Genomic DNA, 57,671 nt, shown 5'->3' with positions numbered 1-57,671 from the left:
GAACAGTCACCCGACGCCGTTTAAATAAATCCTTTAACGTTAGTGGACCTTGATAAACAGCTGGAACAATTTTAACTTTAGCCATTTTTGCAATCAAGGCCACGCCGCCTTTTAACTCAGATGAATGACGGGTTCCGCTTGGAAACATAACTAAACTTAAATCTGTATTTTTTAACGTTTTGACAGGCGTCTTGATTGCACTTGGACCAGGTTTTTCCCGATCGACTGGAAAAGCATTGGCATGTTTTAAAATAAAACTTAAGAATGGATTTTTGAATAATTCCTTTTTCGCCATAAAACTAAATTTTTTCGGTGATCCACCGACAGCAAGGTACAAAGGCTCCCACCAGGTTCTATGAGGTGCTACTAAAATATAATTTTCATTTTGAGGAATGCGGTCTTTCTTTTCATAGTGAGCATTGCCGTTGATAATAAATAAAACGACCCGAACAACGCCACGCATAAATGTAAAAAACATGGTTTTTCTTCCTTTCTTTTCACTAGCTATAAGTATGCCGAAAACTGTTGCTTTTGACAAGTCTTTTTCACAGGTTTCTTCTAATCCTAATTGTAGTATAATATAAGGATATCTTCTGTTCCATCAAAGAGCTTTACTGTATAATCGGAGGTTTTGTACATGATTGAGTATAAAAAACTGAATCAAGCCCAAAATGAAACACATTTGATTGCGCTACTTTCTGAAAAACAAGAAGAAGAGAAAAATATCCCCGCAGAAGAAAATACACCATTCTCTTTAGCTTTATATGATAATGATTTTTATATCGGAGGTATCACTGCCAATAAATGGATGAATGAGACACATATTTCATTACTTGCAATTAACAAAGAATATCGCGGCAAAGGCTATGGCACTGAACTACTCAAAAAAGCAGAAGACTTTGCGAGTGCATCAGGTACTAAATTAATCACAATCAATACCCAAGACTATCAAGCAAAAACGTTCTATGAACAATATGGCTATCAAGTATTTGGTCAATTAAAGGACACACCTTTCATAGGTACTACAAAATATTTTTTAGTCAAACGAATCTGAAAAAAAGGAATGAATGACACATGCTATTAAAAGGGGAACGAATCGATCAATTATTTGCAAATGATATTCAAATCATCCAAAGTAAAGAGGTATTTTCTTTTTCGATCGACGCTGTCTTGCTAGCAAATTTCCCAGCCTATCCAAAAAAAGGCAAGATTGTTGACCTTTGTGCTGGCAATGGGGCTGTTGGTTTATTTGCCAGTCGTAAAACGAACGCTCATATCACCCAAATCGAACTACAAGAACGCTTAGCAGATATGGGCAGACGAAGTATTCAATTAAATCATTTGGAAGAACAAATGACTATGCTTGAACTAGATTTAAAACTAGCAACAACTGCTGTAAAACCTGATTCTGTTGATTTAGTGTTATGTAATCCACCTTATTTCAAAGAATTACCAACAAGCCAAAAAAATCCGAATCCGCACTTAGCTATTGCTCGCCATGAAATATATACAACACTAACAGAAGTCATTGAGGTTTCTGCAAAACTGTTAAAAACTAATGGACGTTTGGCCATGGTTCATCGGCCTGACCGTTTTTTAGACATTCTACACGCAATGGAATCTGCCGATGTCGCACCCAAACGTGTTCGTTTTATTTATCCTAAAGCCGGAAAAGAAGCGAATACTTTATTGATTGAGGGGATCAAGCAAGGGAAAAAAGAAGGATTTCGTGTCTTGCCGCCATTGTTTACTTATGATGACCAAAACAATTATTTACCTGAAGTGAAGGCGATGTTATATGGAAACTAATCATTATTTTTATGTACTCCACTGCAAAGATGAGACTTTTTACGGCGGTTATACCACAGATCCAAAAAGACGTTTAAAGGAACATAATAGTGGAGTTGGGGCAAAGTACACTCGACTTCCCTCTAGACTCCCAGCAAAAATAATCCATGTTGAAAAATTTAGTAGTCGTAGTGACGCAACCAAAGCAGAGTACGCATTTAAAAAATTAACAAGAAAACAGAAAATCATTTATTTAAGAGAAATGGGGCAGATCAATGAATGGAGTGATCCGAAAATTTGATTCTGCTGATGTCACACAGGTCGTATTACTCATAGCAGTACAGATTATCCAATGGGCCAGATGGTCAAAATACACGACAGAAAAAATTTCACGGCTAAGGCATCAGTTCTGCAATTATGAAAAAAATAGAACGACAAACTCTTGTAAAAATAACTTGATAATTGTTTGTATACAACAATAATGTCACTCTTGAAGCTACCTTATCAGAGAATTCAAAAAAGAGCTGTAAAAAAACTCATTAAGTCTTTCACAGCTCTTATAAATCAAGTTATTCAATTACTGTCGCACCTAATACGTGTTTAAAATGATTCAATGCCCATTCGTGTCCAACAGGATCGAAACTGGCAACTGCATTTTTATGAATAACAATCTTGTACCCTAAATTATACGCATCCACTGCGGTGTGAAGGACACAGATATCCGTACAAACTCCGACTAGATGAAGCTCCGTAATGCCTCTTTCACGCAGACGGATATCTAAATCAGTTCCACTAAAAGCAGAATAATGACGTTTATCAATCCAGTAAACATTGACTTTGTTTCGACTCTTTTCATAAACTTCTGCTAGTTTCCCGTAGAGTTTGCGACCGTTCGTACCAACAATGTTATGGGGTGGAAATAAATCATTTTCTGGATGCTTTGGATCATTATGATCATGGCGATCAATCGCGTAAACTACAAAATCATTATTTTCAATAAACGCTTGAGTTATAGCAAGTAAAGAAGACTCGATTGCTTGCCCTGCGCCACCTGTTGTCAATGCACCATCTGCTGCAACAAAATCATTCGTATAATCAATTGAAATCAATGCTTTCATTCAAAAACCTCCATTTAAAAAGTAAGACAGATTAAACAAGATGCTCCACAAAATGGATAACCATCTGTGCTGACTTTTCTCCTGCTTCTTCAATAAATTCATCAAAAGTTTGAGATGCTTCATGATCAGCCGTATCACTGATTGCTCTAACAACTAAAAATGGAATATTAAATTGTGCAGCTGCTTGAGCGATTGCAGCACCTTCCATTTCACAGGCCAATGCTTCTGGAAATTCTGAAAGAATGTTACTCACTTTTTTCTTGTCATTGACAAAAGAATCTCCAGTTACGATCAAACCATGATGAATCGACATCCCTGTCTTCTCAGCTGCTTTTTTCATTTCAATTTTTAGATAATCACTTGATTCATAATATAACGGCATACCAGGCAATTGTCCCGGCTGATAACCAAATCCAGTAACATCTACATCAAAATAAGCTAATTTGTCTGCAATCACTAGGTCACCAACAGCTAGTCCTTGTCCAATGCCGCCAGCCGATCCAGTGTTGATCACCATATTTACACCATACTGATGGATCAATAAGGTTGTCGTAACAGCTGACAATACTTTCCCGATTCCAGAACGAACAACAATCACTTCATGTCGGCCTAGCGAACCTGAGACAAATAATGCTCCAGCTCTTTCCCAAGATCGTGTATCAGATAATTTTTCTTTTAAGATTTTCACTTCTTGATCCATTGCTCCGATAATTCCAATTTTCATAGTGACTTCCTCTTCTCTATAAATTCAATACGATAAATATAACAATAGCCAACAAAATCGCAACAATAATAATCGCTTTAGTCAGCGTACTACTGCGCTCTCGGATTTTTGTTTGCTCATTTGAACGTGATTTGGTAATTTCTTTTTGCTTCTTATGTTCTTTTCGATAAAAGTTTGAGATTTCTTTTTCTTTTTTACGGTATGCTTTGTCAGCTGATTTTTGCTCTTGCGCAAATAACTTTTGTGCCTCTTTGTCAGCCTCTTCTTTTCGTCTCCGTAATTCTGTCCGAGTGACCAACGGACCTTTGCTCATTGTTTATCCTCCTTCAGCTGCTGTTTTAGCTGCTGTAGTTCCCAATACTGCACAGCAAAGATGGTTTTTGCATCACAAATCAGCCCACTAGCAATTTCTGCTTTCGCTTCATCTAATGTGATTGTATATAATTCTAAAATCTCATCATCGTCTTGCGGACGGGGATTAGGAACCTTTACTAAATCTTGCGCAAAATAAATATGAAGAAGTTCATTTGCAAAACCAGGAGAAACATACATAGACGTCACAAAAGTAAATTCATTTGCTCGATAGCCGGTCTCTTCTTCTAATTCTCGCTCTGCCGTTTCTTTTGGATTGTCCTGTTCACCAGGGTCGATTTTTCCAGCAGGAATTTCTAAAAGAACTTTTTCCATCGGTTTTCTGAATTGTTTGACCATGATCATTTTATTGTCTGCTGTTATTGGAATAATCGCAACTGCTCCAGGATGAAAAACAAGTTCACGTGTACTAGTTTCACCATTAGGTAATTGGACTTCGTCCAAAACAACCTCAATCATATGTCCTTTAAATATTTCTTTTCTGGAAATCGTCTTTTCCTCAAACTCTTCAAAGTTCATCATGCAAGTTCACCAATCTTTCTATGGATATCATACCTTAATTTTGAAATTTTATCACTTATCACTCTTTTTGTGAATCCTTTATTCACAGTATCTGGGAATTTTTGAGGTTATTTAACTATTTCTACAAAAAATGTAGCATGCTCTCATCAAAAAAAGAGAGGAATAAAACTATGGCACTAGTTTTACTTCTCTCTACTATCTACAGCTTTTATCCTGCTCATCATTTAAAACTATTTATTTTCTAATTCAGCTAGAGAGTTCATGACTTTAATTAAATCTGATTCATTACTACTTTTCTTGCTATTTAAGGTCCAACTGATACATTGCAAATAGTGATCTTTACCTTCTACTAAATCGTAGATGTAATAAACCTCTACTCCATCTTTACTTGCTGTAAAAGTACGGCGTTCACCTTTTAATCCATTATAGTTGATTGCAGCTTTTTTTTCATTTGTAATCTCACCTAAATCAGACAAATCCACAGACTGTTTAAATACATCAAAACTATCAAAATCTTTTTTTGCTTCACTTAACACCATATAGTATTCTTCATTTGTAGTATTTTTTAAACTGACATCCGCATTATCACTTAATTCTTTTGCTTCAACAGATTGCCAGCCGTCTGTCATTTCTATTTTAAAGTTTCCATTCTTGGTTTTGATTACTTCGATTTTATTTTTTGAATCACTCGGTTGCTCTTTTGTCTCATCCGTTGCTACTTGGTTTTCATCTACAGTAGTGCTTGTTGTTGAGCGATCACGAGGTTCATAAAATACCTCATCATCTCCATAAGAACTTAATTCTTCCACACTCGAACTCGTTTCTTCTAAATAAGCATCGTCATCCTCTTCTTCTACGACACTACGTCCAGAACAACCCGTGACGACCAACCCCACTAATAATATAGTTATGATTTTAAATTTCTTCACAATGTTTCTCCTTTTATCCAGATCGTTGTCTTCTATTATACCTTACGTTTCTATTTTTTTCTCATCTTTCTTTTGACTTTTTTGTGAACAATTTAGCTGACTCTACATCTAAAGTAGTAAAAAACCCCTTTTTTCCCTTGCCATTTCTTACATTTTCACTAAATATCAAAATCAACCTTTGGACTGATATTATTTATAGCCCAGAATGTGCTAAAATAACTTATGTAGCGGAGGTTAACAACTTTCGATGGAATGAATGATTGGAGGGAACTTAAATGAGAAAAGGAAGGCTTATCAAAATAGTTGCTTATTTATTTTTAGCAGGTTTAGTTCTACGTTTTATTACTGGTGTTCACATACCAGCTGTTGTCGTGATTCTTTTGCTTCTTGTCGTTCTGCTTTTTAATGGATCAAAAAAGAAAACTGGAAAAAAAGAAGAAGCATTGCCTAATCTTACAAAAACAAAAGAGGAACATTATGCAAATTTAGGTATGACGGATCAGGAAATCAATTTTTTCCGTGATACAATGAATACGACTAAAAAGCAAATCGTTCAGTTGCAGGAAAATATGAATGCCTCTACTAAATTAAGAGCGGTCGACTTGCGCAACGATACGTTACGAGTATCCAAAGCTCTCTTTAAAGAGTTAGTGAAAGAGCCTAAAAAACTGCATTTAGCGAATCACTTTTTATATACTCACTTACCTAATTTAGTCGATTTAACGAGTAAATACTTAGAAATCGATGACCATGAGATCAAAAATAAACAAACATATGAAAAATTGGAAGAAAGTGCTCAAATTATTGACCAAGTCTCTAAATTAATCAAAAAAGATTATGAACAGTTTGTAGCTGATGATTTAGAAGACTTAGATATTGAGATATCCGTTGCTAAAAATAGTTTAAAAAGAGATAATAGCAGTAATGAACGTAACGATGAATTTTAATTATTGTTTCACTTGATCACTATACTTTGACTCATGTTTTATACTGTGTACTTGCATGAGCTGAAGTCTCGGTACACTTTCAAATTTAGGAGGAAATAAAATGGAAGATAAACCAAAAGATATCACCCCTGTCAGTGATACTTTAGATGACTTATTGAATAACCCTTTTTCAACACCTATTGATTCATTAACAGCAACCCAACAAAGTGAGATCTCTGCTTTACAGGATCAGCAGGTTGCAACTCGATTAGTGGATAAATTGCCAGAAGATCGTCAAGCCCAAGCACGCGAGTTAGCATCTAAAATCGATGTACAAGACTCTCAAGCTGTGATCACCTATGGTTCAGCAGCGCAAACAAAGCTAGGCGAATTTTCTCAATCGATGTTAAATCACGTACAATCTCAAGATATCGGTCCTGTTGGTGATTCCTTAACAGATTTGATGTATCGATTAAATGAAGCGAATCCTGATGAATTACGAGCGGGCGAAGGGAATATTTTTCAAAAAATGTTTGGTAAAGTAAAACAATCGATTTTTGAGATCACTGCGAAATATCAAAAAATTGGTGCTCAAATTGATAAAATTGCGGTCAAACTAGAAAAAGAAAAAAATGGTCTTTTAAAAGATAATCTAATGTTAGAACAACTTTATAATAAAAACAAAGATTACTTTGATGCCTTAAATATCTATATTGCAGCCGGTGAGTTAAAGACTGAAGAACTGCAAATGAAGATCATTCCTGAAGCTATGAAGAAAGCTGAAGAAACTGGTGATCAAATGGACGTACAAATTGCGAATGACTATACGCAATTTTTAGATCGCTTAGATAAACGAACACACGATTTGCGTTTAGCACGTCAAATCACGATCCAACAAGCACCTCAAATTCGTTTGATTCAAAATACCAATCAGGCTTTAGCAGAAAAAATTCAAGCATCGATCAACACAGCGATTCCGCTTTGGAAAAACCAGGTAGTGATTGCATTGACTTTATTACGTCAAAAAGATGCTGTAACAGCCCAACGTCAAGTATCTGAAACAACTAATGATTTATTGAAGAAAAATTCTGAAATGCTTAAGATTTCTGCAATTGAAACGGCAAAAGAAAATGAACGTGGTATCGTTGATATCGATACATTACAAAAAACGCAAAACGATTTAGTTGAAACAATCCAAGAAACATTAAGGATTCAGCAAGAAGGAAAAGAAAAACGTCGTGCGGCTGAAATCGAATTAGGTCATATGGAAGAAGATTTAAAAACAAAATTATTAGAATTGACACAATAACAAAAAATACTTAACCAAGCTTTTCTCGCTTGGTTAAGTATTTTTTAGACTAACTCATGATAAGAAGTGCGAATCTTCTCAAACAATTTTGTATACGGTTTTAACCCTGTATATTGTTCAATCGTCTGATCTAAGCCTTGCTCTTTAATTGCTTTTTGAAGCGCACAAGCTTCTTCATCTGTCGGTTCTTCAAATTTCATCGCTGCAGCAATCGCAATTGCCAAAGCCTTAGGCGTTTCATTAAATGCTTCCACAAATTGTCTAGCAGGTTGAATAAATCGATCATTTTCACCTATTTTTCGGATCGGTGAGCGACCAACACGTGTTACATAATCTGAAACGTAAGGATTCTTAAAGCGCTCAATGATTTTATCAATGTAGGCTTGATGCTCGTGGTGAGAAAATTGGAACTTTTTCTCCAATAACGCTCCTGTTTCCTCTAGAGCACTTCGTACGATAAAGAGAACCTTCTCATTGTGAATCGCATCTTCAATTGATTTTATATTTCTCATATGACCAAAATAAGCTGTGACTGCGTGACCTGTATTTACTGTAAACAATTTACGTTCAATGTAGGGCGTTAGGTCGGGTACATAATTTAACCCAGCAATTTCAGGTGCATTTTCTTCATTTAAAGGCTCCTCGACAACCCATTCATAAAATGGTTCTACAGTCACAGTCAACAAATTTTCATGATTTTGATTTGGAACAATGCGATCGACTGCTGAATTGGGAAAGGCTACAAATTTCTTAGCGTATTCTTTGGCTTCAACTGTTAACAATGGCAAGACAGCTGCTTGAAGAATTTCAGAACCACCAATCATATTCTCACAAGCAATAACGGTCAAGTATTCAGCAGAACCTACTCTTAGCTCAATTCCTTTAGCGATAACTTCTGCTACTCTTGGTAAAACTGTTGGTCCTACAGCAGTTGTAACTATTTTTGCTTCACTGATATATTTTGCTAATCGCTCCACTTCTTTACTGCTGTTGACAGCCTGTACCCCTTCAATCATAAATCGCTCTTGCTCTTCGTTAGCCAAAATAACTTCATATTCGCCTTGCGTGTTGATTGCCTCAACAATTTTTTCGTCAACATCGGCAAATACCACTTGGTACCCTGCTTGAACTAATAACCAGCCAATAAAGCCACGTCCAATATTTCCTGCGCCAAAATGAACTGCAATTTTTTTCATACAGTCACCTCTTCATTAAACAATTCAATAATCTGTTCTTGTGAGTCAGCTGCTACTAATTTTTCTACATTTTCTAAATCTGAGCAAACTAAAGCAATCGCTGATAACAAGTCTAAATGCTCATCGCCAATTCCTGCAATCCCAATAATCAATTTCACTTCATTGCCATCAAAATCTACTCCTTCAGGTACTTGTAAAATAACGATACCTGATTTCTTGATTAGATGTTTCGATTCATCCGTCCCATGTGGAATCGCAACTAGATTTCCAATATAAGTCGTAGTTAATTGGTCTCGTTCGACCATCTTTTCAATATACTCTGGTGCTACGTAGCCCAAACTGGTTAACTGTTTTCCAGCTGCTTGGATAGCTGTTTTTTTATCAAAAAATTGCTGATTTAACGCGATATCTTCTTTCTTTAAACTAATCATTTTATCTCCTCATCTCTAAGTAATTTAATAATTTCTGAACAAAATAGGCGGATACTTCTTCATTTGTTCCATATTCTAAAATTTCAATGACTTGTCTATTATCAACAAAAAGCGTACTGATATAACTAATGATTTCCAAACCTTCTTGTGAAAATTTTTCTGGAACCAATAGTAACGCGATTCGATTGATCGCCATTTTTGTATGATCCATGGTTTCGATAAAAATCGATTTTTCTAACGAAAAAAGTTGAAAAAACGGTTCTTTTATTGATTCGTTACGTGCATGAAACAGTCCAATTTGCGTATTTGGAATACCAAAGGCTTTCTTATCCTCGTCGTTCAAAAAGATACTAACGACTGCCTCGACATCTAACTCTGCATCTTTCTCCAAAAGCTGTGTACAAATGACCCGAACCGTGTCTTCAATCGTTCCAAGATTTTCATTTAACTTAGAGTAGTTGAAATTTTTTAAAATTGCTAAAACAATCGATGTAAATCGTTGCTTTTGCTCTAAAAAATGTGTTGCTTCTAACAAAGTCAACTGAACTGCTTGTTCTTCGTAGGTAATTTTTTTATGGTATTCACTATGCAGACTTTTCAAAAAGACACTGATTTGTGAAAGCTCTCTTTCTGTCAACATAGGAGATACCAAAAAATAATCAAAATCCACTGATCCTAGATCAATAGTCGAAATGATAACATGGTAATGTCCTTCTGCTTTTTTTCTACTCAGCTCAAATAAAGAGACTGTTTCTAATTTTTCTAATTGAGGAATTCGCTGACGCAAGCGAGTAACCAACATTCTAGATGTTCCTATCCCACTTGCACAGACAACTAATCCAGAAAAACGATTTTCACTCTCTAATTGTAAAAGGACCGCACCAAAGTGTAAAACTAGGTAACCGATTTCTTCATCAGGTACGTGACTTTTTTGATACACTTGGTCAAACGCTTGTCTGATAACTACAAATAAATCGGCATAATCTTGCTTGATAGAGTGAATTAAGGGATTGTAAATTCGCATTCCTTGTTGGAGGCGCCTTAATGTAGGTCGTAGATGTGCAATCAGCCCTTTGGTTAACAACTCTTTAGGTAACTCTTGTCCTAGTTTAGATTCAACTTGTTCAATCAGTTGCTTAACTAAAACCAAGACTTCTAATTCTTCATTTTCCATGAAGCCCATGTTACTTTTTGTAGTCTTCACACCTCTAAGATGTGTTGTGACATAGGCAGCTTCTCCATCTGGGACAACTTCTACTTCCATTTCAAGAATATCTGCTAACATTTGTTTTGCCACAACAAATTCTGGATAATTGATCATTTTATCATTATCTGTGTGTGCTTGAATAAAGTTTCCTGCAATCATTCGTTCTATTGAAATGGAAATATGCACAATTAAATTAGCATAAGCCTCATCACTGATTTCTTCTAGATTTTGTTTGCGCCAATTACGGACACTAAATTCTACTTTCTTCAATAATGTTTCATTGACTAAATCTAGCAAACGCCCTTCTACTCGATCATTAGTGGCTACTTCACGGGATTTTTCTTGAAAGAACTGTAATAATTGATAGTCTGGAAACTGTTGGCCAAAGAGCTCGCTCATTAAGCTTCTTTTTTGTGCTTCATCAGCTTGTAAAGAGACACCTGTGCCTCGTCTTCTTTCAATTTTTACTGTTTTAGGTAGCCGCTCTTCGATTTTAGTTAGATCATTACTAATCGTTGAAATCGTAACATTTAAATCATTTGCTAGTCCGGCAAGTTTTAAGCTTTCTTCTTTCAACAAAGTTTTGAGAATTTTCTGCTGCCGCTCTTCTGGACTAAATTCGTTATAAGACAGATCCATCAATTGCCATCGAAAATGTTGTTTATCTAAATCAACGCCTTCTAAAGATAAAATCCCTTGCTCCTTCACCAATTTAAGCTGATAAGTAGATAACGTTTCCTCTACTTCTTTTAAATCGCGTCGAATCGTCCGTTTACTAACATTTAAATCCTCTGCTAACTCATGAACAAAAACGGGACGATTATTAGTCAACAGCTGCTCCAAAATAAGTCTAACTCTTGCTGAAAGATACATGAGATTCTCCTCTCTAGAAAATGATTATTTTTATTTAAACAGATGTTTTAACAGCCAATAATTTTTCTACTAATTCATCATATTTATTACTACTTAGAAAATTATCAACTGAAACGTGATAGGCTTTTGGTAATCGCTCTTTTGCTCTCGAAGTTAAATCTTGATGTGTCACAACAATATCAGCATCATTAGGGAGTTGAGCTATGGCCGAATTGACTACTTCAATCGTTAATCCTGCTTTTTTTACTTTATTTCGTAAAACAGAAGCTCCCATGGCACTTGATCCCATTCCAGCATCACAAGCAAAAATGATTTTCTTAGTATTTGCAAGAATTTCTACTGCATTACTCATCTTTTCAGACGCAGAAAAACTTGTTACCACATCTGGATTAACTGTTTTTCGTCCTTTTAAAGCACTTGCTTTTTCAGACGCTGCTTCAATCGTTGTCTCAGTTTCTTTAGACGTTTTTAACACTACAGCTGAAATCGCAAATGATACCGCAGTTGCGACAATAATTCCCGCAAAAACACCTAAATAGCCATTTCGAGGAGTCATCGCTAAAATAGCAAAGATACTACCCGGCGATGCTGGCGCTACTAAACCAGCATTAAATAGTGAGAACGTCATAACACCAGCCATGCCACCACCAATGGCTGATAGAATCAAAATTGGTTTCATCAAAATATAAGGAAAATAAATTTCATGAATTCCACCTAAAAAATGGATAATAATTGCACCTGGTGCTGTTTGTTTTGCACTTCCGCGTCCAAAAATCGTATAGGCTAGTAAGATACCTAATCCAGGTCCTGGATTGGACTCTAATAAAAACAATACAGAACGGCCTGTTTCAGCGGCTTGTTCGATTGCAATCGGACTGATCACACCATGGTTGATGGCATTATTTAAAAACAATACCTTAGCAGGTTCAACAAAAACGCTTGCTAGCGGTAGTAGTGAGTTTTCAACTAAAAATCCTACACCTGTTGCTAAAAGATTATTTAAACCTTCTACCGCAGGACCGACGATCAAATAGGCAATGATTGCTAATATCGATGCTAAAATTCCAGAAGAAAAATTGTTGACTAGCATTTCAAAACCTGGTTTGATTTTGCCGTCTACTAATTGATCAAATTTTTTAATGCAGTATGCTCCTGCAGGTCCAACCATCATGGCGCCTAGAAACATAGGGATATCTGCTCCAGTAATCACGCCCATTGTAACCATTGCACCCACGACCCCACCGCGAATATCATAAACCAAACGCCCCCCAGTAAAACCAATCAGAATCGGTAATAAGTAAGTAATCGTTGGTCCTGTTATCTCATTTAATTGTTCATTTGGAAACCAGCCTGTAGGAATAAATAAGGCTGTTAAAATTCCCCACGCGATAAATGCTCCAATATTCGGCATAATCATTCCGCTAAGAAAGCTTCCGAACTGTTGAACTTTCACTTTTAGATTCCCTTGTGTTTGTTCCATTGTTTTCCTCCTTCTATTTAAAACAAGAAAAATTTTGAGTCATTCAATCTGCGCAGATCAATTCTCAGACAACCGCTTGGATGTCTTCTTTATTGTAATCGCTCACTTGTCACCATACAAGTGAATGAAAGCGCAAATTTGTCCAAACAATTTGGACAAATTATGAAGAAGGTTTTATTCACTTGACTTGATGCTTTTAAAATGTAAAAGAGTTGGAAGTAAAACTAAAGACTAGTTTTACTTCCAACTCTAAATTCTATTAAATCGTTTTCTACCATTCATTTTCTAAGCAAATTTATCTAACTAAAATAGATGTCACTATGTTTAGAACAGTTCGAATTAAATAACCGTCCGCAGTTCAAGCATTGTGCTTTTTTTTGATAGTCACTTACCGTCATTTCTAACTGACAAGCTCCGCAAAGAACTACTTTCGCATCCGGTTCAGTGGCAACTGGCCATGCTTCAAAATGATGTAATTCTTGTTCATCATGACATTGGTAACAAGCATAATATTTTTTACAAAGATAACATTTATTCGCAATGATATCCACAAGAGAGCTATAATGAGTACATCTACCTTCTTTATCAACCATTGAACCAAATATTTTTACCAACTCAAGACCCCCTTTTAGCAAGAGATTTCGAGATTCTTTTTGAAATAAATACTGTTAAAAATGCTTTAATGGTATCTCCAGGAATAAAAGCCAGACTGGCAAGCAAACTGTTTGATAAAGAGACATCGGATAATAGACTTACCCCAACAGCTCCACAGAAATCAATAAACAATGCCCCAAAAAGGAAAGTAATGCCAAAGCCATACATACTATTTTGATTATTTGGGTTGAATCTTTCAGTCAGCCAGCCAATCATAAATGTTGCAATAGGATAAGCAAAAAGATAACCTGCTGTGACACTAAAAAAGACGGTCATCCCTCCTCTACCACCTGCCAACAATGGAAAACCAACTGCTACAAGTAATAGAAATAACAAGGTTGCAATTGTCCCATTCTTTTTGCCGAGAAGTAAACCACTGAGCATAAACCCAGCGTTTTGAATAACAATTGGTACAGGTAAAAGGCTAATTGGAATTGGTGGAAAAAAACCTAAAACAATAATAATGCTGATCATAATGGCAATTTTAGTGATATCTTTTGTTTTCATGTGTTCCCTCCAAATGTTTAAACAAGATTTATATATTTAAAATACTATTTCAACCCACCTTTGTCAACCTTAATATAAAACAGGTTGACTTAAAAACAATAAATAAACATCTTAATGAGAAATAGACTTCTAACCGATTGATGATTAAACGATTTTTCACCATAGTTCCCTTAACTTCATTCTAATCTTTTGATTAACATTCTAGTTTGAAAGAATTCAAGTAATGACTTGTAAAAATAAAGGGCGTAAGTTTATTTTTCTTATACTAAAGCTATGTCTTTAGTTGTTTTTCTTGATGAGAATGATACAATAAAGTAAAAAGTACTTTTATCTAACTTTAGGGGAGATGACTAATTTGACACGCTTTAGTTCAAAGGAAGAAGAAAAACAATATTATGAGCAACAAGCTACTGAAACTGACTTTTTAAAATGGTACCATCAACAAGAACTTCCTGAATATGAAAAACCTTCTCTGACTGTAGATATTGTTTTGATGTGCTATAACAAAGAAGAAGATCAACTGAAAATCTTGCTGATCAAAAGAAAAGGCCATCCTTATAGAAATTCATGGGCATTACCAGGTGGTTTTGTAAATAGAAGCGAATCTACTGGGGAAAGTGTTTTGCGGGAAACACAAGAAGAAACTGGTGTCATCATTTCTAAAGATAACATCGAACAGCTTCATAGCTTCAGTCGACCTGATCGAGATCCTCGTGGTTGGGTAGTAACGGTTAGTTATCTCGCTTTCATTGGTGAAGAACCTTTGATTGCAGGAGATGATGCAAAGGAAGTTCGCTGGTTTACAATGAAGCGTAAAGAAAGCCTGCTTTCTCTTAATAACGGCGATGTGAATATTATTTTAGATTTAGATACAGGTGTTTCAACGGGAAAAGACACATTAGCTTTTGATCATAGTGAAATCATTCTAAAAGCTTTTAATCGTGTGGCGAACAAGATGGAACATGATCCACAAGTGCTGCAAGTCTTAGGAAAAGATTTTACAATCACTGAAGCCAGAAAGGTCTTTGCTAAATTTTCTGGAATCGATTATAAGACAATCGATCACTCCAATTTTAAAAAAGCTATGCTTCATCATTTTGAAGAAATTGGTGAACGTCCTGTGGGCATTGGTCGACCTTCAAAGATTTATCAGTTGAAACACGAAAATTCAAATAAAAAATAATCGTCAACAATAACTTAAACGGTAAGAAAGGCGGAGAACATGGTCGTTTATTTAAGAAGAGCTGTACCAGATGATCTTAGCACTATTATTGAAATCATTACCTACGCGCAAAAACTTCTGTATGATCAAAATATCCCTCAGTGGCAAAATAACGACGGCCCAAATCAAAAACTGTTAGAGTACGATATCAAGCTTCAGAGATGTTACGTACTCATTGTTGATCAAGCTATTGCTGGCCTAGGAGTGCTTTCATCAGAGATCGAAGAGCCCTACGAACAAATCAAAAATGGGCAATGGCAACTGACTTATGGGCATTACATGACGATCCATCGTGTTGCGTTAGCACCATTTTACCAAGGGAAAGGATTTGCATCACTTTTGATGAACTATCTCATTACCACTGCTAGATTGAATGACTTTCGAGATATTCGGATCGATACCCATCCGCAAAATACTGCGATGCAACGCCTAATAGAAAAAGTAGGTTTTAGCTATCAAGGGGAAATTTTACTACCAATTAGCAATGGGGCACGTTTCGCTTACCAAATGATCTTAACTTAAATAAAAACACGGAAACAAGTAACGCTTCAAAGCGTTTATTTGTTTCCATGTTTTTATTTAACTTCATAAATTCATTTTTCTACAATCTGCTTAGCAATAAAACTTGAGTATTTTACCTGACCGTCCACATTTGGATGAACCCGATCCTCGTAAAACCATTCTTCATGCTCATTACTATATCCATACCAGTCAATTACCACTAGATTTTTATATTTCTTTTTCATTGTTTCTAGCATCGTATTCACTTCATTTTGCCATCGACGAGTTGGTACACGAACATTGATCCAAAAGACTTTACGGTTGGAACCAATTGCTGTCATAAATTCATCGAATTGTGCTTCAGTAAACGAACCGTTCGTCCCAAGTCCCACTAATACGTTATCTTTCAATAATTTTTCTTTATCCAACTTTTCAATATTAGGCGTACTAGTATACAATTGTCTGCCGACTTCACCATCAACGATCATCTTCGGAAAAATTTCTTGGAGACCTGCTGATGCGTCTAAAATAACTGAATCACCGAAAGCAGTGACTTCCATATTCTTGGCTTTCTTACTTTCTGCCTCAGTCAAATCAAAGTTCGTTTCGGGCGCTACATTTGTTTGATTGTTCGAATCAGTTGTTTTCCCTTCATTTTTGGCTTTTTCTTCTGCTTTTCTTTGTTCAGCTTGCTTTTTATTCGCTGCAATATTTTCTTGAAGTTGTTGTTGCTCTGCCGTAATTTCATTTGATGGTGCTACAGCCAAAGCAAAAAGTGCAAAACAAGTAAATACGACACTGATCAAAGCAGTCACTTTTGGAATCGTTAGCCAAGGTTTTCGGAAAAAATCTTTAATTGCAAACCATGTATATTGATAATAGAATTTGCCTAGCGGTTTTTCAATAAAACGATAAGAGAGCTCACTGATTCCAAGAATCAACGCAATCTCAATCAATGAGTGCAAAAATATATGATCACTTAAATTCTGAATTTTTGCTTCATAAAAAATCATGACTGGAAATTGATACAAATAAATACCATAGCTTCTTTTACCAAACCATGTAAAAACAGGATTCGTTAGCCATCGATTCAGATCAGCACCAGGATGCGCGGTCACAGCAACTAAGATCGTTGCAAATATACTGACAATAAACATCCCGCCATAGTACACAAATGCTAAATGATCAGCTAAAAATAAAAAGGAGCACACTAAGATTACTAATGAAGCAATTCCGACACCGTTCAGTAAATTTTTGGCTTTTATCGGAATCTCTTCCTTTAAACGAAAACTTGGCCAAACAAATGCTAGACCGCTACCCATCAATATTGAAAACAGTCTTGTATCTGTCCCATAATACACTCTAGTAGGATCTGCTCCAGGGGTGTATAAAACAGCCATCAAAATACCTGACCCCATAGCGAGCGCCATAATGATTCCAAAGATCTTACCACTATGTTTAACGTATTTTTTTAGAATAATAAATAACAATGGCCAAATCAAATAATTCTGTGCCTCGACAGCGAGAGACCAAATATGTGTAAATGGAGACTGTGTTGTGAATCGATCAAAATAAGAGAAACCCCTAAAAATTTGCCACCAGTTATTATAATATAGGACACTGCTGGCAACGACACTGCGTAAGTTATTTAGTAAATCTTTTTGAAAGAACACGATATATGCAGAGGATGTAATCAGCATTGCAACCAAGCCTGGATACAGCCGCTTCATCCTTCGAATATAAAAACCTTTAACATCGATTGTTTCCGTCTGAAGCCATTCTTGCCTCAGTAAGTCAGTAATCAAATAGCCTGAAACTGCAAAAAAAATAGGGACGCCTAAATAGCCCCCATGCATTATATTAGGGAACAAGTGATACAGAATCACACCAATGACCGATATTGTTCGAATCCCATCGAACCCGGTAATATAACGGCGATTTTCTAATCTTTTTTTATTATTCATTTATATTTTCCAACTTTACTAATATTCTTTTTTATATTTCGAGTAATTTTTAACAAAGGAAACATGATTTAAAAAATGACGATCGATAGAAAAAATAAGTCGCGTTTGACCAAAAAAAGGTGGCCTGTTGAAGTGTAAAAAAATTTCTATCTTGCTCATGTTCATTGACGGTCGTTGTTTTTTGACCGATTTAAAGTAGTAACTTAAATATACGTTCTTTCTACACAAATGGCAAGAACTCTCTCTTCAATTTTCGACTTTTTAAGTAAATTTTAGATATTCTTTGAGAATACAAAAATTGAGCTGAAAATCAGATTTTTTTCTGACTGACAACTCAATTTTTTTGATTTAATTTTAGACAGCTTTCAACGTAAATAGTTATTATACGAGTAGTGCATATAATGATGGATTATCACTTAAATCAATATATTTAGGATCAAATTCCGCCATTTTTGCTAATAAATTAGGAAGTTCCTCTTTTTCCTTTAATAAAATACCTAGAATAACAGGTCCTGTTCCACGATTAACTTTTTTGGTATATTCAAAACGTGTTATGTCATCATTTGGTCCTAGAATATCCGTTACAAATTCTCTTAAAGCTCCTGGTCTTTGCGGAAAATTAATAACAAAATAATGTTTTAATCCTTCAAAAATCAATGAGCGTTCTTCGATTTCTTCCATTCGATTAATATCATTATTACCACCGCTAATGATGCAAACAACATTTTTTCCTTTAATATCCTCTTTAACTAATTCTAAAGCTGATACACTCAATGCACCCGCCGGTTCGACAACGATAGCCTGTTTTGTATATAACTCTAGTATGGTTGAACAGACTTGACCTTCATCAACAGCTAACAATTCGTCGACATATTCAAGAGCATGTTCATACGTTAACGCACCTACTTGTTTTACAGCAGCTCCATCTACAAATTTTTCTACGCTATCTAGCATTACTGGTTTTCCCTCATCAAAAGCAGCCCGCATAGATTGAGCGCCAAGCGGTTCTACACCAAGGACCGCAGTTGTCGGACTACTATTTTTGGTATATGTCGCAACACCACTGACAAGTCCACCACCACCAATAGCGGCAAGTAGATAATCCACTTGAAATTCAGATTTCTTAGCTTCTTGTAATATTTCTACTGCTACGGTTCCCTGTCCGGCCATAATATTTAAATCATTAAAAGGATCAATAAAGGCTTGATTATTTGTTTTGGCAAAGTTTTTTGCTGCTTCGGCAGAGGCATCAAAAGTATCTCCAAACAATTTTACTGTTACTTTCTCCCCACCAAAAAATTTTACTTGAGATATTTTTTGCTGAGGAGTTGTTGTTGGCATAAAAATCGTGGCTGCTACATCCATTTCTTGACAAGTAAAAGCCACCCCTTGCGCATGATTTCCAGCGCTAGCACAGACAACACCGTTTTTTAACATCTCAACAGGTGTTTGCTTGATAGCATAGTACGCTCCTCTTAATTTGAATGAGCGAACTTTTTGCAGGTCTTCCCTTTTTAAATAAACATTACATTGATATTTTTGTGATAAATATAGATCATATTGTAGTGGTGTTTTTGTCACGACCTCTTTTAATACATCATACGCTTCTTCAACATTTTCCTTCGTAAGTTTTAACAAATACTCCCCACCTTTCTTATGTAAGTAAAAGAAGCTGAGATAAATGGTGCACTCCCATTATTAATTGCAGAAGGAATACAGCTCTTTTCTCAGCCTCTAGTTACTGAACGTATCTTTTAGTCTTCTCTTGATACAAAAGGCATCATTTTACGTAACTCTGCGCCAACTTTTTCAATTGGATGTCCAGCGTTCTCTTTACGCATTTGATTGAATTCTTTAAAGCCATTTTTATTATCATCGATGAATCCTTTAGCAAATTTGCCATTTTGGATATCAGTCAACACTTCTTTCATATTAGCTTTAGCTTCTGAGGTAACAACACGTGGTCCTGATACATAATCTCCATACTCTGCAGTATTTGAGATAGAGTTACGCATTTTTTCAAATCCTCCTTCATAAATAAGGTCAACGATCAATTTCAATTCGTGACATACTTCAAAGTAAGCTAATTCCGGTTGGTAGCCAGCTTCTGTTAAGGTTTCAAAACCTGCTTCGATCAAGCTAGTTAAACCACCACATAATACGGCTTGTTCCCCGAATAGATCTGTTTCAGTTTCTTCTTTAAAGGTAGTCTCCAGTACTCCGACACGCGTAGCACCGATTCCTTTGGCATAAGACAAAGCAACATCGCTTGCTTTTCCTGTTGCATCTTGATATACCGCAAATAATGCAGGTACTGCAAAACCTTCTGTAAACGTACGACGAACAAGGTGTCCTGGTCCTTTAGGAGCAACTAAGAAAACATCCACATCTTTTGGTGGGTTGATTACATCAAAATGAATATTGAAGCCATGACCGAATGCTAATGCATTGCCTGCTTCTAAGTTTGGTGCAATTTCATTGTCATAGAGCTCTCCTTGGATTTCATCTGGAGCTAAAATCATGACTAGATCTGCTTTTTTAGATGCTTCTTCAACGGTCAATACGTCAAAACCATCGTTACGAGCTGCTTCTGCTGATTTTCCTTCACGAATTCCGATGATTACTTGATTGCCATTATCTCGTAAGTTTTGAGCGTGGGCATGTCCTTGCGAACCATAACCGATGATTGCAATTGTTTTTCCTTCTAATTGATTGTTTTCTACTGAATTATCATAATATACTTTTGCCATTTTTGAACCCTCCAAATTTTTTTATGCTTATAAGCGTATGCTTTAAGACCCTTTTTTAGTTATTGCCTCTTGTAAATCCAGTAACACCTGTTCGTGCTAATTGTTTAATGCCATATGGCGCTACAACATCGACAAAGGCACTGATTTTTTCACTAGTGCCTGTGACTTGAATCACGACGGTACGTGTACCGACATCGATCACGTTCGCTCTAAATGGATCGATCACTGAGAACAATTCAGCTCTAACAGTAGCTGGCGCATTAAGCTTGACCAACGCTAGTTCTCTTTCCAAATGTGGTTCATCTGTAATATCAGAAACTTTGATCACGTCGATTTGTTTATTCAGTTGTTTGGTCACTTGCTCTGCTTCATTTAAATCTGCTACTTGAACGATGATCGTTATCCTTGAAACATTCTCTAACTCCGTTGCTCCAACAGATATACTGTCGATATTGACTTGTCTGCGTGTCAACACACCACTAAACCGGTTTAAGACACCCGAATTATTATTGACTGTTGCGGTAATGATCCGTCTCATTTTAATCCACCCCCAGCATTTGATAGTTTGCTTTTCCAGCTGGAACCATAGGTAATACATGTTCCGTTGGTGAAACCATCACTTCAATCAATAATGGTCCTGTTTCTTTAAAGGCTTCAGTTAAATCTGCCTCGACAGTATTCGGGTCCTCTATTCTGATTCCTCTAATATGATAGGCTTCTGCCATTTTTACAAAATCTGGTTGTGTAGCAAAAACTGATTCTGAGCAGCGACCGTTGAAAAAGCTTTCCTGCCACTGACGGACCATTCCTAATGACTGATTATTCAAAATCACGATTTTGATTGGAATATTGTATTCATTTAAAATTGCTAACTCTTGATTTGTCATTTGGAAGCCACCATCACCGACAAAGAGAACAACTTCTTTATCTGGACAACCCAATTTTGCACCGATTGCAGCTGGAACACCGTAGCCCATTGTTCCTAGACCACCGCTTGTTATAAGCTGTTTTTCATTTTTAAATGGATAAAACTGTGCAGCCCACATTTGATGCTGACCAACATCCGTTGCAACGATGGCTTCACCCTCTGTCAATTCACCAATGAATTCAATGACCTTTTGCGGCTTGATTTCGGTCTTTTGTTCTTTATCATATTTGAATGGGTGTAGTTTTTTTCGTGAAAGATTTAGTTTCTTCCAATCGCTCCAATCATTGCATTTTACTTCTGTTTTCAACATTTCTTTTAACGTTTCTTTCGCATCTGCTACGATTGGGATCTGAGTATCGATGATTTTTCCGATTTCAGCAGGATCAATATCAACATGAGCAATCACTGCGTTTGAAGCAAATTCTTTTGGTGCACTAGCCAAACGGTCGTCAAAGCGAGAGCCAATATTGATCAGCAAGTCGCAATCAGTCAATGCCATATTCGCTGCAAACGAGCCATGCATACCGCCCATGCCTAAGAACAGCTCGTTTTCTGTTGGAATTGCTCCAAGTCCTAACAGTGAACTTAGCGCTGGAACTTGATATTTATTGACAAACTCAACTAATTCTTGCCCTGCATCTGCGTGTAGTACACCTGCTCCGACTAATACCAATGGTTTTTTAGCTGTCGACAAGGCTTCCATAAGTTTTTTGATTTGTAGTTTATTTGGTTTCACAGTTGGTTGATAACTTGGTAAGTTTAGTTTTACCTCAATGTCTGCCTCAGCTTCCATAATGGTCATGTCTTTTGGTAAATCGATCACAACCGGGCCTTTTCTGCCAGTTGTCGCAATATGAAAGGCTTCTTCAATAATTCTTGGTAATTCTTTTGTTTCTCGAACTTGGTAATTATTTTTAGTGATCGGCATCGTTAATCCAATTATATCTGCCTCTTGAAAGGCATCTTTTCCAATACCATCTGTGACTACTTGACCTGTAAAGACAACTAAAGGAATTGAATCACTCATTGCATCCGCAATTCCAGTGATCGCATTTGTTGCACCTGGACCACTAGTTACGATAACAACACCTGGTTTACCAGTTGCTTTCGCATATCCTTCAGCTGCATGGACGGCTCCTTGTTCATGTCTCGTTAAAATATGCGGAATGTCTCCATCATATAACGCATCGTATAGAGGGAGGACTGCTCCACCAGGATATCCAAAAATCATTTCTACCTTTTGCTTCAATAACGAGTCAATTAAAAGCTTTGAACCATTTTTCATTTTTCTCTGTTTTTCTGCCATGAGCTTCCCTCCTCTAGTCTAGCAAATCTGCTGGAATCTGCATGATTCCACCTGTATGAGCTGAAGTGACCAACGCTGTATATCGAGCTAAGTATCCTGTTTTTACTTTTGCTTTGAATGTCGGCAGTTGATCATTTCTTTTCGCCAGCTCTTCTTCAGAAACATGTAATTCCAATGTCCGATTGATTAAATCAATCTCAATTTCATCCCCATCTTCGATTAATGCAATGGGTCCGCCTGCTGCAGCTTCTGGAGAAATATGACCAACAGCGATTCCTCGAGTAGCACCCGAAAAACGCCCATCTGTGATCAATGCTACATCTTTGCCTAAACCTCGTCCTACAATACTTGATGTCGGTGCCAACATTTCCGGCATACCTGGTCCGCCTTTTGGTCCTTCGTAACGAATCACGACAACATGACCTTTTTTTACCGTATGATCATCGATTGCTGCCACAGCTTCATCATGAGAGCCAAAACAAATTGCTTTCCCTACAAATTTTTTGATTGATGGATCAACCCCGCCGACTTTGATCACACTGCCTTTTGGCGCAATATTTCCATACAAAATCGATAGACCACCAACCGGACTGTATGGATTTTCCTTTGGATGGATAACTTCTTCATTTTTGATTACTGCATCTTGAACGTTTTCACGAATCGTTTTTCCTGTGACTGTGATACGATCTGGATGAATTGCATCGCCTAGATCGACCAACTCTTTCATAATTGCTGGAACACCACCTGCTTCATGGACATCGTGCATCGAATAGGCAGATGAAGGAGCGATTTTTGATAAATATGGAACACGTTCTGCAATCGCATTGACTTCTTCCAAGTTATAGTCGATTTCGGCTTCATTTGCGATTGCCAATGTATGCAAAACTGTATTAGTAGAACCGCCCATTGCCATGTCTAAAGCAAATGCATCATCGATTGCTTCTTTTGTGATGATATCTCTTGGTTTAATCTGTTTTTTGACTAGATCCATCAAATGAAACGCAGACCGTCTAACTAATTCTCTCCGTTCATCTGATACAGCTAAAATCGTCCCATTTCCAGGTAAAGCCATTCCTAACACTTCCATCAAACAATTCATCGAATTTGCCGTAAACATTCCTGCACAGGAACCACAGGTTGGGCAAGCATTTTGCTCCATAAAATTGAATTCTTCTTCTGTCATTTTGCCTTCTTTAAATGTTCCAACTGCTTCAAACATATTCGAGAGCGTTGTAGTATGACCTCTTGGATCAACACCTGCCTTCATCGGACCACCTGAACAAAAAATTGCAGGAACATTTGTACGTACACTTGCCATCAACATACCTGGAGTGATTTTGTCACAGTTTGGAATATAGAAAACACCATCGAACCAATGCGCATTGATCACCGTTTCAGCAGCATCTGCAATAATTTCTCTACTAGGTAAAGAATAACGCATGCCGATATGCCCCATCGCAATCCCATCATCTACACCGATCGTATTGAATTCGAAAGGAATTCCTCCCGCTTCCCGAATCGCTTCTTTTGCAACATCGGCTAACTCTCTTAAATGTACATGACCCGGAACAATATCAATATAAGAATTACAAATTGCTATAAACGGCTTTTGCATGTCCTTAGCATTTTTCACTTGTCCCGTTGCATAAAGTAAACTTCTGGCGGGTGCAGCTTCAATCCCTTTTTTTATTTGATCACTACGCATTTTTCATCCACTCCAATTCAGTTATCGTCAGTAGCTTTTAATTTGCTGCTTCTGATTCAATTTTTTATTTACTCTGCTTCCTTACAATTTTTTTGAAAAAAAAGACATCCCATTGAATAATGGGATGTCTTAGTAAGAATCCCATCTACGAAAGACAAACAGGACTCAAACATCTGCGAAATTTCTCAGTGTTCTAAGTCCTACACGGTAAAATAATGACTAATACGTGATTGTTTTTTGTCTTTTCCATAGTAACGGTCTCCTCATTTTTAAAAATCTATCGTAAAGATTAAAATAGCATGTGATAAATAAAAGCTTTTGTTAACTATAAACCTATTAAATGAGAATGTCAATAAAATTTGATAAAAAGATTCAGAAAATTCTAAAAACATAAGTTCTCTTTTTCTTACTTATGGTTTTTTTCTATCTAACGAATGGAAATTCAATGCTTTGATTTTTTTCCGTCGTTTATATTTATAGAATAATCGCTGCCACTCTTGATTTCAAATGAATGGTTAGAGCTTAATCTGGTCGAAGTAGTGTCCTTACTTTTATTTCATTGTTCATCTCATTTTAGGACATGAAAAATCCAATATACGTCTTATCATTTGCAAAAAAAAAGACACTTGAAATCCTTCAAGTGTCTACTCTATTATCCTCTTTGAAAATAGTATAAAGGTTTATGTGTCAACCGTTTCATTTGTCTTTTCTTATCTTCAATGATTGAAAGTAGCTCTTCTGAAAAGCTTTCTAAAATCACGCGCCCGCCTTTATAAGTACTACCACCCATTGAGATCACTTCATCTGGTGTTAAGATGACTTTTCTATGGGCGATTTTTTTGAAAAATTCTTCAATCAAATATGTTGGTAAGTAAAAATTATTTTGGGCAGAAAAAGATTCTAAATAAATAAAATCGTCGATGCTGATATAACAATCGTCCATTGATATAAAATTCACCGACTTGTCTACATAGATATCTCTTTTTTGTAGAATCTCATTGATCTTCTTGTTTAGAAGGTTCAGTGTTTCTATTTCTTTAACAAAATTTTCTAATTCTCGGTAACGGACTGCCTTGCGTTCATCATAAGTGACACGAAGTGCCACGCCTATTGATACAATGACTGCACCAATTAGCACACCAGTCATACCTGCAATAAAAACCACCATTTGGATTCCCTCACTCTTTTCATTCTTGTTTTTTTAGTATAACATACTCTTTCACAAGGACAAAAAAATATGAAAAAAAATATTTTATCTTACTAAACTTTTTATTTTTTTTTTAGCATTTTGTTTATTTCCTTTATTTATAGGTCTAGATTACTCATTCAATTGATGATATAATATAGCGGTAGTAATATTATTTGGAGAATTGGGGAAGTTGATATGGGGAAAAAAGTTATTAAGTTAGATTTTGATGATGTTGTTATTGCTAATGAAGATGGAAGCACAACTCGTGCTTTGTATGAGTGGTTTCATTTTAAGCCAGAAGTTGGGGATCAAGTTGATGTATTTGAAGATGGTGACGAATTGATCATCCACAAAGCAGAACAAGCTACAAATACAATAGACAATTTACAAGATAAGATCAATATTAACATTGTGAATGAAAATAACAATACACAGTCCGTTGGCGGCTATGTACAGCATGGTAGAGTTGTTAATAAATGGATTTATTTTATATTAGCCTTTTTCTTAGGTTGGATAGGCATTCATAAGTTTTATTCTGGTTTCACTGGAAAAGGCATTATGTACCTAGTATTCTCTTGGACAGCGATTCCTGCAGTTATTGCATTTTTCACTTCAATCATGACTTTACTTAAACCAGCTGATCAAAATGGAAATATTGTAGTCACTTCATAATACTCAAAAAAGCCTTAGTTTTCTAAGGTTTTTTTATTTAATTTAGTGCATTAAAGTTGACCTTTATTGACCAATACAGTATACTTTTTTTAAGCATTAAGTCTTGCTTTGTGATAAAATGATTTGAAGAGCTTTATTATAGGAGGAATATACTATGAATTTAATACCAACAGTTATTGAACAATCATCTCGTGGAGAAAGAGCATATGATATTTATTCACGATTATTAAAAGATAGAATCATTATGTTAAGTGGTCCAATTGATGATAATGTAGCAAACTCGGTCATTGCTCAGTTATTATTTTTGGATGCACAAGACTCTGAAAAAGACATCTATATATACATCAACTCACCAGGTGGAAGTGTTTCTGCTGGATTAGCCATCTTTGATACAATGAATTTTGTTAAAGCGGATGTCCAAACTATCGTTCTTGGTATGGCAGCTTCTATGGGCAGTTTCTTATTGACTGCTGGTACAAAAGGCAAACGATTCGCATTACCTAATGCAGAAATCATGATCCACCAACCATTAGGTGGCGCTCAAGGTCAAGCAACTGAAATTGAGATCGCAGCGAAACATATTCTTGATACACGTGATCGCCTAAATAAAATTTTGGCTGAGCGTACTGGTCAACCACTTGAAGTCATCGAACGCGACACCGACCGTGACAACTTTATGACAGCTACACAAGCGAAAGAATATGGTTTGATCGATGAAGTAATGGAAAATAGCAGCTCATTAAGTAAATAATGAAAAATGCCCAGAATTTTGGGCATTTTTATTTAAATTGATGATTAAAAGCGCTACACTTATAAGTATAAGAAATGAAAGGATGTTTGTAAAATGGATATTTCAGTTATTGATGCAACAAAAGTTACTACAAAAAATGGTTTAGCTATTGGAAAAGACTCGGCTTCAGTAAAGATGGTAGAATTTATGAATGTTCGTTGCCCTTATTGTAAAAAATGGTTTGAGGAATCCTTTGATTTCCTAAATGAGTATGTCAAACAAGGAAAAGTCCAACGAATTATCAAGCTACTAGACAAAGAAAAAGAAAGCCTACAACGAGGCAATGTCATGCATCATCATATCAATTATGACTTACCTGAAAAAGGGTTGGCTGATTTGAAACAAATGTATGATACCCAAGACCAATGGGGAAATCTTTCTTTAGAAGATGTCGCTGTTTTTGCACAAGATAATTTACAATTGTCTAAAAAAGAAGAACCTGCGATCATTCAAGCAGTAATTCAGGAAGCTGAAGCTGCCAATATCAAATTTGTACCAACAATTATTATTGGTGAGCATATTTTTGATGAATCGATTACTAAAGAAGAATTGATTGGTTATATAGAAGGGAAATAAAAAACGAGACCAAGCTATTTATTTAGGCTTGGTCTCGTTTTCTTTAGAGCTACGGTCAATACTCGATTCCTTAGCTGTTGCAGAATCTTGAATCTCTTTTTCAGCGTCTTCTCCAAAACTCAAAATCTTATCTACATCCTCCTTGCCAAGAAAATTTCCTAGACCTTCTCCGAGTTGCTTGATTTGCCTCATGATAAAATCTTTATCTTCTACGCCCATCATTTCCACCCAACTTTCTGCTATTCTCTCATAGCAATCCATAAAAGGTTACGCACTTTTTTCTCTTAGTTTATCTGCAAATTCATTGATTTTACGAATTCGATGATTGATTCCTGACTTTGAAATAGCACCTGATGGGATCATCTCGCCTAATTCTTTTAAACTTACTTCTGGATACTCTAATCTTAATTCAGCAATCTCCTGTAATTTCCCTGGTAAAGCCGATAAGCCAACTACACTTTCAATATACTGTATATTTTCAATTTGCTTCGAAGCTGCATCGATTGTTTTATTGAGATTCGCTGTTTCACAATTGACTAACCGATTGACTGAATTACGCATATCACGAACGATCCGAACATCTTCAAATTTTAACATTGAATTGGTCGCACCGATCAACGTTAGAAAATCAGCAATTCGTTCAGCACCTTTTAAATAAGAAATATAACCGTTGCGCCGTTCTAACGTTCGAGCATTCAAGTCATAATAGTTCAGCATCTGACAAATATCATCATTATGTTCTTCATAAATAGAAAATATTTCCAAATGATATCGGCTAGTTTCCGGGTTATTAACTGATCCAGAAGCCATAAAAGCTCCTCTTAAATAAGACCTCATTTTTTGTGCATTTCCTATAATTTCGTCCGACACATGAGTGTTAAACATCATACCATCTAAAATGTCTAAATCAGCTAATACACTTTTCGTATCTTGCTTTAATCTTACGATATAGACATTGTTCTTCTTTAGTTTCATCTTTTTTCGAACCAATAATTCCGAACGCACCTCATAATGATCTTTTAAAAGAGAATAGATTCGTCTGGCAATCGCTGCATTTTCTGTTTGAACATTCAAGACGAATTGCTGATTCACGATACTTAGTGAACCATTCATCCGAATCAACGCAGCTAATTCTGATCGAGCATGTTCCCGATGAACTTCTAAGGTCGTTAGTTCTTTTTTTACATCCGCTGCAAAAGACAATCTACCTTCCTCCTCTCTTCTTACTTTTTAATATCTTGGGCCAAATACGATACGGAATAATTCATCTACAACCTTATCCCCGTCATGAAAAACACCGCCGTCACGTAATTTCAAGAAATCTGTCGAAATCACACGGCAGCCTTCATCTCTCAAACGCTGAAAATCATGCTCCACCTGAACTAGATATTCATCATAAATCTCCGGATCCATATACCCATCAGGAACATTTTCAGTATTGACCAAAACAGTATCAACAAATTTACTTTTTAAGTGTTCATGTAAAACACAAACATGATCAGCATCAGTAAAATGTTCCGTTTCGCCCTTTTGAGTCATAATATTACAGATATAAACGACTTCTCCTTCTGCATTAATGATCGCATCTCCGATTTCATTGATCACTAAGTTAGGCAAAATACTTGTAAACATGCTACCTGGTCCTAACACGATCATATCTGCCTCTTCGATAGCCTTAACGACTTTCCTAGCAGCTTTTGGTTGCTCATTATCATTCGTGTTAGTCACAAAAACATGATCGATTGTTTTTCGATCAACTGCAATACTTGATTCTCCAACTGCGATAGTACCATCTTTGAAAACGGCATGAAGCGTCAATGGTCTTTCTGATGAAGGATAAATATGCCCGTCAACATGCATCATTTTTGAAAGTAGCTGAATCGCTTCATAGGTACTCCCCCGCATTTCTGAAACAGCCGCAATGATTAAATTGCCAATTGCATGATTAGCAAAATATTTATCTGAATGATCGAAACGATATTGAAAAATATCTTCATAAAGCTGAGGCATATCTGATAATGCGACCAAAACATTACGCAAATCACCAGGAGGCGTCATGTTCATCGATTCTCGGATTTCACCGCTGCTTCCTCCATCATCCGCTACAGTTACAACTGCTGTAATATCCGCACTTTGATTTCGTAGACTTTTTAAAATAACCGGTAAGCCTGTCCCTCCGCCAACAACAACAATCTTGGGTTTTCTAATCCGATAAGTTTTCATTTTCATGAGCGATTTACCGTCTCTTTCCGTTTTCCTTTATCACGATGGGTAATATTCACATGATATTCTTGCCCTAACTCCTTACCGACACGTTCAGTCAGTGCGACTGATCGATGTTGTCCACCAGTACATCCGATAGCGATCGTAACACTCGATTTTCCTTCTTTTTCATAGCCTGGCATCACATTTTTTAATAAATCGATAAAACGAGTATAGAAGCTCTCTGTTTCAGGAAAACTCATCACATAATCATAGACAGATGGATCTTGTCCAGTCAGTGGTTTTAATTCTGGAATATAATGAGGATTCGGTAAAAAACGGACATCCATCACAATATCTGCATCGATCGGTAAACCGTATTTGAATCCAAAAGAAACCAACTCTACACGGAATTCGTGCGTATCTCTAGATTTAAATTCACTATTGATTCTTTCACGTAGTTGTCTAGGAGATAAGCTGGTCGTATCTATTACAACTTGAGCATCGCCTTTGATTTCTTCAAGAATTGCCCGCTCTTTCCTGATTCCTTCGGTGATTAAACCATCCATCGCTAATGGGTGCGCACGACGAGTTTCTTTGTACCTAGAAACAAGCTCTTCATCCGTCGCATCTAGAAACATGATCGTAGTATCTATTAAATTCGTATTTTCTAATTCAACCAACATATCTTGAATCTCTCTAAAGAAATTACGGGAACGTAAATCAATCACAAGCGCAATTTTCGTTACTTTTCCAGACTCTTTAATCAACTCCCAAAACTTTGGGATCAAACTTGGTGGCATATTGTCGATACAAAAATACCCCATATCTTCAAAACTTTGAATAGCGACAGTTTTTCCTGCACCACTCATTCCAGTGATTATTACTAATTGTAGATTATCGACCATTTTTAGCACTCCTTAGGAAACATTTTATTAATTATAACATCCCGGGCGTATCAAAGAAAGCTTTTCATAACATTCTTATCTGTGATTCAGACTTTCTTACGAATTAATTGGTAGGCTATATTTTATTCAATTTCAACTTTTTTTCAAAAAATTCTTCTCTTAATTCATTTTCTTTTGTATCAATAATATTCATAACAAATATTTTTTAAATATATTTATAAACTACAAAAAAAGCGTAGAAGAAAACTAATCACTAGTTATCCTTCATACGCCAAATTGAAATGTGAAATAAAAAAATGATGCACTATCTTTAAAATTGTGAAACTTTAGAACCCTGCTTATATCTCAGTGTTCATCTATTTTTTGATATATATGATTACTTGTTAAAAGCAATTTAGTAAGAACAAACTTAAATTTGGAAAAATCAAAATTACGCGTCTTCAATGACATTAAAGTAGTCTAGGTTTAAAATGGGATCATCACAATTTATGACTGGACGATCTGTTGGGTGACATTTTATCACTCTTACTTGTACATCATCATCTTCTTTAGAGATGGCTTCTCCTACAAAAAACCAAGAAAAATCTGATCCATGACAAACATAATGTGCGCCAATTTTTACTTCTCTTTTTTCCAAGAAAAAATCATCCTTCCATACACTTTTTGTATTTATAGGATATCATGATTTTCAATAAATAATCATTCAACTTACGTATAGATTTTTCCTTTTTTTGACTATTTTTAGATTAAGATTATTAAAAAACATATTTTTTCTTTTGTTTTATTATTTTTCACTCATTTTTATTTATTTAATTGTTTTCTTTACCCTTTATACTTATTGAAATTTATTCTTTTGATAAAAAAAAACAACCTTAAATAATTCAGGCTGTTTTCTTTTGAACGGATTATTTATAGAAGGAAAGATATATACCAATTTGGTTGAACAATATATCTATCTGAGTGTGATTCTACTTCAAGGAACGAAAAAAATCAATAGCAACAGATAATTTTACTCTAATCTTCAAACTTTCTTAAAAAAGTGTTATTCCTTTCAGATAGAGTATACCATTTTATAAAACTCGTTTGAGGTATTTTCCAGTATAACTCGTTTTGACTTTAGCAATTTCTTCTGGTGTTCCTGTAGCAACGATTGTTCCACCACCGTCTCCACCTTCAGGACCTAAATCGATCACATGATCTGCCGATTTGATTACATCTAAGTTATGTTCAATAACAAGAACAGTATTTCCCGCTTCTACAAGTCTTTCTAGTACGACTAATAAACGAGCGATGTCATCTGTATGCAATCCTGTAGTTGGTTCATCTAAAATATAGAAATTTTTACCATTGGAATTTTTGTGAAGTTCACTTGCAAGCTTCATCCTCTGCGCCTCGCCACCCGACAATGTAGTTGCTGGTTGCCCTAATGTGACATAGCCTAATCCAACATCAACGATTGTTTTCAATTTCCGATGAATTTTAGGGATATGTTGAAAGAATTCTACTGCATCTTCAACTGTCAGCTCTAGAATATCAGAGATATTTTTCCCTTTATAATGAACTTCTAATGTTTCCGAATTGTAACGTTTTCCATGACAAACTTCACAGGGAACGTACACGTCAGGTAAAAAGTGCATTTCAATTTTAATAATTCCATCCCCGCGACACGCTTCGCAACGTCCACCTTTCACATTAAAACTAAAGCGCCCTTTTTTATAACCGCGAACTTTTGCTTCGTTCGTTTTTGCAAACAAATCACGAATATCATCAAACACACTTGTATATGTGGCTGGGTTACTTCGCGGTGTTCGTCCAATTGGGCTCTGATCAATATCAATGATTTTTTCGATATGCTTATAGCCTGTGATACTTTTATGTTTTCCAGGTTTATTGGAGTTCCGATTAATTTTTTGTGCTAGAGCCTTTTTTAGGATTTGATTTACTAAGGTACTTTTCCCAGATCCTGAAACCCCAGTGACTGCGATAAATTCCCCCAAAGGAAATTCTACTGTCACATTTTTTAAGTTATTTTCAGAAGCACCGGTAACTTTTATTTTCTTGCCATTCCCTTTACGACGTTCTTTTGGGACAGGAATAACTTTATTACCCGAAAGATATTGACCAGTTAGGGAATTGGGATTTTTAGCTACTTCATCTGGCGTACCAGAAGCTACGATTTTTCCCCCTAAATGTCCAGCACCTGGTCCGACATCAATCAAATAATCCGATGCACGCATTGTATCTTCATCATGTTCAACAACAATCAGCGTATTTCCCAAATCACGCATTTTTTTGAGTGATTCGATCAATCGATCATTGTCTCTTTGATGTAATCCAATCGAAGGTTCATCTAGAATATACAATACACCTGATAAATTGGAACCAATTTGTGTTGCTAAACGAATACGTTGCGCCTCACCACCAGACAATGTTCCAGCTGCCCTACTTAGAGTTAAATAATCCAACCCAACATTTTCCAAAAAGTTCAACCGATCTTTCACTTCTTTTAAGATTGGTTTAGCAATTATTTGCTCTTGATCAGATAGAGTAAGTGTTTCAAAAAACGCCACAGCATTTTTGATTGCCAACCCTGTAACTTGACCGATATTCGTGTTGTCGATTTTAACAGATAACGCTTGAGGATTCAAACGGTAACCAGAGCAGGTTTGACACGTTAGTTCAGTCATATATAGCCGCATTTGTTCGCGAGTAAAATCACTATTGGTTTCGTGATAACGACGTTTGATATTTGTTAAGACCCCTTCAAAGGGGACTTCTACATCTCGTACTCCACCAAAATCATTTTCATAATGGAAATGAAACGGTTCCCCCTTTGACCCATTTAAAATAATATCTTGGTGTTCTTCGGGTAATTCACTAAATGGTGTATCCATATCTATATTAAAACTATCCGCTGCTTGTTCCAACATTTGCGGATAGTATTGAGAACTGATAGGGTTCCAAGGTGCAATTGCCCCTTCACGCAATGTTTTTGTTGGATCTGGAATGACTAAATCTCGATCGACTTCTAATTTTATCCCTAATCCATCACAGTCAGGGCAAGCGCCAAATGGAGCATTGAATGAAAATAATCTAGGTTCTAATTCACCTACTGTAAAGCCACAATAGGGACACGCATAGTGTTCGCTGAAAAGCATCTCTTCGCCATCAATCACATCTACCAAAGCATAACCATCCGCCAGACGCAGTGCTGCTTCAAAAGAATCAAATAAACGAGACCTGATTCCTTCTTTTACAACGATTCGGTCTATGACGATCGCAATGTCATGTTTTTTATTTTTTTCAAGTTCAGGAGCTTCTGTTACATCGTAGGTTTCTCCATCAACACGCATCCGAACATACCCTTCACGCTGAATCATTTCAAAAATCTTCTTATGTTGACCTTTTTTCTTAACGATCACAGGAGCCAATACCTGGAGTTTAGTTTTCTCAGGCAGTTCTAAGACTTTATCGACCATTTGTTCAACAGATTGACTGGTGATTTCCGTTCCATCATTAGGGCAAATGGGATGACCCACTCGGGCAAATAAGAGCCTTAAGTAATCATTGATTTCCGTTACAGTTCCTACTGTCGAACGGGGATTTTTACTGGTAGTTTTTTGATCAATCGAAATAGCGGGACTCAATCCATCAATACTATCTACATCAGGCTTATCCATTTGACCTAAAAATTGTCTGGCATATGCTGACAGACTCTCTACATATCGACGTTGACCTTCTGCATACAAGGTATCAAATGCCAATGAACTTTTCCCTGAACCAGATAAGCCAGTCACTACGACCATTTTATCACGAGGAATCGTAACATCTATGTCCTTTAAATTATGTGCGCGTGCGCCATGAATGACGATTTTATCATTTGCCATTACTACTCTCCTTTGCTGTGAAACACAGCGAGTATTATTTTGAGCGAATCTTGAACAGTACGCTGAAAAAAAAATCTGTTAATCCGCTCTCGTTCCTAATCCATGTTTTTTACCAATCAAATGAAGCAGTCACTATACTTTAATCTCCTGCTTTTAGTTCTAAGATAGTATCTCTTAAAGTCGCTGCTGTTTCAAAGTCTAAAGCTTTCGCAGCATCTCTCATTTCTTTCTCTAGCTTCATTAATAGATCGGCTTTTTCTTGACGAGTCAACTCGTGATAGGACTTGTCAATCTTGAATGTTTCACCTTTTTCATTTGTCTTAGAAATAGAGATCAACTCACGAATTTCTTTAATGATTGTTTTTGGTACAATACCATGTTCTTCATTGTATTTTTCTTGGATCGAACGGCGACGTGCTGTCTCATCCATTGCTTTTTGCATCGAATCAGTGATTTTGTCAGCATACATAATGACACGTCCATCTGAGTTACGAGCTGCTCGTCCGATTGTTTGGATCAATGAGCGCTCACTCCTTAAGAATCCTTCTTTATCTGCATCTAAAATCGCAATTAAAGAGACCTCAGGCACATCTAGTCCTTCACGAAGTAAATTGATCCCAATCAATACATCAAATTCTCCTAAACGTAAATCACGAATAATCTCCGTTCGTTCAAGCGTCTTGATATCACTGTGAAGATATTTTACTTTGATTCCTAACTCTTTTAGGTAATCGGTCAAATCTTCAGACATTTTCTTGGTTAGCGTTGTGATAAACACTCGTTGATCTTTTGCTACTCGCTCATGGATTTCACCAACTAAATCATCAATTTGTCCCATGATCGGACGTACTTCAATTAACGGATCTAAGAGCCCAGTCGGTCGAATGATCTGTGGAATCACCGTATCTGTCTGTTCATATTCGTACGGTCCAGGAGTGGCAGAAACATATACCACTTGATGGACATGTTTTTCAAATTCTTCTAATCGTAAAGGCCGATTATCCAAAGCACTAGGCAAACGGAAACCATAGTCCACCAACATTTGTTTTCTAGCACGGTCCCCATTGTACATCCCACGGATTTGCGGCATTGATACATGGGATTCATCAATCACAAGTAGAAAATCATCCGGGAAGAAGTCAATCAATGTGTACGGTGGCTCTCCCTCTGAGCGGCCATCCATATGACGAGAATAATTTTCGATACCAGATGTATAGCCCATTTCTCTCATCATCTCAATGTCATAATTTGTCCGTTGTTCCAAACGTTGTGCTTCCAATAATTTATTTTCGCTATGCAGTACCTTTAAACGAGCATCTAATTCTTCTTGGATTTGAGAAATCGCATGCTCCATATGATCTTCATTGGTTACAAAGTGAGTTGCTGGGAAAATCGCTACATGCTCCGTCTCGCCAATCACTTCACCTGTCAATGCATCAACTTCTCTAATACGCTCGATCTCATCTCCAAAAAATTCAACTCTCAAGGCATGATCATCTCTTGAAGCAGGAAAAATTTCCACCACGTCCCCTCGAACGCGAAAGCGACCTCGTTGAAAATCAATATCGTTTCGCTCAAATTGAATATTAACGAGATCTGTTAATAACTGGCTTCGGTCCATTTCCATTCCAACTCGAATAGACACCACTTGCTCACTATATTCTTTAGGATCACCTAACCCAAAAATACATGAGACAGACGCCACCACGATTACATCATTTCTTTCTAACAATGAACTAGTTGCAGAATGACGCAATTTATCGATTTCATCATTGATGCTTGCATCTTTTTCTATATATGTATCACTTGAAGGAACATAGGCCTCTGGTTGGTAGTAGTCATAATAACTAACAAAATACTCGACCGCATTATTAGGGAAGAATTCTTTAAATTCTCCATAAAGCTGTCCAGCTAAGGTCTTATTATGGGCAATAACCAATGTTGGCTTGTTCACTTCCGTTATAACATTGGAGATCGTAAATGTTTTCCCGGTTCCTGTAGCACCTAACAAAATTTGTGCTTTTTCTCCGCCTTCGATACCTTCGACCAACTTCTTAATTGCTTCTGGTTGATCTCCATCCGGCTTATATTTTGATACTAAGTCAAATGTATTGGAGGTCTCTCTTTCTATCATTTAACATCCTCCTTTTATTTAATTATTGTTCTTTTTCTATAAAAATCTCACTTTAATATAAGCTAGTGATCCAGATAAGTGATAGTCTCGGCAGCTTATCAATTCAAAGCTTCGTTTTAAACAATAAGGATTTCACAAGGTACAATTAAAAAGAAACTCTTAAAATTATTTTAACATACCGAACATATTTTCGCTAGTTATAGAGCAGTTTGCATATACGCATTTTTTGCTAATTTACATTTTATTTAATATTTTGTTTGCCTTTAAAGGATTATCTAGAACTAGAGCTTATTAGCCATTTATATTTATTTTCTACCGCAAAATGTCACATTTAATCACATCGGATGTGAGAAAATGAGTTTTTTTTGATTTTATCATAGTGAATGACTTGTGCTTTTGCCTTTTTTTACTATATAATTATCAAATATGCAAATATAGGAGGTATTTTATGAAAAGGAAACACTTTTTACTTTCATTCATTGTAATGATGGCAAGTCTACTGACATTCTCACTTGGGCAAAATGCTCAGGCTGAAGAAAAAACATATACTATAGGAACAGATTTGACTTTTGCTCCCTTTGAATTTCAAGATTCCAAAGGAGAATATGTGGGGATCGATGTTGATTTACTTCAAGCCATTGCGGATGATCAAGATTTTAAGGTGGATTTAAAACCGTTGGGCTTTGACAGTGCAATCCAAGCCGTACAATCGAAGCAAGTTGATGGTATGATTGCCGGAATGAGTATTACAGATGAACGCAAAAAATCTTTTGATTTTTCTGAACCTTATTTTGATAGTGGCTTACAAATGGCGGTCAAAAAAGGGAACAATACTATCAAAGATTATAACGACTTAAAAGGAAAGACTGTGGCTGCTAAAGTAGGTACAGAGAGTGCAACTTTCCTAGAAAAGAATCAAGAAAAATATGACTACACGATCAAAAACTTTGACGATGCTACCGGGCTTTATCAAGCACTTGAAAATGGTGAAGCTGATGCCATTTTTGATGACTACCCTGTTTTAGGCTATGCTATCACTAATGGGCAAAAACTTCAGCTAGTTGGTGAAAAAGAAAAAGGGAGTTCTTACGGTTTTGCTGTTAAGAAAGGACAAAATAAAGAATTAATTGAACAATTCAATGCTGGTCTCAAAGAGTTAAAAAATTCAGGTAAATACGATGAAATTGTAAGCAAGTATATTTCTACTGGAGCTGAATCTGATACAACAATGAAAAAGATCCAGCCAAAAAAAGAGTCATACGTGATTGCTAGTGATTCTACCTTCGCTCCATTCGAGTTTCAAAATGCAGATGGAAAATATGAAGGAATCGATGTTGATTTAGTAAATCGGATCGCTGAATTGCAAGATTTCAATATTGAATTTAAATTTATTGGCTTTAGCTCAGCTGTTCAAGCTGTTGAATCTGGGCAAGCAGATGCAATGATTGCAGGAATGACCATCACAGATGAACGTGAAAAATCATTTGACTTCTCAACGCCTTATTTCAATAGCGGTATTCAAATCGCTGTAAAAAAAGGCAATGACTCGATCCATTCTTATGAAGATTTAAAAGATAAAAAAGTTGGCGCAAAAATTGGAACAGAAAGTGCTGATTTCTTAGAAGCAAATAAAGATAAATATGATTATTCGATCAAATACCTTGATACAACTGACGCTTTATATAGTGCTCTTGAGATTGGTGAAATCGATGCTATGATGGATGATTATCCAGTAATCGGTTATGGTGTGGCACAAAAGCAACCACTGGCAACACCGATTCCTCGTGAAGAAGGCGGAAAGTACGGCTTCGCTGTTAAAAAAGATAAAAATCCAGAATTAATCGAAATGTTCAACGAAGGGTTGGCTGAGTTAAAACGAACTGGTGAATACGATGAAATTATCGGAAAATATGTAAAAGATGGTTCTTCAGAAAGTAAAGTCGATGAATCAACCTTTATGGGTATGATCCAAAACAATTGGAAACGTCTGTTGAGTGGTTTATGGATGACGATTCAATTGACCTTGATTTCATTTATTCTTGCATTGATCGTTGGTGTGATTTTGGGATTATTCAGTGCTTCACCCTCAAAAGCGTTACGTATCCTTTCAACGATTTATGTGGATATTATCCGAGGAATTCCTTTGATGGTCTTGGCGTTCTTCATTTACTTTGGCTTACCAGGAATCTTAGGCTTCAATATTCCAGTATTCTTAGCTGGGATCATTACGTTGACCTTAAATGCTAGTGCTTATATCTCTGAAATTGTACGAGGCGGGATCAATGCTGTACCTGTTGGTCAAATGGAAGCTTCACGTAGCTTAGGTCTTTCCTATAATCGGACAATGCAAAAAATCATTTTACCACAAGCAATCAAAATCATGATCCCATCGTTCGTCAATCAATTCGTTATCTCATTAAAAGATACAACGATACTTTCGGCAATCGGTTTGATTGAATTATTGCAAACTGGTAAAATCATCGTTGCAAGAAACTTACAAAGTACGATGGTTTACTTCGTCATCGCAATGATGTACTTGATTTTAATTACTGCCTTAACGAAATTAGCTAAAGTTTTGGAAAAGAAGGTGAAATAATATGGCGGAAAAAATTCTAGTAGAACATTTAGTAAAAAAATACGGTGATAATACCGTTTTAAATGATATTAATGTATCCATTCAAGAAGGCGATGTGGTTTGTGTAATTGGTCCTTCTGGTTCTGGTAAAAGTACTTTTCTTCGTTGTTTAAATCAATTGGAAGAAGCAACAAGCGGTGACATTATCATTGATGGTGCGAATCTAACAGACAAAAATACAAATATTAATAAAATTCGTCAACATATCGGAATGGTTTTCCAGCATTTTAATCTGTTCCCTCATTTATCTATCATGGAAAATATTACCTTAGCTCCAACAGATTTAGGACGCCTTTCTAAAAAAGAAGCCGAAGAAAAAGCCCTCAAGCTTTTAGATACGGTTGGCCTAGCTGATAAAAAAGATAGTTATCCTGAATCATTATCTGGCGGTCAAAAACAACGTGTCGCAATTGCTCGAGCTTTAGCAATGAATCCAGACATCATGCTGTTTGACGAACCCACTTCAGCACTTGATCCAGAAATGGTTGGTGATGTGCTAAATGTGATGAAAAAACTTGCTAAACAAGGAATGACAATGGTCATTGTGACACACGAAATGGGCTTCGCTAAAGAAGTGGCCAATCGCGTGATGTTTATCGATGGTGGGAATTTCTTAGAAGATGGAACGCCTCAACAAATCTTTGAAAATCCGCAAAATGAACGGACCAAAGATTTCTTGGATAAAGTTCTTAATATTTGATCACTTATGCTAAAATGGATCACTCAGACTATTGAGTGATCCATTTTGTTGCTAGAGAGGTTGCTTTGTTCTTGATATTTTAGATTTTTTGAAGTAAATTTGAACAGACTATCGAAAGGAGTATTGTTGAATGAAACGAATGACTACTTTTTTTACCGATGATTTATTATTTACGATTTCTTTTGTGATTGCGATTATTAGTCTTTATTGCGGTGCATTTTCATTGAAAACAATCGATTTTAAAGTGATTTTTTGTTTATTTGGTTTGATGCTTTTTGTAAAGAATGTTGAGAATCTTGGCATTTTAACTTTTTTTGCAGAAAAAATGATTGATTTCTCGGCGACAACTCGTAGCCTGATCAGAAATATCGTCCTATTATCGTTCTTTAGTTCAATGCTTCTAACAAACGATGTCGCGATACTGACATTGATGCCTATTTATTTAACGATCATCAAAAAATTTCCAACAATGACAGATAAAATTGCCGGTGCTGTATTGCTAATTGTTGCTGCTAATTTAGGGAGTAGTTTTTTTCCTTTTGGAAATCCGCAAAATCTTTTCTTGTTCTCTTACTACTCGCTTTCAACGGCTGAATTTTTTGTATGGGCATCTGTGCTGCTCGTTTCTTCGCTTTTATTTCTATTGCTCTCATTTCTATTTATAAAAAAAACAACGATTTCTAATCAAAATAGTTTCCTTCCAATCATCAATAAGAAAAAAACATTTTTTTTAAGTTTGATCGGTCTATTTATTCTTTTAGGTGTATTTAATATTTTTCCTTATTTCATTATCATTCCTATTGCTACACTCATCCTTATTTTCTATGATAAAAAGACGTTTAGCAGTGTTGACTATAAATTATTGGGGACGTTTGTTTTTTTCTTCATTGCTGTGGGAAACTTTTCTCAAGTAGAAATGATTTCAACTTTTATAAAAGAGCAATTTACAACGAATACGCGTACTTTTTTTGGAAGTATCCTCGTTAGTCAAATGATCAGTAATGTTCCAGCAGCTATTCTAATAGCGCCATTCACCGTTCAATCTCAAGCACTCTTTTGGGGCGTGAATGTAGGTGGCTTAGGTACGATCATTGCTTCATTAGCTAATTTAATTGGGTTCAAATTATATAAAAAGTACTATCCTTCTCAATCAAAGCAGTTTATTTTACAGTTTACTTTAATCAACTTCGTTTTCTTGTTGTTCTTTATGCTATTTTTTATTTTTTTATTGTAAAAAAAAGTCTAAGGAAAATGAATCAATCATTTTCCTTCGACTTTATAATAGTTGTTTAATTGGCAATTGCTTCAAGCCTAGCCTTCACGTCTTGTTCTGAAAGTTCATTTCTCATCACATAACGATTCGCAGGATGATGGCGACATTCGTCTGAACAACTACCAAGATATTTTGCTTCGTTTTCTTCTGAAGCTAATATTTGTTTATTACAGAATGGGTTGGCACAATTAATGTAACGCTCACAAGGGCTACCATCAAACCAATCTTTTCCAATGATTTTTTTATCAACATGATTGATTTCAACACTAATACGTTCATCAAATACGTACATTTTACCATCCCAAAGCTCACCTCTTGTCTCGGGATCTTTTCCGTAGACCGCAATCCCACCATGAAGTTGTGCAACATCTTCAAAGCCTTCTTTTAATAACCAACCCGAAAATTTCTCACAACGAATGCCACCCGTGCAATAAGTCACAACTTTTTTATCCATAAATTGTTCTTTGTTTTCTCTGATCCATTGTGGTAATTCTCTAAAATTACGAATATCTGGGCGAACTGCACCTCTAAAGTGACCTAAGTCATATTCATAATCATTTCTAGCATCGATCACAACTGTATCTTCATCAAGTAATGCTTCTTTAAATTCAGCTGGTTCTAAATATTTCCCAGTTATTTCTAAAGGATTGACATCTTCCTCTAAGTTCAAAGAAACTAATTCTTTTCTAGGACGGACAAACATTTTATGAAAGGCATTTTCTGGCACTTCATCAATTTTGAAGTACGTATCTTTAAAACGCTCATCTGCTAACATCGCTTCCATATATGCATCTGTATCAGCAATCGTTCCTGAAAGTGTGCCATTGATTCCTTCTGTTGCGACTAGAATTCTGCCTTTTAGATTTAGCGATTTACAAAAATCTAAATGCTCCTTTGCAAATTCTTCAGGGTTTTCAATCGTCGTATATTTATAATAAAGTAATACGCGGTAATCCATTTTATCTTTCTCCTTTTTCTAAGAAACTGTTTTGCTATCTCCATAATAACTGTACAATCCCTGTTTTTTTCTTCATACATATTTAGTATATAAAAAAACAAATAAAAAAAGCGAGCTATTTGCTTGTGGAGTAATGCACATATAGAGGTGAACTTTTTTACTTCGCACTATCACCTCTTAAATTCATTATGTTTCAAAATAAAACGACCTAAGCTTTCTAAAAAAAGAAAAGCTCAGGTCGTTCATTTAAATAGGTTCCTTATTGTCCAGACACCGCAAAATAATTCTCATCATTATCAGCAAAGTTAAAAACTAATCCAGTAGGTAATTGCACTAATTCCCCTACTCGCACACCAGCATCTTTCATTTTTTTGTATAATTCTATTATATTATCCGCAAAAAACATCAATGATGGTGTATTCCCAGCAACCTCAGGTGAGTGCTGTTGAATAAATTCTAAATCGTATAAGACAATCATTGTTTCTGCCGTTTCACTTGGTGCAATCTCTACAACTAAGGTACCGTCAACTGCATCTCTTTCTTTTTCTACAAAACCAATTTTTTGCCAAAATCTACTTGATTCCTCTACATTGGTTACATATAACATAATTTTGATTTGATTTGTAAACATTATTTAACTCCTCTTCTTAGGTCATAGTTCTATCTTTCTATTATATACTTTCCATCATAGCTTATGGTATGATTTATGAAAATAATTTTGCTTCAAGAAGGAGAAAAAATGAAATTAACTGTTTTGGTGGATAATAATGTTTACATCGATCATTATTACTATGGAGAACCTGCTCTATCATTTTACATCGAAGATGGTGAGGACAAAATTCTTTTCGATACTGGTTATAGTGACATCTTTTTGAAAAATGCAGCTGGATTAGGAATTGACTTGAGTCAAGTAACAAAGTTGGCTCTCTCACATGGGCACAATGATCATACTGGCGGTCTAAGCATCATTTCTGATATCTTCACAAAACAAAAACCTGAAATTGTTGCACACCCACTAGCTTTTTTCCCGAAAAAAGAAGAAGATGTAGTAATTGGATCAGCGGTTACGTTAAGCGAACTCAAAGAAAACTATCGCGTGCGTCTTACAAAAGAACCAATAAAAATTTCTAAAAACATCACATTCTTGGGAGAAATACCCGAACTTGTCAACTTTGAACCGCGCAAACAAGTGGGGGAAACAAAAATCTCACAGAGCTATACACCTGATTATGTTTTAGATGATTCTGCTTTGGTTTTTGAAGGACAAGACGGAATTTTTGTTATTACTGGATGCTCTCACAGTGGAATTAGTAATATCTGTGAATATGCGAAACAAGTTACTGGGACTCAAACAATTAAAGGTGTGATTGGCGGTTTTCATTTGTTTGACATCAATGAACAACTAGAACAAACGATTCGTTATTTCCAGGAAAATCATATTACTTCTCTCTACCCCTGTCACTGTGTTTCTTTCCATGCTAAAGCGAAAATACAGTCTCAACTGCCGATCGAAGAAGTCGGTGTTGGTCTACATATCGAATGGTATTAAAAAAGAAGGTAAGAGCTTTATAGCTTTTACCTTCTTTTTATTTTAAACTCTCTTGGGGAAGAGAAGTGGATCACTCTTTAAACATTTTCTTCAATGACTAAACTGCTATCATTCAAGACATCACGGTCTAACTCTTTGATTCGTGAACTCGTCACGATTCCTGCTACCATACTGTCGCTGACATTAACAGCCGTTCTAGCCATATCGATCAATGGTTCTACAGAAATCACCAAACCAACGATCGCTACAGGTAAGTTCATTGCGCCTAATACGATCAACGAAGCAAACGTTGCCCCGCCACCGACACCTGCTACACCAAACGAACTAATCGTTACAATTGCAACTAGCATCAAGATAAATTCTAAACTAAAGACATTAATTCCCACAGTTGGTGCAACTATAGTAGCCAGCATAGCAGGATAAACGCCTGCACAGCCGTTTTGACCAATTGACATACCAAAACTTGCAGCGAAATTCGCTGTGGCATCATCAACACCTAAAGCTTTTGTTTGTGTTTCAATATTTAAAGGCATTGCTCCTGCACTTGATCTTGATGTAAAAGCAAAACTCAACACTGGAAACGATTTTTTCAAATAGTTTACAGGGTTTACTTTGACTGCCATTAAGATTATTAAGTGAACCAACATTACAATGATTAATGCGGTGTAGGAAGCTAATACAAATTTTCCTAAATTAAGGATTGCATTATAGTCACTTGTCGCAACAACATTTGTCATCAATGCTAAAACCCCATAAGGTGTTAAACGTAAAACCAATGTCACGATTCGCATCGTGATTTTATAAAGACTGTCGATCAAGTTTGCAAAAAATTCTGCTTCTTTTGGTGCTTTTCTTTTAATACCTAAATAGGCAATCCCAACGAATGCGGCAAAAATAACCACGCCAATCGTACTTGTTGGACGGGTGCCAGCAAAATCCGCGAAAATATTTTTAGGAATAAAAGATAAAATTTGTTGAGGAATCGATAGGTTTTCAACGGTTTCCTGTCGAGTTGCAAGTTCTGCGATCCGTGCCGTTTCTACCGTTCCTTCTGTAAATTTTGCGCCTTGTAGCCCAAATAATAAGGTTGTTCCGATTCCAACTAAAGCGGCTATAGCTGTTGTCCCTAACAAGGTTGCTAGGACGGTAAAGCTAATTTTCCCAACTTGCTTGGATTCTTTCATTTTAGTAAATGCTCCTACGATCGAAACAAAAACTAAGGGGATTACGAGCATTTGTAAAAATGCTACATATCCATTACCTACAATACTGATCCATTCCATTGCTTGCGTTGTGATTTTATCTTGTGTACCGAATGCGAATTGAATAATTGCACCTAATACAATACCAACACCTAATGCGGCAAAAACACGCGTTGAAAATTTATAGTGTTTTTTCTGCATCCGATAAAAGACGTATAACACTGCAAGAAAAGTAAGGACCACTAAAACAGTGATGAGTGTTGTCATTTTTTTCCCTCCTGTAATTTAGTTTAAATGACAAGTCCATCAAAGGAAGTAAAGGTTCCCGGAAATCATTCTTCAATGATTCCCCTAAAAATAAAGAAGCTCATTTTCAGTGATGTTCTTATTGTAACTGATTTAATGGGCCAAGGGGTATTATTTTGTTTCTATAATGATAGAAAAAAGAGTTTGTGATAGTTTAAAACTATCACAAACTCTTTTCGCTATTTTGTTATTCAGCTGCTGATTGGAAATTTAACTGGATTCCTGGTTTATCAAGGGCAATTTCAGTAATTTCATATGCCATACGTTGCACAATGCTAAATAATGGGCTTACTAATTCGTCTACTTCTTCTTGAGAGATATCTTCTTGGTTTTCAATTTTATGATTGATCACATGATTGATTTGGCTAACTGAACCTGACAAAATATATTCCTCAAAAATTAAGCGAAACTCTAAGCGCGCTGCAATGATCGAGTTTTCTTTTGGATAGTTTTCATCCGTTGATTCAATTGGTGAAAAACCAACTCTAAGATCTGTTTCTACCTCTCCCATATCTTCTGTACGCATGTCGTAATGAAAAGCTTCTACGACTTCTTGTTGACGTTTTATTTCCATTAATTAAAATCTCCTTTTTTAAGTCCAATAATTATTTTTTCTATTTTGTTATGTCTGAAAACACAATGATCAAGCTACTGTTTTATTATACCATACATCTTTTTATCACCAATACTTAGAGACTCATTTTAATCTAATTTTTAAACGAGTGGATTGGAGCTGGTATTCTTCCCCCACGTAAAATGAAGTCTGTCGAAGCATAGTCATTCACTTTCATAACGGGTGCTCGACCTAATAAACCGCCAAATTCTACCATGTCACCAACTTTTGTTCCTTTTGCCGGTATGATTCGCACTGCTGTCGTTTTGTGGTTGATCACACCAATTGCTGCTTCATCAGCGATCATTGCGGCAATTGTCTCAGCAGACGTTTCTCCTGGTATAGCAATCATATCTAGACCAACAGAGCAGATTGCTGTCATCGCTTCTAATTTTTCCAAATTTAATGCGCCATTATTGACCGCATCGATCATTCCAGCATCTTCTGAAACTGGTATAAAGGCACCAGATAGCCCTCCAACATGGTTACAAGCCATTACACCGCCTTTTTTCACTGCGTCATTCAATAAAGCTAATGCTGCAGTTGTTCCATGCGTTCCCACACTTTCTAAACCCATCTCTTCTAAAATATAGGCTACACTATCCCCCACTGCAGGCGTTGGTGCCAAAGATAAATCTACGATTCCAAATGGAACATTTAAACGTTCGGATGCTATTTTCCCAACTAGTTGACCCATTCTAGTAATTTTAAAGGCCGTTTGTTTTACAACTTCAGCAACAATATCAAATGGTTCCCCTTTGACCTTTTCTAGCGCTCTTTTGACTACACCAGGTCCACTAACACCGACATTGATTACGCAATCAGCCTCACCAACACCATGAAATGCCCCTGCCATAAATGGATTATCTTCTACTGCATTTGCAAAAACAACTAATTTTGCGCAGCCCATATCAGATTTTGCTGCCGTTTCTTTGATGACATAGCCCATATGACGAACTGCATCCATATTGATTCCGGCTTTCGTTGAGCCAATATTAACTGAAGAACAGACAAACTCTGTTTCAGCTAATGCTTGAGGAATTGAATTGATTAAAATGTCATCACCGTGTTGGTAGCCTTTTTCAACTAGCGCACTAAATCCCCCAATAAAGTTCACCCCAACTGCTTGTGCTGCTTTATCTAGTGCTTTTGCATATTTAACGTAATCAGTATCTGAACTAGCAGCTGCAACGATTCCGATTGGTGTTACGGAAATACGTTTGTTGATGATTGGAATGCCATATTCCGATTCGATTTCTTCTCCAACTTTAACTAAATTTTTAGCTAAACGGGTGATTTTATCATAAATCTTTTGGCAAGCTCGATCGCTGTCACTGTCAATACAATCTAACAACGAAATACCCATTGTGATCGTTCTGATATCCAAATTTTCTTCTTCAATCATACGAATTGTTTCTAAAATTTGATTTGTTTCCAAAGTAGTTCCTCCCGAATTTGAAAGCTACACAGGCTCGTTTAGAGAATAATCTGTGTAGCCATAGTTTAGTATGAAACACTGAACAAGTTCGCTCAGCCTTGCCTGACGACAATCAGCTTTTAGCTTTTTTAAATGGTCAGACGGAAAATTAGAGAATACAATACTCTATATTATAGTTTGTGCATTACATTGAAAATTTCTTCATTTTGAATACTAATTGTCACACCTAACTTTTCCCCTAATGCATTTAGTTCAGCCCGAATCTTTTCTAAGTTATTATTCTCTTTTGAAATTTCTAATACCATCATCATCGTAAAATAACTATCCATGATTGTTTGACTAACATCAATGATGTTCATATCCAGTTCTGCTAATTTTTGACTAACACCAGCAATAATTCCTACCTTATCCTTACCGATAACTGTTAAAACTGCACGCATGTAATTTCCTCCTAATTTAAACGCTTGATAACAAAAAAGCCGTAAATTCAGCTTTTAAAGCAGCATAAGTTTTTCCTATTATATCATAATTAGTTCAATTATTAACGGAAAATCAGAACAAAATACTTTAGAAATATCTTATTGTTCGTTTTTCAAAATAAATGAAAAGAACCCCTGAGATTTAACAAAAACTCTCAGAAGTTATTTTTTAAACTATTCTATTGAATTGTTCTTTACACGTTGAACATGTGACTTTAATTTTCCCTTTTCCTTTCGGTGCTCGTAATTGTTGTTTACACTTTGGACACTTAAAAAAGGTATAGATTTTACGCTCTTTGAATTTTTCTTTGACAGTCGCAAATCGAGATTTTAACTGTTGCATTTTTAAAACATAACGAGTATTTTCATTTGAACGTTGATAAATTCTTTTTGAGAAAAATCGATAGTTTAGCCACAGTAAAAGACCAGCTGCCAACCAACTGGCTATTGAAGTCGGTAAAAATAAGTTAAGCAGTATTAAGACGAAGCTTCCCTTCATCAAGGTACTATTCAGTTGATCCATGCGCGCATATCTGCCCTTTAATAACTTTTGAAGCTGTGCATTCCAACGAAGTAATCGCTCAAGCCAAATTTGTCTCATATGATCCCTCTTTCCCTTGCTATTATCTCAAGCAATAGTCATTGTTTCAAGAGGAATAATGAACTATTAAGAACAATTTTTTTAAATAAAGCTGCTTGATTTTTTTGATTTCTACCTTGATTTTTTCTTTTAACTCAATTGATTTTATTATTTCAACAGCTGCACCAAGCTACTTCATCTTCTCATCCACAAGTTGAAAAATCAATATCGATATACGGTTTTACTTGCTTTTTAAATAGAGAGGGTAACTTATTAACAAGTGATGCAACACTCGCAAAATAAGCTGATCCTGTTCTTTATCATCGACAAAAGTGGCTGATAAATGGTGTATATTCAATAAACAACTACCACCAGCTCGTCCACCTTGAGTATATACTGGAAAAACCAAGCGTAGGTAAAATATCGATATCACGCTTGGAAAACTACAACTGAGAGGCTAATAAGCTAGCTTTCGCTTTATTATGCCCTGTTAGATAATGTATAATCTGGATAAACTATTTATTGTTCTTAAAATCCAGAATCAGCTTACTATTTTCGCCGACAAAATCATATTGATAAGAACCCGTCAAGCTGTGTAATTCTCCAGTACCTTGAATAAGCATTCCTGGTGAATCAAGGGAGCCTTTATCGAAAATACCTTTTTCAGCCGCTGTAAAGGTTCCTGTTTTTCCTTTATATTGGCCTTCAAAATGAAGAAATCCTGTTATTCTTGCTGTTGCTAGATGACCATCTTCTGACTGACTTTCTAAATAATAAAGAAGATACTCGATCCACGCTTTCCCTTGTAAATCACCTTCAAGCTCATATTCTGCTTGGACTCGATTCACTAGAAACGCTATTTTTGATTCATCGACGGGTTGTTCATCCCATTTGGTTACACTAAAGGTTGCACTCATACTTATCCCTCCCTATGAATAACAGAATAGCAAACATATGTTCTTTTTGCAAGCTAGAATTGTCAAATTAAGTGCAACACTTCTTTACTATATTTTGAACTTAGTCATTTACGTATCATTTATTGCTTTGTTAATCATTACTCTTGACACTTCTTTTTCTAATTTAATTTTTCTGATAAGATAAATAAGAAAATATTTTATCTAAAAATGATGAGAAGGAGTAATTGAAATGAATTTTTATTTGAAAAGCTCATATCATGTCGCCATACCTAAAGCTTTTCATGATGATGAAGAGTTGAATGTAAAAGCCATGCTGGATCACATAGTTTATCTTCAATCATTTGGTCAATCGCTTATTCTAGATCCTCCGATTTAAAATAATCTGACATGTATAAGCTATGCAAAATTAGATATTGATGCAGTAATAGCCGTTTCTGATTTTGTCTTTTGAAATAAATTGATATCCTCTTCAGCTAATCGACCATGCCAGTATTTTTTTGCTGATTGAAAATCACTTGTAAAATAAAGCTCTTTATTATTCCATTTTCGAAAAAAAACGACAGAATATTCAGATTTTTCTTTACTTCTCCTTTTTTTGTTATTACATCTTTAAGATAAATATTCTTAACTTTAAGGATAGTATTAATCGTGAAACTATTTTTTGCAAAAGCTTGGGATCCAATTGTTTCTTTGACATTCTATTTCTAAAAGCTGTTTTACCATATTTCTCAAAAAAACTATGTATCAATTTCTATGAAGTTGAAATATAGTTTTTTTTATTTCGATTTCTTGATTCAAATGTAATTATCCTACACTTAAAAAAATCTATTCTTTTTGGGAACTAAGTTAATTTCACTATTTTTTTAAGTACACTCGAAAAATTTAGATAGTCTTTCTTATCATATATCTTTATTTTATAATGGTCTTTTGAATTCTTATCTGTAGTACTAATGCAATAGTATGGTTCCGACTTATTAGTCAAAGAACGATAAGCATTAGGGTCTTCATATCCATTAAGTTTGAATATTGTATTATTTATCTTCATTTCTTTAATAGTCATTCCAAAACACTTAATTGTAATGATTCCTTCTTTGAGTATGATTTGACTGGATAGTTGCCACCAAACAAGAATCATTAAAAAAATGGCAAACAGAATAAATAGAACAATTGCCTCAAAATTCAACAGTTCATTTTTGTATGCAAAGAAAAATCCTCCTACTAAAATTACTAAAACAAAAATTGCTTTCAAATACCTATAAAATCCATACTTAAATATTTTTATCATGTTTCCCCCCTTTAGTTATTGATCTATTTTTTGTTAATAAACCTATCAATCCTTTTTGACTTTTAGTTAGGCATTTTCAGTTCAAACATTGTCCTGGCGTGATCGATTGTTCGCTTCTTAATAAATTTTACATGGTGGATCTCACACTTCAGTTGGACAAAATGAGTCGTTTTCCCGAAAGATCTTTTTTGATAAACCGAACAAAATCAACACCAAGTCCCCACATGTTGGCACTAAAAGCCGAATGATTTTCAGCTTCAGGAATTATTGCTGTTCGTATTCATCGGTTTTGATAATCTAAAAATCCTTTTCCTTACTATAATATCTTATATTTTTATGATTCAATCGTGCATATTCAATCTCTTTTTTTGTACTTCCCTCAAGTAATTATTAAAGTCTATTACAAAAATTTCATCAGATATTTGAATTTTTTTTAAGTGTATTTTATCCAATAACATTTTTTCTTCTTATGTCATTTCGTCTCTATCATTGATATAAGAAAATTGCGGACTTAATACAGCAACTCCTTTTTTAGTTAATTTTTTTTCTACTTCCGTAAATATTGTTTTAAATTTTGTTGATCCACATAAAGTGACTACTTTTATACTATTCATTTTTCTCTTTAATTTATTATATTTTCGGATTTATTATTCATCCTTTTTGGTTCTCATTCATGCTACTACTGATCCTTTTTAAGAATCCTTCTATCTTTTAAATTTAAATTTTTTATTTGTCATTCATTTTGTGCTAGTTCCTGTTTCAAGTCTTCTATCATTTGCTTCACTTCTTTAATCGAAGTTGCTTTTGGATTTTTAGTTAAATTATATTTTTCTGTATCTTCTTTGTTTTCAGTGTAAGCAACAGGTTCCCCATTAGCAGGACCACTAATAAAGCTGTATGAACCTTCTTCATAAGTTGGTTCTGCTAAAATTTTGTAATCATCAGGCGTATCGTAAAGACCAATTATCATAGTGTCCAAATCGGCACTATTTTCTGCCATTTTTCTTATTGCTTGTAATGTATAATTTGGTTCATGGCTATCAGTAGACACTTTTGTCGTTTCATCCGTTACATTTTCTGTTGTTATAGTTGTAGTTGAATTTTCTGATTCTAGACTTTTAACCTTTGAAGTAACTACTTCTTCTGATTGCTTACTAGTACAACCTACTAGTGCCACGCTTAAAAATAGAATTAAAAAAATTGTCTTTTTCATTATTATTATTCCCTTCTTTTATATAATCCTTTTTAGTATTTCCGAACTACCGTGCAACTAGGTACTTTGATTCTGATTATAATTTCCGAACTATTTTCGCCTTCAGGATTTTTTACCATTCGTATCCACCCTTTTTTAGGACTAAATCTACTTAGTTAATTCACCTTATGTTTCTATATTTCTTTTGCAAATTAGAATTTCGACTTATTCTCTAAGTGACTTTTATTTTCTTCAGAAATATACGGATCTTCCATCCCTAGTCCATTCATAAGTTCTCTTGCAGCATTCTCATTAATTATAAACAACTGGTGTATAACATAATCTGTCGCTTCTTTATCAAGATTGCTCCTCTTTATAGTTTTTATATTCCTTTTGTTACCATTTATTTTCGATTCATAATTATCTACAAGTTCCATAAAAAAACAAACATACCCATCAATTCCCAATCCAAATTCCTGTTTACTTTCCTTCCATTTCAAAATATCTTTTACAGTCTTACTCAATGTTAGGCCCTCCTATTTATCCTTTTCAGCAACACTAATCTTTTTCTGAAGAATCAATTGCTGTTCAAACAGCTCTTCTGTAACCTCTTCGTATTCTTTTTTCATTCCCAATCGTAAGTATTGTAACCTGGAGAATCATTCCAAGATCCCATCCCACCGAATACCTGAGATTTTAGCAATCTCCGTTTTGCTTTTTCTTGATTAAATATATCCAATTTAAAAATATTTAGAGCAGAATTGAACATTCTACAAAAATTGTTTTCGTCTAATTTTTGGGATAATCTATTTATATTTTGTAAAGCTCGCTTGGTATTGATTAGATCATCTTCTGTAACTCCGATATCATTCTTTTTCCTTAAATATTTTACTAGCGATTTTATCACGCTACCATTTTCCTTCCTTGTTTTTTTGGATCTCATACATGTAGCTATCGATCCTTTTTGAGAAACAAAGTAATTTTTACATTAAGATTTTTCAATAATAACTCTTATAGTTTCCGTCATTTTTTTCTATAGAAGATACATATTTCAGTAGTTTTTTTATCTTTCTTTGTCCCATGCTTCTCACAGCGTAAAAAGATGATTCCGATTCCGTACCTATAGAAATATTATTTCCTGTAATAGAATAAAATTTTTCTTTGGGATAGTCTTCAAGTACACTAATTCTATAAGTTTTAGAATCTGTATATACACTCCAATCATCTATTTCTTTTAAATTAGAATTGTCTATATCATTTAACAAAGCGATTATTTTTTCTATATCCTTCGCATTTTTAATATCAAGTAAAAAACTATTTTCTTGATTTTCTGTATCAGTAATTGATACTAAGATTTTACGAACTTTTACACCATCAAAATTATTTATATTTGTTTGATTACTTTTTAAATTAAAAATCATCAGACAAAGCAAACTAAGCAATATGAAAGTACCACCAAAAAAACTATATTTTTTCATTCTTAACTCCTTAATAACAATCGTTTTTGGATCTCATACATGCAGCTATCGATTATTTTTGACAGTAGCATTTCAATTGATAGATTTAGTGTCCATTCTCATCTCAATCTGAGAATGAATCAAAGTTATGATCAGGATCAACTACATCCCAACCAGAATGTCCTAAATTATCCGCACAACTTGAGCAATAGTAACCATCGAATCCCTCATTATCAGAATTTAGTTCATCTTCTTGAATTTCGCGTTCACACTCCAAACAATAGTGTACATTCTTTTTTTCCTTTTTCTTGAAAAACATATTTAAAGTACTCATTCATTTATTTTCTTTAAAAGTTCTATCGTTTTTGACATAGATTAGTTTTGCCGAGCGCCTGAAATTGAAAGTCTAATTTTAATTAAAAAGACCTTTTGTATTTGCCTCTGAAAGATTGTCGGGTTTGAAAGTATATTTTGCTCGTTCTTCGCTACTCCCATCCTCAGAAAAACTAATTTCAATCTCAGATTCATAATTAATTACTGAATAGTCAACATAGACTTCTTCTGTTTTTTCTGGCTCTATTTCTGTTGTTACTGCTGTTTCAGCATCATCAACCTCTGCACCTACAATAGTAGCTGAATCTAATTCTTTCCCATCTTGGTATAACCCGTTTATTTGTTGCAATATTAAAGAATATCCATCTGTTTTTTTAGAGTCCAAATTCGTTACTTTATAGTAAACTCGAACGGCATATCCACCGCCGGATAGTGGTATCTTTTCTTCTTTTTTTATTTTTATTTTTGCAGTATTACCAATAAAAGTATTTTCTTTTTCTGAAAAAGACCAAGTCTTTTTAGCTGAACAACCTATTATATTTGACAGACACATTAAAAGCGCAATACTGAACAATATTTTTCTAGTTTTCATAAATATCACCTTTCTAAATTTCATCATTATTGTATAATTTCCTTCAAAAACAATGTTTGAATAACATGTCCAATTATATGGATTCCATAACCAATAATAATTCCGACATAAACATTATATTGTGAATAGAAATAGCAAAAAAATGTAGCTAAACCAAGTAGCAAAAACTCCTCCATTACAATAAATGAAAACTTCTTTGAATTACTTTCTTTTAATGTGTTCTTAACTATTTTTGGTAGTTGTTTTTTTGAAGAATATATTCTTTTAGAGAAATCTGGCATCCAAATAATTTCTTCTAATTCATGCATCATAAATACTATTGGAAAAATAATACATATTAAATTCATTCACTCAACCTCTTTTTTATTGATCCTTTTTAGGATAGCCTCTATAATAATAAATTTATTTTTGAATAGTGATATACATACTCGAAGTTACTGTATTGACTCCAATTTTCTTTAATCTTTTATTCCAGATAGTTTTCAATGGCTTAACTATGGAATCATGTGCATCTTCTACTAGATTCACAGAATACCCTTGTTTCAATGCACCTTTACATGTTTTTTGAATACAGGCATTACTCATTAATCCTGTAACCACGAATGAATCTAGTTTGAGATTATTTACTACTTCATTAAATTGAGAAGACGTAAATGCATTTCCTTCTTTTTTATCTACAACAACATCGTTATCTAGTCGATTTAAATTATTAGATAACTCTCCACATCCGTCTTGCTTAAAGAATATAACGGGTATATTTTTCTCGTGAAAAAAACGATCATCCTATTTACTCTTCTCAAAAACTTTTTTTTACCATACAGTGGTCCAATTGTTTTACTTTGAATATCAATTACTAATAAAGCTTTTCTTAATTCACTTTTCCTCCTATCATTTCTATCATCTCCTATTGATCTTTTTTCAACATAGCTATATTAAATATTTCTTTATTTTACTTCTTGCAATAGAAAATCGTTTTGTTGTTTCTTCAAATTCGCTACTTATTCCTAATTGATAAGCTGTCCATGGTGGAGAATCCATCCAAGTTCCCATACCGCCAAGTATCTCAGTTTTCACTAATAATCGTTTTGCCTTCTCTTGATCATTTAAGTTTGATTCTAGAATTTCTAAAGATTCTTCGAATCTTTTAGTGAATCCAGAATAGTTCAGTTTTTCAGATAAAAGCTTGATTTTTATTAGTGGTTGTCTAATTTCAGATAAAGCTTTTCTCAATTGAGTATTTTCTTTATCCTTTTTATTTTTCCAGCACGTGAGGAATCTCAACAAAATCACTCCCTTCATTTTTAAACCTTTTTGATCTAATGCACGCAGCTATCAATCCTTTTTTGTTACTTTTTTTCTTTGTCGTATAATTCTATAGGATAAAAATCTTTTCTAAAAAATTTGTCGGATAATCCATGTAATTTTTCATATTTTTCTGAATTGATTTTATCTTTAAAAATAACTTCATCTACTAAATCATGAACTATATTAGTAGCTACATCAATTTGAATACCATTTTTATGTATTGGAGAACCACCATTCAGTATAAAATTTATTGTCTCTTCTCTATTAGGATCTTCTTTGGCATAATCTAATAGCAGGCTTATTGTTTTTTTCTTTACTTCTTTCGGGAGTGAATCTAAAAAACTTTGGTAGCCATTGTTAATTAAGTCGTCTAATCTTAGCTGCATTAAATTGACAACTTCTTTCTTTGTTTGCATTAACTCCTCTGCTTCTTTATAATTGTTATCCATTTTTAATTTTACATATAAAGGATTTATATCTATTTTGTATTTTCCATCTCTTCTATATACGTTTAAAAATTTTATCCATTCACCTGAAGAAGTGTACGAATCGCCTTCTTCATAAGTTCCTACTATATTATCGATTACTTGAAGTTCCATGTATTCTAATTCATTTGATTGTTTCTTTTTTACGCTTAAGACCACTACAAATAATACTAACAATAAAGACACGATAGAAATTATCTTGTTGCGATTCTTTTTTATCTGTAGTTTCTCTTTCAATAACTTTTCCACCATACTCCTTCTTCCTGATCTTTTTTGAGGAAATTTATCCACGTGTGGATTTTTATGTTTTCATACTTTTTGCACAACCAAACTCATTGTTTCATTCTTACCAGTCCATTCTTTCCCACTCACATCATCGTAATAATCAAGAACTATAAAATTTGCATTCTCCCGCTCCAATTTTATTTTCTCTATATCAAAATACTGATGCCAAATATTGAACACAGTCATATTATCTTCATTTATTACAATAGTTTGTTCCAAGGTAATCTCACCATCATAAAGTTTATTTTTTGTTATAGTAGCATGTTTGTCAGTTGTCCAAAACCCGCCATTTTCATAATACTCCCAGCTATTCCTTACTTCAAACTGAGATAATTTTTTCAAAGAAAAGACATCTAAAATAAATTTCCCTCAACTTTTTAACGAGCTAAGAATATTCTTGAGTAACCTTTTCCGATCTTCAACATTTAAAGCTACATAATCGCAATAAATTAATAGTGCTAAATCATATCTTTCAGTCTCTTGCCAAGTAAGATAATTTTGATGCCTATAATCAACTACCAAATTATTTGCTTTCGCTTCTCTTTTAGCGTAGTCAATTGAGTTTTCCGAAAAATCTAACGCTGTAATATTATAGTTTTTGAGTGCTAATCGTTCTGCATATAATCCTGGACCGCACCCTAGATCAACGACATTTTTAAAATTCAAAAACGGGGCCAATTTACAAATCCAGTCAATTGATTGCTCAATAAATGTTATGTTACTACTTGCCCATCGAAATTTTTCTTTAAATACGCTTTCAGCAATTGTTTAGAAATATACAGATCTGTCCAAAACTCTACTTCACTTTTTTCATATAGATTAGGACTTCAAAAGTTAGTAAATAGTCTGTTCAAGTTCATATTATAAGTTTCTTTTTTCTGATCCTTTTTGAGAGCAATGCGTATAGTGAAATAAATTTCACATTTTTTTCAAACTATCAGAAAATTTTTTCAAGTCCCCTTTCTTCTCTGCTGATAACTTGTTGTAGTCAACTGAATCAATTGCCCCCTGCAAATAAGTATAAGTGAACCAGACAAATATTCGAATACCTCATTTTAAGTTTAAGATACGCACTTTTAACTCCCTTTTCCTGTAATTCCTCAGCTGTACTGATTCCAATACTTTTTAGTTTGGATTCCATCTCTTTTCCTAAATTTGGTAATTGCTTTAGCGTGATCAAAAAAACATCTTTTTACTATTCTTTTTGAAATAACGTCTCCAGTTCATTTAGAACTCTTCTGGCTATTTATCTCTATACCTTTGTTGATATAGCTCTCAACTTTTTTAACATCTTCGTTTATTCCCGAGGTAGTAAAA

General features: G+C 35.1%; 63 protein-coding genes (1 of these 63 running past the window's edge). 15 read left to right on the top strand and 48 right to left on the bottom strand.

The window, feature by feature from the left end:
- Positions 1 to 478: the 5' portion of a lysophospholipid acyltransferase family protein gene (locus BCR24_RS05900; protein ID WP_069639647.1), read on the bottom strand. The gene continues 143 nt to the left of window position 1, outside the view; only the first 478 of its 621 coding nucleotides appear in the window; it begins with the start codon at positions 476 to 478; the stop codon falls past the left edge of the window.
- Positions 479 to 637: 159 nt separating this feature from the next.
- Here BCR24_RS05900 and BCR24_RS05895 point away from each other — a divergent pair, with 159 nt between their 5' ends.
- Genes BCR24_RS05895 through BCR24_RS05885 form a run of 3 tightly spaced genes read left to right on the top strand, consistent with a single transcriptional unit; the run spans position 638 to position 2,089 of the window.
- The gene (locus BCR24_RS05895; protein ID WP_083244328.1) at positions 638 to 1,054 is read left to right on the top strand and encodes a GNAT family N-acetyltransferase; all 417 of its coding nucleotides are present in this window, start codon (positions 638 to 640) and stop codon (positions 1,052 to 1,054) included.
- Between the two features lie 20 nt (positions 1,055 to 1,074).
- Positions 1,075 to 1,809 carry a tRNA1(Val) (adenine(37)-N6)-methyltransferase gene (locus tag BCR24_RS05890; RefSeq protein WP_069639645.1) on the top strand — a complete coding sequence of 245 codons (735 nt, stop codon included), beginning with the start codon at positions 1,075 to 1,077 and terminating at the stop codon, positions 1,807 to 1,809.
- Complete coding sequence (locus BCR24_RS05885) at positions 1,799 to 2,089, top strand: GIY-YIG nuclease family protein (protein ID WP_069639644.1); 291 nt, start codon at positions 1,799 to 1,801, stop codon at positions 2,087 to 2,089. The genes BCR24_RS05890 and BCR24_RS05885 overlap by 11 nt, the downstream gene beginning before the upstream one ends.
- A gap of 268 nt (positions 2,090 to 2,357) precedes the next feature.
- Here BCR24_RS05885 and BCR24_RS05880 read toward each other — a convergent pair whose 3' ends face one another.
- From BCR24_RS05880 to BCR24_RS05860, 5 genes are all read right to left on the bottom strand, one after another.
- On the bottom strand, positions 2,358 to 2,906 hold the full coding sequence (locus BCR24_RS05880) for a cysteine hydrolase family protein (RefSeq protein WP_069639643.1): 549 nt from the start codon (positions 2,904 to 2,906) through the stop codon (positions 2,358 to 2,360).
- Positions 2,907 to 2,937: 31 nt separating this feature from the next.
- Positions 2,938 to 3,630, bottom strand: coding sequence for a 5'-methylthioadenosine/adenosylhomocysteine nucleosidase (locus BCR24_RS05875; RefSeq protein WP_069639642.1), 693 nt, complete (start codon positions 3,628 to 3,630; stop codon positions 2,938 to 2,940).
- A gap of 16 nt (positions 3,631 to 3,646) precedes the next feature.
- Positions 3,647 to 3,943 (bottom strand): cell wall synthase accessory phosphoprotein MacP, encoded by a 297-nt coding sequence (macP, locus tag BCR24_RS05870; RefSeq protein ID WP_069639641.1) that lies wholly within the window; start codon positions 3,941 to 3,943, stop codon positions 3,647 to 3,649.
- On the bottom strand, positions 3,940 to 4,524 hold the full coding sequence (locus tag BCR24_RS05865) for an NUDIX domain-containing protein (RefSeq protein ID WP_069639640.1): 585 nt from the start codon (positions 4,522 to 4,524) through the stop codon (positions 3,940 to 3,942). Before BCR24_RS05865 ends, macP begins: the two co-directional genes overlap by 4 nt.
- Before the next feature lie 230 nt (positions 4,525 to 4,754).
- Positions 4,755 to 5,453: a hypothetical protein gene (locus BCR24_RS05860; protein WP_069639639.1), complete on the bottom strand. Its 699-nt coding sequence runs from the start codon at positions 5,451 to 5,453 to the stop codon at positions 4,755 to 4,757.
- A 275-nt stretch (positions 5,454 to 5,728) separates the two neighbouring features.
- On the opposite strand from BCR24_RS05860, the gene BCR24_RS05855 reads away from it, so the two are divergent.
- Both BCR24_RS05855 and BCR24_RS05850 read left to right on the top strand, forming a co-directional pair.
- Complete coding sequence (locus BCR24_RS05855; RefSeq protein ID WP_069639638.1) at positions 5,729 to 6,400, top strand: 5-bromo-4-chloroindolyl phosphate hydrolysis family protein; 672 nt, start codon at positions 5,729 to 5,731, stop codon at positions 6,398 to 6,400.
- 100 nt (positions 6,401 to 6,500) lie between these two features.
- Complete coding sequence (locus BCR24_RS05850) at positions 6,501 to 7,688, top strand: toxic anion resistance protein (RefSeq protein WP_069639637.1); 1,188 nt, start codon at positions 6,501 to 6,503, stop codon at positions 7,686 to 7,688.
- 44 nt (positions 7,689 to 7,732) lie between these two features.
- On the opposite strand, the gene BCR24_RS05845 is transcribed toward BCR24_RS05850, so the two are convergent.
- The 6 genes from BCR24_RS05845 to BCR24_RS05820 all read right to left on the bottom strand — a co-directional run bounded on the left by BCR24_RS05845 (position 7,733) and on the right by BCR24_RS05820 (position 14,036).
- On the bottom strand, positions 7,733 to 8,884 hold the full coding sequence (locus BCR24_RS05845) for a mannitol-1-phosphate 5-dehydrogenase (RefSeq protein WP_069639636.1): 1,152 nt from the start codon (positions 8,882 to 8,884) through the stop codon (positions 7,733 to 7,735).
- Positions 8,881 to 9,315: a PTS mannitol transporter subunit IIA gene (locus tag BCR24_RS05840; RefSeq protein ID WP_069639635.1), complete on the bottom strand. Its 435-nt coding sequence runs from the start codon at positions 9,313 to 9,315 to the stop codon at positions 8,881 to 8,883. Before BCR24_RS05840 ends, BCR24_RS05845 begins: the two co-directional genes overlap by 4 nt.
- Before the next feature lies 1 nt (position 9,316).
- Positions 9,317 to 11,395: a BglG family transcription antiterminator gene (locus tag BCR24_RS05835; RefSeq protein WP_069639634.1), complete on the bottom strand. Its 2,079-nt coding sequence runs from the start codon at positions 11,393 to 11,395 to the stop codon at positions 9,317 to 9,319.
- 34 nt (positions 11,396 to 11,429) lie between these two features.
- Positions 11,430 to 12,875 (bottom strand): PTS mannitol transporter subunit IIBC, encoded by a 1,446-nt coding sequence (locus BCR24_RS05830; protein WP_069639633.1) that lies wholly within the window; start codon positions 12,873 to 12,875, stop codon positions 11,430 to 11,432.
- 299 nt (positions 12,876 to 13,174) lie between these two features.
- A complete protein-coding gene (locus tag BCR24_RS05825; protein WP_239574239.1) occupies positions 13,175 to 13,489 on the bottom strand; it encodes a CHY zinc finger protein in 315 nt (104 codons plus the stop codon).
- A gap of 1 nt (position 13,490) precedes the next feature.
- Positions 13,491 to 14,036: a biotin transporter BioY gene (locus tag BCR24_RS05820; RefSeq protein ID WP_069639632.1), complete on the bottom strand. Its 546-nt coding sequence runs from the start codon at positions 14,034 to 14,036 to the stop codon at positions 13,491 to 13,493.
- Positions 14,037 to 14,391: 355 nt separating this feature from the next.
- Between BCR24_RS05820 and BCR24_RS05815 the strand changes: the two genes are divergently transcribed.
- Entirely contained in the window at positions 14,392 to 15,219 is an 828-nt protein-coding gene (locus tag BCR24_RS05815; RefSeq protein ID WP_069639631.1) for an NUDIX domain-containing protein, read from the top strand.
- Positions 15,220 to 15,258: 39 nt separating this feature from the next.
- On the top strand, positions 15,259 to 15,780 hold the full coding sequence (locus tag BCR24_RS05810; RefSeq protein ID WP_069639630.1) for a GNAT family N-acetyltransferase: 522 nt from the start codon (positions 15,259 to 15,261) through the stop codon (positions 15,778 to 15,780).
- Between the two features lie 71 nt (positions 15,781 to 15,851).
- Here BCR24_RS05810 and BCR24_RS05805 read toward each other — a convergent pair whose 3' ends face one another.
- The 7 genes from BCR24_RS05805 to BCR24_RS05775 form a co-directional block, all read right to left on the bottom strand.
- Positions 15,852 to 17,723, bottom strand: coding sequence for an acyltransferase family protein (locus BCR24_RS05805; RefSeq protein ID WP_069639629.1), 1,872 nt, complete (start codon positions 17,721 to 17,723; stop codon positions 15,852 to 15,854).
- Positions 17,724 to 18,104: 381 nt separating this feature from the next.
- Positions 18,105 to 19,361 carry a threonine ammonia-lyase IlvA gene (ilvA, locus tag BCR24_RS05800; RefSeq protein ID WP_069639628.1) on the bottom strand — a complete coding sequence of 419 codons (1,257 nt, stop codon included), beginning with the start codon at positions 19,359 to 19,361 and terminating at the stop codon, positions 18,105 to 18,107.
- Between the two features lie 116 nt (positions 19,362 to 19,477).
- Positions 19,478 to 20,473, bottom strand: a complete 996-nt coding sequence (gene ilvC / locus BCR24_RS05795) for a ketol-acid reductoisomerase (protein ID WP_069639627.1) — start codon at positions 20,471 to 20,473, stop codon at positions 19,478 to 19,480.
- 55 nt (positions 20,474 to 20,528) lie between these two features.
- Positions 20,529 to 21,011, bottom strand: coding sequence for an acetolactate synthase small subunit (gene ilvN, locus BCR24_RS05790; RefSeq protein ID WP_069639626.1), 483 nt, complete (start codon positions 21,009 to 21,011; stop codon positions 20,529 to 20,531).
- 1 nt (position 21,012) lies between these two features.
- Positions 21,013 to 22,707: a biosynthetic-type acetolactate synthase large subunit gene (gene ilvB / locus BCR24_RS05785; RefSeq protein ID WP_069639625.1), complete on the bottom strand. Its 1,695-nt coding sequence runs from the start codon at positions 22,705 to 22,707 to the stop codon at positions 21,013 to 21,015.
- A 13-nt stretch (positions 22,708 to 22,720) separates the two neighbouring features.
- The gene (ilvD, locus tag BCR24_RS05780) at positions 22,721 to 24,412 is read right to left on the bottom strand and encodes a dihydroxy-acid dehydratase (RefSeq protein WP_069639624.1); all 1,692 of its coding nucleotides are present in this window, start codon (positions 24,410 to 24,412) and stop codon (positions 22,721 to 22,723) included.
- Positions 24,413 to 25,064: 652 nt separating this feature from the next.
- A complete protein-coding gene (locus tag BCR24_RS05775; protein ID WP_069639623.1) occupies positions 25,065 to 25,580 on the bottom strand; it encodes a hypothetical protein in 516 nt (171 codons plus the stop codon).
- A gap of 216 nt (positions 25,581 to 25,796) precedes the next feature.
- On the opposite strand from BCR24_RS05775, the gene BCR24_RS05770 reads away from it, so the two are divergent.
- The 3 genes from BCR24_RS05770 to BCR24_RS05760 all read left to right on the top strand — a co-directional run bounded on the left by BCR24_RS05770 (position 25,797) and on the right by BCR24_RS05760 (position 27,639).
- Entirely contained in the window at positions 25,797 to 26,273 is a 477-nt protein-coding gene (locus BCR24_RS05770) for a TM2 domain-containing protein (RefSeq protein ID WP_069639622.1), read from the top strand.
- Positions 26,274 to 26,427: 154 nt separating this feature from the next.
- Entirely contained in the window at positions 26,428 to 27,024 is a 597-nt protein-coding gene (gene clpP, locus BCR24_RS05765; RefSeq protein WP_069639621.1) for an ATP-dependent Clp endopeptidase proteolytic subunit ClpP, read from the top strand.
- 93 nt (positions 27,025 to 27,117) lie between these two features.
- Positions 27,118 to 27,639, top strand: a complete 522-nt coding sequence (locus BCR24_RS05760) for a DsbA family protein (RefSeq protein WP_069639620.1) — start codon at positions 27,118 to 27,120, stop codon at positions 27,637 to 27,639.
- 18 nt (positions 27,640 to 27,657) lie between these two features.
- Here the strand turns inward: BCR24_RS05760 and BCR24_RS05755 are convergent, their stop codons facing one another.
- From BCR24_RS05755 to uvrB, 7 genes are all read right to left on the bottom strand, one after another.
- Positions 27,658 to 27,858, bottom strand: a complete 201-nt coding sequence (locus BCR24_RS05755) for a hypothetical protein (protein ID WP_069639619.1) — start codon at positions 27,856 to 27,858, stop codon at positions 27,658 to 27,660.
- 48 nt (positions 27,859 to 27,906) lie between these two features.
- The gene (whiA, locus tag BCR24_RS05750) at positions 27,907 to 28,842 is read right to left on the bottom strand and encodes a DNA-binding protein WhiA (RefSeq protein ID WP_069639618.1); all 936 of its coding nucleotides are present in this window, start codon (positions 28,840 to 28,842) and stop codon (positions 27,907 to 27,909) included.
- A 27-nt stretch (positions 28,843 to 28,869) separates the two neighbouring features.
- A complete protein-coding gene (locus tag BCR24_RS05745) occupies positions 28,870 to 29,868 on the bottom strand; it encodes a gluconeogenesis factor YvcK family protein (protein WP_069639617.1) in 999 nt (332 codons plus the stop codon).
- A complete protein-coding gene (gene rapZ / locus BCR24_RS05740; RefSeq protein ID WP_069639616.1) occupies positions 29,865 to 30,749 on the bottom strand; it encodes an RNase adapter RapZ in 885 nt (294 codons plus the stop codon). Before rapZ ends, BCR24_RS05745 begins: the two co-directional genes overlap by 4 nt.
- Positions 30,750 to 31,179: 430 nt before the next feature.
- Positions 31,180 to 31,386 carry a hypothetical protein gene (locus tag BCR24_RS05735; protein WP_069639615.1) on the bottom strand — a complete coding sequence of 69 codons (207 nt, stop codon included), beginning with the start codon at positions 31,384 to 31,386 and terminating at the stop codon, positions 31,180 to 31,182.
- Positions 31,387 to 31,819: 433 nt separating this feature from the next.
- Positions 31,820 to 34,636, bottom strand: a complete 2,817-nt coding sequence (gene uvrA, locus BCR24_RS05730) for an excinuclease ABC subunit UvrA (RefSeq protein WP_069639614.1) — start codon at positions 34,634 to 34,636, stop codon at positions 31,820 to 31,822.
- 139 nt (positions 34,637 to 34,775) lie between these two features.
- Positions 34,776 to 36,770, bottom strand: coding sequence for an excinuclease ABC subunit UvrB (uvrB, locus tag BCR24_RS05725; RefSeq protein WP_069639613.1), 1,995 nt, complete (start codon positions 36,768 to 36,770; stop codon positions 34,776 to 34,778).
- Between the two features lie 448 nt (positions 36,771 to 37,218).
- Between uvrB and BCR24_RS05720 the strand changes: the two genes are divergently transcribed.
- The 3 genes from BCR24_RS05720 to BCR24_RS05710 all read left to right on the top strand — a co-directional run bounded on the left by BCR24_RS05720 (position 37,219) and on the right by BCR24_RS05710 (position 41,339).
- Positions 37,219 to 39,366 (top strand): amino acid ABC transporter substrate-binding protein/permease, encoded by a 2,148-nt coding sequence (locus BCR24_RS05720; protein ID WP_069639612.1) that lies wholly within the window; start codon positions 37,219 to 37,221, stop codon positions 39,364 to 39,366.
- A 1-nt stretch (position 39,367) separates the two neighbouring features.
- Positions 39,368 to 40,105: an amino acid ABC transporter ATP-binding protein gene (locus BCR24_RS05715; RefSeq protein ID WP_069639611.1), complete on the top strand. Its 738-nt coding sequence runs from the start codon at positions 39,368 to 39,370 to the stop codon at positions 40,103 to 40,105.
- Positions 40,106 to 40,235: 130 nt separating this feature from the next.
- Positions 40,236 to 41,339 (top strand): SLC13 family permease, encoded by a 1,104-nt coding sequence (locus tag BCR24_RS05710; protein ID WP_069639610.1) that lies wholly within the window; start codon positions 40,236 to 40,238, stop codon positions 41,337 to 41,339.
- 55 nt (positions 41,340 to 41,394) lie between these two features.
- Here the strand turns inward: BCR24_RS05710 and trhO are convergent, their stop codons facing one another.
- Both trhO and BCR24_RS05700 read right to left on the bottom strand, forming a co-directional pair.
- Positions 41,395 to 42,336: an oxygen-dependent tRNA uridine(34) hydroxylase TrhO gene (gene trhO / locus BCR24_RS05705; protein WP_069639609.1), complete on the bottom strand. Its 942-nt coding sequence runs from the start codon at positions 42,334 to 42,336 to the stop codon at positions 41,395 to 41,397.
- A 259-nt stretch (positions 42,337 to 42,595) separates the two neighbouring features.
- On the bottom strand, positions 42,596 to 42,967 hold the full coding sequence (locus tag BCR24_RS05700; RefSeq protein WP_069639608.1) for a VOC family protein: 372 nt from the start codon (positions 42,965 to 42,967) through the stop codon (positions 42,596 to 42,598).
- A 108-nt stretch (positions 42,968 to 43,075) separates the two neighbouring features.
- Between BCR24_RS05700 and BCR24_RS05695 the strand changes: the two genes are divergently transcribed.
- A complete protein-coding gene (locus tag BCR24_RS05695) occupies positions 43,076 to 43,885 on the top strand; it encodes an MBL fold metallo-hydrolase (protein WP_069639607.1) in 810 nt (269 codons plus the stop codon).
- Positions 43,886 to 43,962: 77 nt separating this feature from the next.
- Here BCR24_RS05695 and BCR24_RS05690 read toward each other — a convergent pair whose 3' ends face one another.
- From BCR24_RS05690 to BCR24_RS05665, 6 genes are all read right to left on the bottom strand, one after another.
- A complete protein-coding gene (locus BCR24_RS05690; RefSeq protein ID WP_069639606.1) occupies positions 43,963 to 45,354 on the bottom strand; it encodes an L-cystine transporter in 1,392 nt (463 codons plus the stop codon).
- Positions 45,355 to 45,580: 226 nt separating this feature from the next.
- Positions 45,581 to 45,967, bottom strand: a complete 387-nt coding sequence (locus tag BCR24_RS05685) for a DUF1149 family protein (protein ID WP_069639605.1) — start codon at positions 45,965 to 45,967, stop codon at positions 45,581 to 45,583.
- A gap of 133 nt (positions 45,968 to 46,100) precedes the next feature.
- Positions 46,101 to 47,444, bottom strand: coding sequence for a PFL family protein (locus BCR24_RS05680; RefSeq protein WP_069639604.1), 1,344 nt, complete (start codon positions 47,442 to 47,444; stop codon positions 46,101 to 46,103).
- A gap of 170 nt (positions 47,445 to 47,614) precedes the next feature.
- Positions 47,615 to 47,884, bottom strand: a complete 270-nt coding sequence (locus tag BCR24_RS05675) for an ACT domain-containing protein (protein ID WP_069639603.1) — start codon at positions 47,882 to 47,884, stop codon at positions 47,615 to 47,617.
- Between the two features lie 208 nt (positions 47,885 to 48,092).
- Positions 48,093 to 48,524: a hypothetical protein gene (locus BCR24_RS05670; RefSeq protein WP_069639602.1), complete on the bottom strand. Its 432-nt coding sequence runs from the start codon at positions 48,522 to 48,524 to the stop codon at positions 48,093 to 48,095.
- Positions 48,525 to 49,018: 494 nt separating this feature from the next.
- A complete protein-coding gene (locus tag BCR24_RS05665) occupies positions 49,019 to 49,420 on the bottom strand; it encodes a DUF3224 domain-containing protein (protein WP_069639601.1) in 402 nt (133 codons plus the stop codon).
- A 229-nt stretch (positions 49,421 to 49,649) separates the two neighbouring features.
- Here BCR24_RS05665 and BCR24_RS16840 point away from each other — a divergent pair, with 229 nt between their 5' ends.
- The gene (locus tag BCR24_RS16840) at positions 49,650 to 49,796 is read left to right on the top strand and encodes a hypothetical protein (RefSeq protein WP_157804664.1); all 147 of its coding nucleotides are present in this window, start codon (positions 49,650 to 49,652) and stop codon (positions 49,794 to 49,796) included.
- A 465-nt stretch (positions 49,797 to 50,261) separates the two neighbouring features.
- On the opposite strand, the gene BCR24_RS05660 is transcribed toward BCR24_RS16840, so the two are convergent.
- The 14 genes from BCR24_RS05660 to BCR24_RS17375 all read right to left on the bottom strand — a co-directional run bounded on the left by BCR24_RS05660 (position 50,262) and on the right by BCR24_RS17375 (position 57,495).
- Positions 50,262 to 50,705 (bottom strand): hypothetical protein, encoded by a 444-nt coding sequence (locus BCR24_RS05660; RefSeq protein ID WP_069639600.1) that lies wholly within the window; start codon positions 50,703 to 50,705, stop codon positions 50,262 to 50,264.
- Between the two features lie 733 nt (positions 50,706 to 51,438).
- Positions 51,439 to 51,918 carry a hypothetical protein gene (locus tag BCR24_RS05650; RefSeq protein WP_069639599.1) on the bottom strand — a complete coding sequence of 160 codons (480 nt, stop codon included), beginning with the start codon at positions 51,916 to 51,918 and terminating at the stop codon, positions 51,439 to 51,441.
- A 191-nt stretch (positions 51,919 to 52,109) separates the two neighbouring features.
- Positions 52,110 to 52,421 (bottom strand): hypothetical protein, encoded by a 312-nt coding sequence (locus tag BCR24_RS05645; protein WP_069639598.1) that lies wholly within the window; start codon positions 52,419 to 52,421, stop codon positions 52,110 to 52,112.
- 101 nt (positions 52,422 to 52,522) lie between these two features.
- Entirely contained in the window at positions 52,523 to 52,804 is a 282-nt protein-coding gene (locus BCR24_RS05640; RefSeq protein WP_069639597.1) for a hypothetical protein, read from the bottom strand.
- Positions 52,805 to 52,895: 91 nt separating this feature from the next.
- Positions 52,896 to 53,375, bottom strand: a complete 480-nt coding sequence (locus BCR24_RS05635) for a hypothetical protein (RefSeq protein WP_069639596.1) — start codon at positions 53,373 to 53,375, stop codon at positions 52,896 to 52,898.
- 103 nt (positions 53,376 to 53,478) lie between these two features.
- Entirely contained in the window at positions 53,479 to 53,688 is a 210-nt protein-coding gene (locus BCR24_RS05630) for a hypothetical protein (RefSeq protein WP_141707031.1), read from the bottom strand.
- Between the two features lie 78 nt (positions 53,689 to 53,766).
- Entirely contained in the window at positions 53,767 to 54,279 is a 513-nt protein-coding gene (locus BCR24_RS05625) for a DUF5067 domain-containing protein (RefSeq protein WP_157804662.1), read from the bottom strand.
- A 26-nt stretch (positions 54,280 to 54,305) separates the two neighbouring features.
- Positions 54,306 to 54,626, bottom strand: coding sequence for an HXXEE domain-containing protein (locus BCR24_RS05620; RefSeq protein ID WP_069639593.1), 321 nt, complete (start codon positions 54,624 to 54,626; stop codon positions 54,306 to 54,308).
- Positions 54,627 to 54,681: 55 nt separating this feature from the next.
- Positions 54,682 to 55,026, bottom strand: a complete 345-nt coding sequence (locus tag BCR24_RS16395) for a cysteine hydrolase family protein (RefSeq protein WP_240604553.1) — start codon at positions 55,024 to 55,026, stop codon at positions 54,682 to 54,684.
- Between the two features lie 180 nt (positions 55,027 to 55,206).
- The gene (locus BCR24_RS05615) at positions 55,207 to 55,578 is read right to left on the bottom strand and encodes a hypothetical protein (protein WP_069639592.1); all 372 of its coding nucleotides are present in this window, start codon (positions 55,576 to 55,578) and stop codon (positions 55,207 to 55,209) included.
- Positions 55,579 to 55,625: 47 nt separating this feature from the next.
- Positions 55,626 to 56,321: a hypothetical protein gene (locus tag BCR24_RS05610; RefSeq protein WP_069639591.1), complete on the bottom strand. Its 696-nt coding sequence runs from the start codon at positions 56,319 to 56,321 to the stop codon at positions 55,626 to 55,628.
- 57 nt (positions 56,322 to 56,378) lie between these two features.
- Positions 56,379 to 56,696, bottom strand: coding sequence for a hypothetical protein (locus tag BCR24_RS16390; RefSeq protein ID WP_083244327.1), 318 nt, complete (start codon positions 56,694 to 56,696; stop codon positions 56,379 to 56,381).
- Positions 56,697 to 56,723: 27 nt separating this feature from the next.
- Entirely contained in the window at positions 56,724 to 57,041 is a 318-nt protein-coding gene (locus BCR24_RS16385; protein ID WP_338064547.1) for a class I SAM-dependent methyltransferase, read from the bottom strand.
- Between the two features lie 310 nt (positions 57,042 to 57,351).
- On the bottom strand, positions 57,352 to 57,495 hold the full coding sequence (locus BCR24_RS17375) for a TfoX/Sxy family DNA transformation protein (RefSeq protein WP_239574238.1): 144 nt from the start codon (positions 57,493 to 57,495) through the stop codon (positions 57,352 to 57,354).
- Positions 57,496 to 57,671: the final 176 nt, after the last annotated feature.

The sequence above is a fragment of the Enterococcus ureilyticus genome (genome assembly GCF_001730315.1).
In the GTDB taxonomy this organism is placed as follows: Bacteria; Bacillota; Bacilli; order Lactobacillales; family Enterococcaceae; genus Enterococcus_L; species Enterococcus_L ureilyticus.
Note: the sequence above shows the minus strand (reverse complement) of the source record. Positions and strands in the feature narration are given on the sequence as shown.

Excerpts from the sequence above, each read along its gene's own strand:
- BCR24_RS05895 (WP_083244328.1), top strand. The coding sequence starts at position 638 with ATGATTGAGTATAAAAAACTGAATCAAGCCCAAAATGAAACACATTTG.
- BCR24_RS05890 (WP_069639645.1), top strand. The coding sequence starts at position 1,075 with ATGCTATTAAAAGGGGAACGAATCGATCAATTATTTGCAAATGATATT.
- BCR24_RS05885 (WP_069639644.1), top strand. The coding sequence starts at position 1,799 with ATGGAAACTAATCATTATTTTTATGTACTCCACTGCAAAGATGAGACT.
- BCR24_RS05880 (WP_069639643.1), bottom strand. The coding sequence starts at position 2,906 with ATGAAAGCATTGATTTCAATTGATTATACGAATGATTTTGTTGCAGCA.
- BCR24_RS05875 (WP_069639642.1), bottom strand. The coding sequence starts at position 3,630 with ATGAAAATTGGAATTATCGGAGCAATGGATCAAGAAGTGAAAATCTTA.
- macP (WP_069639641.1), bottom strand. The coding sequence starts at position 3,943 with ATGAGCAAAGGTCCGTTGGTCACTCGGACAGAATTACGGAGACGAAAA.
- BCR24_RS05865 (WP_069639640.1), bottom strand. The coding sequence starts at position 4,524 with ATGATGAACTTTGAAGAGTTTGAGGAAAAGACGATTTCCAGAAAAGAA.
- BCR24_RS05855 (WP_069639638.1), top strand. The coding sequence starts at position 5,729 with ATGAGAAAAGGAAGGCTTATCAAAATAGTTGCTTATTTATTTTTAGCA.
- BCR24_RS05850 (WP_069639637.1), top strand. The coding sequence starts at position 6,501 with ATGGAAGATAAACCAAAAGATATCACCCCTGTCAGTGATACTTTAGAT.
- BCR24_RS05845 (WP_069639636.1), bottom strand. The coding sequence starts at position 8,884 with ATGAAAAAAATTGCAGTTCATTTTGGCGCAGGAAATATTGGACGTGGC.
- BCR24_RS05840 (WP_069639635.1), bottom strand. The coding sequence starts at position 9,315 with ATGATTAGTTTAAAGAAAGAAGATATCGCGTTAAATCAGCAATTTTTT.
- BCR24_RS05835 (WP_069639634.1), bottom strand. The coding sequence starts at position 11,395 with ATGTATCTTTCAGCAAGAGTTAGACTTATTTTGGAGCAGCTGTTGACT.
- BCR24_RS05830 (WP_069639633.1), bottom strand. The coding sequence starts at position 12,875 with ATGGAACAAACACAAGGGAATCTAAAAGTGAAAGTTCAACAGTTCGGA.
- BCR24_RS05820 (WP_069639632.1), bottom strand. The coding sequence starts at position 14,036 with ATGAAAACAAAAGATATCACTAAAATTGCCATTATGATCAGCATTATT.
- BCR24_RS05810 (WP_069639630.1), top strand. The coding sequence starts at position 15,259 with ATGGTCGTTTATTTAAGAAGAGCTGTACCAGATGATCTTAGCACTATT.
- BCR24_RS05805 (WP_069639629.1), bottom strand. The coding sequence starts at position 17,723 with ATGAATAATAAAAAAAGATTAGAAAATCGCCGTTATATTACCGGGTTC.
- ilvC (WP_069639627.1), bottom strand. The coding sequence starts at position 20,473 with ATGGCAAAAGTATATTATGATAATTCAGTAGAAAACAATCAATTAGAA.
- ilvN (WP_069639626.1), bottom strand. The coding sequence starts at position 21,011 with ATGAGACGGATCATTACCGCAACAGTCAATAATAATTCGGGTGTCTTA.
- ilvB (WP_069639625.1), bottom strand. The coding sequence starts at position 22,707 with ATGGCAGAAAAACAGAGAAAAATGAAAAATGGTTCAAAGCTTTTAATT.
- ilvD (WP_069639624.1), bottom strand. The coding sequence starts at position 24,412 with ATGCGTAGTGATCAAATAAAAAAAGGGATTGAAGCTGCACCCGCCAGA.
- BCR24_RS05775 (WP_069639623.1), bottom strand. The coding sequence starts at position 25,580 with ATGGTGGTTTTTATTGCAGGTATGACTGGTGTGCTAATTGGTGCAGTC.
- BCR24_RS05770 (WP_069639622.1), top strand. The coding sequence starts at position 25,797 with ATGGGGAAAAAAGTTATTAAGTTAGATTTTGATGATGTTGTTATTGCT.
- clpP (WP_069639621.1), top strand. The coding sequence starts at position 26,428 with ATGAATTTAATACCAACAGTTATTGAACAATCATCTCGTGGAGAAAGA.
- BCR24_RS05760 (WP_069639620.1), top strand. The coding sequence starts at position 27,118 with ATGGATATTTCAGTTATTGATGCAACAAAAGTTACTACAAAAAATGGT.
- BCR24_RS05755 (WP_069639619.1), bottom strand. The coding sequence starts at position 27,858 with ATGGGCGTAGAAGATAAAGATTTTATCATGAGGCAAATCAAGCAACTC.
- BCR24_RS05745 (WP_069639617.1), bottom strand. The coding sequence starts at position 29,868 with ATGAAAATGAAAACTTATCGGATTAGAAAACCCAAGATTGTTGTTGTT.
- rapZ (WP_069639616.1), bottom strand. The coding sequence starts at position 30,749 with ATGGTCGATAATCTACAATTAGTAATAATCACTGGAATGAGTGGTGCA.
- uvrA (WP_069639614.1), bottom strand. The coding sequence starts at position 34,636 with ATGGCAAATGATAAAATCGTCATTCATGGCGCACGCGCACATAATTTA.
- uvrB (WP_069639613.1), bottom strand. The coding sequence starts at position 36,770 with ATGATAGAAAGAGAGACCTCCAATACATTTGACTTAGTATCAAAATAT.
- BCR24_RS05720 (WP_069639612.1), top strand. The coding sequence starts at position 37,219 with ATGAAAAGGAAACACTTTTTACTTTCATTCATTGTAATGATGGCAAGT.
- BCR24_RS05715 (WP_069639611.1), top strand. The coding sequence starts at position 39,368 with ATGGCGGAAAAAATTCTAGTAGAACATTTAGTAAAAAAATACGGTGAT.
- BCR24_RS05710 (WP_069639610.1), top strand. The coding sequence starts at position 40,236 with ATGAAACGAATGACTACTTTTTTTACCGATGATTTATTATTTACGATT.
- trhO (WP_069639609.1), bottom strand. The coding sequence starts at position 42,336 with ATGGATTACCGCGTATTACTTTATTATAAATATACGACGATTGAAAAC.
- BCR24_RS05700 (WP_069639608.1), bottom strand. The coding sequence starts at position 42,967 with ATGTTTACAAATCAAATCAAAATTATGTTATATGTAACCAATGTAGAG.
- BCR24_RS05695 (WP_069639607.1), top strand. The coding sequence starts at position 43,076 with ATGAAATTAACTGTTTTGGTGGATAATAATGTTTACATCGATCATTAT.
- BCR24_RS05690 (WP_069639606.1), bottom strand. The coding sequence starts at position 45,354 with ATGACAACACTCATCACTGTTTTAGTGGTCCTTACTTTTCTTGCAGTG.
- BCR24_RS05685 (WP_069639605.1), bottom strand. The coding sequence starts at position 45,967 with ATGGAAATAAAACGTCAACAAGAAGTCGTAGAAGCTTTTCATTACGAC.
- BCR24_RS05675 (WP_069639603.1), bottom strand. The coding sequence starts at position 47,884 with ATGCGTGCAGTTTTAACAGTTATCGGTAAGGATAAGGTAGGAATTATT.
- BCR24_RS05670 (WP_069639602.1), bottom strand. The coding sequence starts at position 48,524 with ATGAGACAAATTTGGCTTGAGCGATTACTTCGTTGGAATGCACAGCTT.
- BCR24_RS05665 (WP_069639601.1), bottom strand. The coding sequence starts at position 49,420 with ATGAGTGCAACCTTTAGTGTAACCAAATGGGATGAACAACCCGTCGAT.
- BCR24_RS16840 (WP_157804664.1), top strand. The coding sequence starts at position 49,650 with ATGAATTTTTATTTGAAAAGCTCATATCATGTCGCCATACCTAAAGCT.
- BCR24_RS05660 (WP_069639600.1), bottom strand. The coding sequence starts at position 50,705 with ATGATAAAAATATTTAAGTATGGATTTTATAGGTATTTGAAAGCAATT.
- BCR24_RS05650 (WP_069639599.1), bottom strand. The coding sequence starts at position 51,918 with ATGAAAAAGACAATTTTTTTAATTCTATTTTTAAGCGTGGCACTAGTA.
- BCR24_RS05635 (WP_069639596.1), bottom strand. The coding sequence starts at position 53,375 with ATGAAAAAATATAGTTTTTTTGGTGGTACTTTCATATTGCTTAGTTTG.
- BCR24_RS05630 (WP_141707031.1), bottom strand. The coding sequence starts at position 53,688 with ATGAGTACTTTAAATATGTTTTTCAAGAAAAAGGAAAAAAAGAATGTA.
- BCR24_RS05625 (WP_157804662.1), bottom strand. The coding sequence starts at position 54,279 with ATGAAAACTAGAAAAATATTGTTCAGTATTGCGCTTTTAATGTGTCTG.
- BCR24_RS05620 (WP_069639593.1), bottom strand. The coding sequence starts at position 54,626 with ATGAATTTAATATGTATTATTTTTCCAATAGTATTTATGATGCATGAA.
- BCR24_RS05615 (WP_069639592.1), bottom strand. The coding sequence starts at position 55,578 with ATGAAGGGAGTGATTTTGTTGAGATTCCTCACGTGCTGGAAAAATAAA.
- BCR24_RS05610 (WP_069639591.1), bottom strand. The coding sequence starts at position 56,321 with ATGGTGGAAAAGTTATTGAAAGAGAAACTACAGATAAAAAAGAATCGC.
- BCR24_RS17375 (WP_239574238.1), bottom strand. The coding sequence starts at position 57,495 with ATGGAATCCAAACTAAAAAGTATTGGAATCAGTACAGCTGAGGAATTA.